General features: G+C 70.1%; 47 protein-coding genes and 1 pseudogene (2 of these 48 only partly in view). 27 read left to right on the forward strand and 21 right to left on the reverse strand.

Annotated elements, in window-relative coordinates; genetic code table 11:
- A protein-coding gene (locus OU416_RS11410) for a VanW family protein (protein WP_270926861.1) crosses the window boundary here: on the forward strand, positions 1-805 show its 3' portion. Its footprint begins 1,202 nt before the window's first position; 805 of the gene's 2,007 nt are visible here — the last part of the coding sequence; its start codon lies beyond the left edge, outside the window; its stop codon occupies positions 803-805.
- 47 nt (positions 806-852) lie between these two features.
- Here the strand turns inward: OU416_RS11410 and OU416_RS11415 are convergent, their stop codons facing one another.
- Positions 853-1,614 carry an endonuclease/exonuclease/phosphatase family protein gene (locus OU416_RS11415; protein ID WP_270926862.1) on the reverse strand — a complete coding sequence of 254 codons (762 nt, stop codon included), beginning with the start codon at positions 1,612-1,614 and terminating at the stop codon, positions 853-855.
- Positions 1,615-2,078: 464 nt separating this feature from the next.
- On the opposite strand from OU416_RS11415, the gene OU416_RS11420 reads away from it, so the two are divergent.
- From OU416_RS11420 to OU416_RS11440, 5 genes are all read left to right on the forward strand, one after another.
- The gene (locus tag OU416_RS11420; protein WP_270926863.1) at positions 2,079-2,894 is read left to right on the forward strand and encodes a basic amino acid ABC transporter substrate-binding protein; all 816 of its coding nucleotides are present in this window, start codon (positions 2,079-2,081) and stop codon (positions 2,892-2,894) included.
- Between the two features lie 111 nt (positions 2,895-3,005).
- Positions 3,006-3,803: an amino acid ABC transporter permease gene (locus OU416_RS11425; RefSeq protein WP_270927175.1), complete on the forward strand. Its 798-nt coding sequence runs from the start codon at positions 3,006-3,008 to the stop codon at positions 3,801-3,803.
- A gap of 151 nt (positions 3,804-3,954) precedes the next feature.
- Positions 3,955-4,713 carry an amino acid ABC transporter ATP-binding protein gene (locus OU416_RS11430; RefSeq protein WP_372907227.1) on the forward strand — a complete coding sequence of 253 codons (759 nt, stop codon included), beginning with the start codon at positions 3,955-3,957 and terminating at the stop codon, positions 4,711-4,713.
- A gap of 245 nt (positions 4,714-4,958) precedes the next feature.
- The gene (locus OU416_RS11435; protein WP_270926865.1) at positions 4,959-7,232 is read left to right on the forward strand and encodes an oxidoreductase; all 2,274 of its coding nucleotides are present in this window, start codon (positions 4,959-4,961) and stop codon (positions 7,230-7,232) included.
- Between the two features lie 219 nt (positions 7,233-7,451).
- On the forward strand, positions 7,452-8,306 hold the full coding sequence (locus OU416_RS11440) for an SGNH/GDSL hydrolase family protein (protein ID WP_270926866.1): 855 nt from the start codon (positions 7,452-7,454) through the stop codon (positions 8,304-8,306).
- A gap of 46 nt (positions 8,307-8,352) precedes the next feature.
- Here the strand turns inward: OU416_RS11440 and OU416_RS11445 are convergent, their stop codons facing one another.
- On the reverse strand, positions 8,353-10,494 hold the full coding sequence (locus tag OU416_RS11445) for an AfsR/SARP family transcriptional regulator (RefSeq protein WP_270926867.1): 2,142 nt from the start codon (positions 10,492-10,494) through the stop codon (positions 8,353-8,355).
- A 123-nt stretch (positions 10,495-10,617) separates the two neighbouring features.
- On the opposite strand from OU416_RS11445, the gene OU416_RS11450 reads away from it, so the two are divergent.
- From OU416_RS11450 to OU416_RS11480, 7 genes and pseudogenes are all read left to right on the forward strand, one after another.
- On the forward strand, positions 10,618-11,043 hold the full coding sequence (locus OU416_RS11450; RefSeq protein WP_270926868.1) for a hypothetical protein: 426 nt from the start codon (positions 10,618-10,620) through the stop codon (positions 11,041-11,043).
- Positions 11,044-11,095: 52 nt separating this feature from the next.
- Positions 11,096-12,799 (forward strand): WXG100 family type VII secretion target, encoded by a 1,704-nt coding sequence (locus OU416_RS11455; RefSeq protein WP_270926869.1) that lies wholly within the window; start codon positions 11,096-11,098, stop codon positions 12,797-12,799.
- Positions 12,796-13,557: an ESX secretion-associated protein EspG gene (locus tag OU416_RS11460; protein ID WP_270926870.1), complete on the forward strand. Its 762-nt coding sequence runs from the start codon at positions 12,796-12,798 to the stop codon at positions 13,555-13,557. Before OU416_RS11455 ends, OU416_RS11460 begins: the two co-directional genes overlap by 4 nt.
- 20 nt (positions 13,558-13,577) lie before the next feature.
- Positions 13,578-13,859, forward strand: a pseudogene (locus tag OU416_RS40200) (type VII secretion target); the annotation flags it as partial.
- An 853-nt stretch (positions 13,860-14,712) separates the two neighbouring features.
- The gene (locus OU416_RS11470) at positions 14,713-15,315 is read left to right on the forward strand and encodes a YbaB/EbfC family nucleoid-associated protein (RefSeq protein ID WP_270926872.1); all 603 of its coding nucleotides are present in this window, start codon (positions 14,713-14,715) and stop codon (positions 15,313-15,315) included.
- Positions 15,316-15,412: 97 nt separating this feature from the next.
- Positions 15,413-17,029, forward strand: coding sequence for a WXG100 family type VII secretion target (locus tag OU416_RS40295; protein WP_372907225.1), 1,617 nt, complete (start codon positions 15,413-15,415; stop codon positions 17,027-17,029).
- A gap of 82 nt (positions 17,030-17,111) precedes the next feature.
- The gene (locus OU416_RS11480; protein WP_270926873.1) at positions 17,112-22,220 is read left to right on the forward strand and encodes a DUF6531 domain-containing protein; all 5,109 of its coding nucleotides are present in this window, start codon (positions 17,112-17,114) and stop codon (positions 22,218-22,220) included.
- Between the two features lie 21 nt (positions 22,221-22,241).
- Here OU416_RS11480 and OU416_RS11485 read toward each other — a convergent pair whose 3' ends face one another.
- Positions 22,242-23,456, reverse strand: a complete 1,215-nt coding sequence (locus OU416_RS11485; RefSeq protein WP_270926874.1) for an ROK family transcriptional regulator — start codon at positions 23,454-23,456, stop codon at positions 22,242-22,244.
- 132 nt (positions 23,457-23,588) lie between these two features.
- On the opposite strand from OU416_RS11485, the gene OU416_RS11490 reads away from it, so the two are divergent.
- Genes OU416_RS11490 through OU416_RS11500 form a run of 3 tightly spaced genes read left to right on the forward strand, consistent with a single transcriptional unit; the run spans position 23,589 to position 26,625 of the window.
- A complete protein-coding gene (locus OU416_RS11490) occupies positions 23,589-24,923 on the forward strand; it encodes an extracellular solute-binding protein (protein WP_270926875.1) in 1,335 nt (444 codons plus the stop codon).
- Positions 24,923-25,789 carry a carbohydrate ABC transporter permease gene (locus OU416_RS11495; protein ID WP_270926876.1) on the forward strand — a complete coding sequence of 289 codons (867 nt, stop codon included), beginning with the start codon at positions 24,923-24,925 and terminating at the stop codon, positions 25,787-25,789. Before OU416_RS11490 ends, OU416_RS11495 begins: the two co-directional genes overlap by 1 nt.
- Positions 25,789-26,625 carry a carbohydrate ABC transporter permease gene (locus tag OU416_RS11500; RefSeq protein WP_270926877.1) on the forward strand — a complete coding sequence of 279 codons (837 nt, stop codon included), beginning with the start codon at positions 25,789-25,791 and terminating at the stop codon, positions 26,623-26,625. The genes OU416_RS11495 and OU416_RS11500 overlap by 1 nt, the downstream gene beginning before the upstream one ends.
- Here OU416_RS11500 and OU416_RS11505 read toward each other — a convergent pair whose 3' ends face one another.
- Together OU416_RS11505 and OU416_RS11510 are read right to left on the reverse strand one after the other, a co-directional pair.
- Positions 26,626-27,180, reverse strand: coding sequence for a DUF3237 domain-containing protein (locus tag OU416_RS11505; RefSeq protein ID WP_270926878.1), 555 nt, complete (start codon positions 27,178-27,180; stop codon positions 26,626-26,628). It abuts the gene before it with no gap.
- Positions 27,181-27,228: 48 nt separating this feature from the next.
- A complete protein-coding gene (locus OU416_RS11510; protein ID WP_270926879.1) occupies positions 27,229-27,678 on the reverse strand; it encodes an ester cyclase in 450 nt (149 codons plus the stop codon).
- 52 nt (positions 27,679-27,730) lie between these two features.
- On the opposite strand from OU416_RS11510, the gene OU416_RS11515 reads away from it, so the two are divergent.
- Complete coding sequence (locus OU416_RS11515) at positions 27,731-28,339, forward strand: TetR family transcriptional regulator C-terminal domain-containing protein (RefSeq protein ID WP_270926880.1); 609 nt, start codon at positions 27,731-27,733, stop codon at positions 28,337-28,339.
- Between the two features lie 46 nt (positions 28,340-28,385).
- On the opposite strand, the gene OU416_RS11520 is transcribed toward OU416_RS11515, so the two are convergent.
- Entirely contained in the window at positions 28,386-29,066 is a 681-nt protein-coding gene (locus OU416_RS11520; protein ID WP_270926881.1) for a TetR/AcrR family transcriptional regulator, read from the reverse strand.
- An 83-nt stretch (positions 29,067-29,149) separates the two neighbouring features.
- On the opposite strand from OU416_RS11520, the gene OU416_RS11525 reads away from it, so the two are divergent.
- Both OU416_RS11525 and OU416_RS11530 read left to right on the forward strand, forming a co-directional pair.
- The gene (locus tag OU416_RS11525; protein WP_270926882.1) at positions 29,150-30,343 is read left to right on the forward strand and encodes an FAD-dependent monooxygenase; all 1,194 of its coding nucleotides are present in this window, start codon (positions 29,150-29,152) and stop codon (positions 30,341-30,343) included.
- 75 nt (positions 30,344-30,418) lie between these two features.
- The gene (locus tag OU416_RS11530) at positions 30,419-32,047 is read left to right on the forward strand and encodes an alpha/beta hydrolase (RefSeq protein ID WP_270926883.1); all 1,629 of its coding nucleotides are present in this window, start codon (positions 30,419-30,421) and stop codon (positions 32,045-32,047) included.
- 107 nt (positions 32,048-32,154) lie between these two features.
- On the opposite strand, the gene OU416_RS11535 is transcribed toward OU416_RS11530, so the two are convergent.
- The 3 genes from OU416_RS11535 to OU416_RS11545 form a co-directional block, all read right to left on the reverse strand.
- Positions 32,155-32,319, reverse strand: coding sequence for a hypothetical protein (locus OU416_RS11535; protein ID WP_270926884.1), 165 nt, complete (start codon positions 32,317-32,319; stop codon positions 32,155-32,157).
- Positions 32,320-32,602: 283 nt separating this feature from the next.
- Positions 32,603-34,417: a phosphoenolpyruvate carboxykinase (GTP) gene (locus OU416_RS11540; protein WP_270926885.1), complete on the reverse strand. Its 1,815-nt coding sequence runs from the start codon at positions 34,415-34,417 to the stop codon at positions 32,603-32,605.
- Positions 34,418-34,816: 399 nt separating this feature from the next.
- Positions 34,817-35,554 carry a DUF6802 family protein gene (locus OU416_RS11545; protein WP_270926886.1) on the reverse strand — a complete coding sequence of 246 codons (738 nt, stop codon included), beginning with the start codon at positions 35,552-35,554 and terminating at the stop codon, positions 34,817-34,819.
- Between the two features lie 153 nt (positions 35,555-35,707).
- Here OU416_RS11545 and OU416_RS11550 point away from each other — a divergent pair, with 153 nt between their 5' ends.
- Positions 35,708-36,286: a TetR/AcrR family transcriptional regulator gene (locus OU416_RS11550; RefSeq protein WP_270926887.1), complete on the forward strand. Its 579-nt coding sequence runs from the start codon at positions 35,708-35,710 to the stop codon at positions 36,284-36,286.
- Entirely contained in the window at positions 36,267-37,667 is a 1,401-nt protein-coding gene (locus tag OU416_RS11555) for a nitrilase-related carbon-nitrogen hydrolase (RefSeq protein WP_270926888.1), read from the forward strand. The genes OU416_RS11550 and OU416_RS11555 overlap by 20 nt, the downstream gene beginning before the upstream one ends.
- Before the next feature lie 125 nt (positions 37,668-37,792).
- On the opposite strand, the gene OU416_RS11560 is transcribed toward OU416_RS11555, so the two are convergent.
- Positions 37,793-38,011: a hypothetical protein gene (locus OU416_RS11560; protein WP_270926889.1), complete on the reverse strand. Its 219-nt coding sequence runs from the start codon at positions 38,009-38,011 to the stop codon at positions 37,793-37,795.
- Positions 38,012-38,102: 91 nt separating this feature from the next.
- Positions 38,103-38,261 carry a hypothetical protein gene (locus OU416_RS11565; RefSeq protein WP_270926890.1) on the reverse strand — a complete coding sequence of 53 codons (159 nt, stop codon included), beginning with the start codon at positions 38,259-38,261 and terminating at the stop codon, positions 38,103-38,105.
- Positions 38,262-38,428: 167 nt separating this feature from the next.
- Between OU416_RS11565 and OU416_RS11570 the strand changes: the two genes are divergently transcribed.
- The 3 genes from OU416_RS11570 (at position 38,429) to OU416_RS11580 (ending at position 40,241) form a co-directional block, all read left to right on the forward strand.
- Positions 38,429-39,268 carry a helix-turn-helix domain-containing protein gene (locus OU416_RS11570; protein ID WP_270926891.1) on the forward strand — a complete coding sequence of 280 codons (840 nt, stop codon included), beginning with the start codon at positions 38,429-38,431 and terminating at the stop codon, positions 39,266-39,268.
- Positions 39,265-39,519 (forward strand): DUF397 domain-containing protein, encoded by a 255-nt coding sequence (locus OU416_RS11575; RefSeq protein ID WP_270926892.1) that lies wholly within the window; start codon positions 39,265-39,267, stop codon positions 39,517-39,519. The genes OU416_RS11570 and OU416_RS11575 overlap by 4 nt, the downstream gene beginning before the upstream one ends.
- Positions 39,520-39,647: 128 nt before the next feature.
- The gene (locus tag OU416_RS11580) at positions 39,648-40,241 is read left to right on the forward strand and encodes a hypothetical protein (protein WP_270926893.1); all 594 of its coding nucleotides are present in this window, start codon (positions 39,648-39,650) and stop codon (positions 40,239-40,241) included.
- 97 nt (positions 40,242-40,338) lie between these two features.
- Here the strand turns inward: OU416_RS11580 and OU416_RS11585 are convergent, their stop codons facing one another.
- The 4 genes from OU416_RS11585 to OU416_RS11600 form a co-directional block, all read right to left on the reverse strand.
- Entirely contained in the window at positions 40,339-41,007 is a 669-nt protein-coding gene (locus OU416_RS11585; protein ID WP_270926894.1) for a TetR/AcrR family transcriptional regulator, read from the reverse strand.
- 32 nt (positions 41,008-41,039) lie between these two features.
- Positions 41,040-43,409: a PEP/pyruvate-binding domain-containing protein gene (locus tag OU416_RS11590; RefSeq protein ID WP_270926895.1), complete on the reverse strand. Its 2,370-nt coding sequence runs from the start codon at positions 43,407-43,409 to the stop codon at positions 41,040-41,042.
- Positions 43,410-43,582: 173 nt separating this feature from the next.
- Positions 43,583-44,320 carry a 23S ribosomal RNA methyltransferase Erm gene (gene erm, locus OU416_RS11595; protein WP_270926896.1) on the reverse strand — a complete coding sequence of 246 codons (738 nt, stop codon included), beginning with the start codon at positions 44,318-44,320 and terminating at the stop codon, positions 43,583-43,585.
- Positions 44,321-44,604: 284 nt separating this feature from the next.
- Positions 44,605-45,123: a VOC family protein gene (locus tag OU416_RS11600; protein ID WP_270926897.1), complete on the reverse strand. Its 519-nt coding sequence runs from the start codon at positions 45,121-45,123 to the stop codon at positions 44,605-44,607.
- A gap of 285 nt (positions 45,124-45,408) precedes the next feature.
- Here OU416_RS11600 and OU416_RS11605 point away from each other — a divergent pair, with 285 nt between their 5' ends.
- Positions 45,409-47,400: a PhoX family protein gene (locus tag OU416_RS11605; protein WP_270926898.1), complete on the forward strand. Its 1,992-nt coding sequence runs from the start codon at positions 45,409-45,411 to the stop codon at positions 47,398-47,400.
- Between the two features lie 99 nt (positions 47,401-47,499).
- Here the strand turns inward: OU416_RS11605 and OU416_RS11610 are convergent, their stop codons facing one another.
- Positions 47,500-48,771 carry an MFS transporter gene (locus tag OU416_RS11610; protein ID WP_270926899.1) on the reverse strand — a complete coding sequence of 424 codons (1,272 nt, stop codon included), beginning with the start codon at positions 48,769-48,771 and terminating at the stop codon, positions 47,500-47,502.
- 299 nt (positions 48,772-49,070) lie between these two features.
- Between OU416_RS11610 and OU416_RS11615 the strand changes: the two genes are divergently transcribed.
- The gene (locus OU416_RS11615; protein ID WP_270926900.1) at positions 49,071-49,691 is read left to right on the forward strand and encodes a hypothetical protein; all 621 of its coding nucleotides are present in this window, start codon (positions 49,071-49,073) and stop codon (positions 49,689-49,691) included.
- A 109-nt stretch (positions 49,692-49,800) separates the two neighbouring features.
- On the opposite strand, the gene OU416_RS11620 is transcribed toward OU416_RS11615, so the two are convergent.
- Positions 49,801-51,066 carry an MFS transporter gene (locus OU416_RS11620; RefSeq protein ID WP_270927176.1) on the reverse strand — a complete coding sequence of 422 codons (1,266 nt, stop codon included), beginning with the start codon at positions 51,064-51,066 and terminating at the stop codon, positions 49,801-49,803.
- A gap of 170 nt (positions 51,067-51,236) precedes the next feature.
- Here OU416_RS11620 and OU416_RS11625 point away from each other — a divergent pair, with 170 nt between their 5' ends.
- Positions 51,237-51,920: an SDR family oxidoreductase gene (locus tag OU416_RS11625; protein ID WP_270926901.1), complete on the forward strand. Its 684-nt coding sequence runs from the start codon at positions 51,237-51,239 to the stop codon at positions 51,918-51,920.
- Positions 51,921-52,180: 260 nt separating this feature from the next.
- On the opposite strand, the gene OU416_RS11630 is transcribed toward OU416_RS11625, so the two are convergent.
- The 4 genes from OU416_RS11630 to OU416_RS11645 form a co-directional block, all read right to left on the reverse strand.
- Positions 52,181-53,512 carry an amidohydrolase family protein gene (locus tag OU416_RS11630; protein WP_270926902.1) on the reverse strand — a complete coding sequence of 444 codons (1,332 nt, stop codon included), beginning with the start codon at positions 53,510-53,512 and terminating at the stop codon, positions 52,181-52,183.
- A gap of 241 nt (positions 53,513-53,753) precedes the next feature.
- On the reverse strand, positions 53,754-55,391 hold the full coding sequence (gene abc-f / locus OU416_RS11635) for a ribosomal protection-like ABC-F family protein (protein ID WP_270926903.1): 1,638 nt from the start codon (positions 55,389-55,391) through the stop codon (positions 53,754-53,756).
- Positions 55,392-55,647: 256 nt separating this feature from the next.
- On the reverse strand, positions 55,648-56,304 hold the full coding sequence (locus OU416_RS11640; RefSeq protein WP_270926904.1) for a response regulator transcription factor: 657 nt from the start codon (positions 56,302-56,304) through the stop codon (positions 55,648-55,650).
- A protein-coding gene (locus tag OU416_RS11645; RefSeq protein WP_270926905.1) for a sensor histidine kinase crosses the window boundary here: on the reverse strand, positions 56,301-57,671 show its 3' portion. 465 nt of this gene lie beyond the right edge of the window; only the last 1,371 of its 1,836 coding nucleotides appear in the window; its start codon lies beyond the right edge, outside the window; its stop codon occupies positions 56,301-56,303. The genes OU416_RS11640 and OU416_RS11645 overlap by 4 nt, the downstream gene beginning before the upstream one ends.

Below are 57,671 nucleotides of genomic sequence, written 5' to 3' on the forward strand. Positions count from 1 at the left end.
GGACAAGAGCTTCGCGCGGCTCATGGACGTGCTGCGCGCTCCGCAGAACCGCTCGGTGCAGGCCGTCTACGAGCACCAGCCGGCGCAGTTCACCACCGAGCAGGCCAACCAGATGGGCATCAAGGAGGTCGTCGGCGAGTTCACCACCGGCGGCTTCGAGCCCGCATCCGGGGTGAACATCCGGCGCACCGCCGAGCAGGTCAACGGCGCGGTCATCAAGCCGGGCGAGACGTTCAGCCTCAACGGCCACACCGGTCCGCGCGGAACCGCGCAGGGCTACGTGGAGTCCGGGATCATCCAGGACGGCAGGCCGGGGCGCGCGGTCGGCGGCGGCATCTCGCAGTTCGCCACGACGCTGTACAACGCCTCGTACTTCGCGGGCATGCAGGACGTCGAGCACAAGGCGCACAGCTACTACATCAGCCGCTACCCGGCGGGCCGCGAGGCGACGGTGTTCCAGAGCCCCAGCGGGGCCAGCGTCATCGACGTCAAGTTCAAGAACGTCTCCAAGAGCGGCATCCTGATCACCACGACGTGGACGCCGTCCTCGATCACGGTGAAGCTGTGGGGCACCAAGCAGTTCGAGGTGTCCTCGCAGACCGGTGAGCGCACCAACCCGACGCAGCCGCACGAGAAGGTCGTGCCGCCGGGCGAACCGTGCAGCGCGAGCAAGGGCTCGCCGGGCTTCACGGTGACCGACACGCGCACCATCCGCGACATCACCACCGGTCAGACCCGCAACGAGACCCAGCGCACGCGCTACGACCCGCAGCCGATCATCCACTGCGGCGCCCCGCCCGCCTGACGAATCATCGGGCCCCGGCTTCAGCTGAAGCCGGGGCCCGATTCGTTTCAGCGGGTGGTCTGGACGAGCAGTCCCGGGTGGTCGGTGCCGTCGATCGGCAGCGTCTCGACCTGCTCGAAGCGGAAGGCGTCCATCGCGAACACGTGCTGGACGCTGCCGTCGTCCTTGCGGTACCAGCCCTCCGGCACGCAGCCCTGCACGTCGGGCTCACCGCCGGAGACCAGGCTCAGATCGCCGCCCAGCACCGCTTGCGCGCCGAGCGCGGTCGCGATCCCGGACAGCTCGTGGCACTGGTCGGCCGCCACCCGGGCGTCGGTCTCGGACAGGTGCGCGGTGCACGCCGAGACCTGCGAGTACGGCACGCACAGCAGCACGCGCTGCACGCCGCTGCCGTCCTGCGCGGCGAACTGCTGCTCGACCGGCTCTCCCGGCGCACCCACGTCGGGGTGGGTCAGGATCGCCACGCCGAAGTCGCCGCGACCGTCCTGGCACCTGGCCGGATCGCCGGTGCCCGCGTCGCCGACCGGGGTGAACTCCCAGCGGTAGCCGGTCTCGCTGGTCATGCGGGTGATGTCGGACGCGCAGACCTCGTTGAGCGTCACCACGTCCGGCCGCCGCTGGTGGACGGCTTCGATCGCGGCGTCCACCGAGCGGCCCGCGGAGAAGCAGGGCTCGTCGCCGCTGTTGCAGAGGTTGAGCTGGAGCACGTCGAAGGAACGGGGAGCCTGCGCGTGCGCAGCGGGCAGCACGGCGGTGACCGCTGCGGCGAGCGCGGCCACCGCCCAGAGCACGGTCGAACGACGCAACATCGTGACCTCCTTCGGGATACGCGCCGAACGGCTCGACACCCGTTGCAGTCTGCTCACCTGCGGATATTCCCTCGACCGCTGGATGGGGTAGTGGCAACTTCTCGACAGCCGCTGCGCCGGAGGCGTCACAGGTGCCGATGATCCGTGCACGGAGGGTGATCAAGAGTTTCGCGCGCACGGCGCCCGCGGGCCCGCGGAGCCCCCTGTTGACCAGTGGCGCGCACCACATGAGACTGAAGGACCACTCGGTCGGGACGGGCACATGTCCCACGGAAATGGGGGAGGTTCGGCGCAATTCCTTTCGCTGCTCCGGCGCTGGGCCGCCAGGTTTGCCGATCTCGGCGGGCGACGGCGACCGGGGCGGCGGGAAATTTTGATGGCTTCGCAACATTCGGCATTGGGATTACGCCTGATCGGGTGGCACCATCTGAGAACTCAGGTCCTCACCTACTAGGAGTGACATCGTGGCGCGTCGCAGAACAACACGAGCGCTGGCCCTGCTGCCCGCTCTCGCCCTCGCCACCGCAGCCGCAGCGGGGTGCGCCGAGTCCACCACCGCAGGCGGCGGCACCGCGGACGGCGGGGTGGAGGTGATCAAGGCCGGCTTCCTCACCACCTGCACGCACATGGACTACAAGCCCTTCCAGTTCCACGACCAGGGCAAGATCGTCGGCTTCGACGTCGACCTCGTCGACGCGATCGCCAAGGACATGGGCCTCCAGCAGGAGATCGTGGACACCCCCTTCGAGGGCATCCAGTCCGGCGAGGACCTGAACACCCGTCGCTGCGACGTCGCCGCCGCGGCCATGAGCATCACGCCCGCGCGCGAGGAGAACTTCGACTTCTCCGACCCGTACTTCGACGCCACCCAGGCGCTGCTGGTCAAGAAGGGCCAGCCCATCCGCAGCCTGGGCGACCTGCGCGGCAAGAAGCTCGGCGTGCAGCTGTCCACCACCGGTGAGACCTACGCCAACGACAACAAGGGCGCCAACGGCTACGAGGTCGTGCAGTTCGAGGACCTGCCGCTGTCGGTGACCGCGGTGCAGACCGGCCAGGTCGACGCGGCGATCAACGACAACAGCGTGCTGGCCGACTTCGTCAAGAACAACCCGGAGGTGGAGATCACCACCGAGTTCACCACCGGCGACCAGTACGGCATCGGCATGGCGACCGGCAACACGGCGCTGAAGGACCGCGTCAACGCCGCGCTGAAGAAGCTCAAGGACAACGGCGAGTACGACAAGATCTACGAGAAGTGGTTCGGCAAGAAGCCGGAGTGAGCTCGGCGCTGTGAGTTCTCGGCTTCGGGGTCGGCGGAAGCTCCAACCGCCGGCCCCGACCACTGATCAGGAGACTTCATGACAACCGACACCGAGCGCCGCAAGCCCGGCATGGGCAGGCGGCAGCGGGCGCGGCTGAACCGCGGCATCCAGTACGCAGTGCTCGCCGTGGCCATCGTGGTCCTGGCGCTGGTCGCGGACTGGGGGTCGATCGCGCGGGCGTTCTTCAACGTCGACGTCGCGGTCGCGCAGTTCCCCGGCCTGATCACCACCGCGCTGGTGAACACGATCATCTACACCGTGCTGGGCTTCGCCTTCGGCCTGGGCCTGGGCATCGTGCTGGCGCTGATGAAGATGTCGCCGGTCGCGCCCTACCGCTGGATCGCCACCGGTTACATCGAGCTGTTCCGCGGGCTGCCCGCGCTGCTGGTGTTCATCGCGCTGGGCTTCGGCGTGCCGATCGCCTTCCAGCTGCGGTTCAACATCTACACCACGGTGATGCTCGCGCTGGGCCTGGTCGGCGCGGCCTACATGGCCGAGACCATCCGGGCGGGCATCCAGGCGGTGCCGAAGGGGCAGATCGAGGCGGCGCGCTCGCTGGGCATGTCGCCGACCCGGACCATGATCACCGTCGTCATGCCGCAGGCGTTCCGGATCATCCTGCCGCCGCTGACCAACGAGCTGATCCTGCTGACCAAGGACTCCTCGCTGGTCTACCTGCTCGGTCTGGCCAGCAACGAGTACGAGCTGGCCAAGTACGGCCGCGCGGCGCTCAACGAGTACGCGTCGCTGACGCCGCTGCTGGTCGCCGGGGTCTGCTACCTGGTGATCACCATTCCGCTGTCCCGGGTGTCCAACCTGCTGGAGCGCAAGTACGGCGGGCCGCGAACCAAGAGCGGAGGCGCATGAGCATGACCAGCCTGTGCCAACCGCAGCCCTGCTCAACCGCACCTCGGGGGACCGTGACGCAAACCAGCCACAAGAAACCGCGAAACGCAAGATTGCTCCTGAACGCAACCACCACTGTGAATCGCGGGGAGGCGGAACTGTGAGCGACTTCATGATCGAGATCTCCGGGCTGGGCAAGTCGTTCGGTTCGCTCGAGGTGCTGCGCGGCATCGACCTGCAGGTCGAGCGCGGCGAGGTGGTGTGCGTGATCGGGCCGTCCGGGTCCGGCAAGTCCACCCTGCTGCGCTGCGTGAACCTGCTGGAGGAGCCGACCGCGGGCAAGGTCGTGGTGGACGGCACCGAGCTCACCGACCCGGACACCGACCTGGACGGCGCGCGGCGGCACGTCGGCATGGTGTTCCAGCAGTTCAACCTGTTCGCCCACCTGCACGTGCTGGACAACCTGACGGTGGCGCAGCGCAAGGTGCTGGGGCGCGACAAGAAGACCGCGGAGAAGATCGCGCGGGAGAACCTGGAGCGGGTCGGGCTGGCCGAGAAGGCCGACGCGATGCCCGCGCAGCTCTCCGGCGGCCAGCAGCAGCGGGTCGCGATCGCGCGGGCGCTGTCGATGAACCCGAAGGTGATGCTGTTCGACGAGCCGACCTCGGCGCTGGACCCGGAGCTGGTCGGCGACGTGCTCGGCGTGATGCGCCAGCTCGCCGACGAGGGCATGACGATGCTCGTGGTGACCCACGAGATGCAGTTCGCCCGCGAGGTCGCCGACCGGGTGCTGTTCATGGACGGCGGCGGGATCATCGAGCAGGGCCCGCCGGCGGAGGTCATCGGCAACCCGAAGGAGGAGCGCACCCGCACGTTCCTCGCCCGCGTCCTCGACCCCACCCACACCCACCCGGAAACCCCTGCGGAGTAACGGGATTCCCGCGGCTCCTCCACTCGGCGCGCGTCGTCCGGCTGGGCGCCGTCCCCAGCCGTCGGCGTGTCGTGCTTGCGACACGCCGACGGTTTGTTTCACGTGGAACCGTCCGATTGGTCCGTTCGGCTGCATTGCTGGTCCGTTCGCAACCGTCTTTCGTGGTCGCACGTCGGAGTTGTCGAGGTAGTTGATCGACTACCTTTCGTGTGGAGCAACGGAACGGGACACGGTCGGGGGAACTGGTGGCGGTCGTCAAGCCGTGGGAGAGCAACGGTCCGCTGACCGCGGCCGAGCAGCGGTTCGAGGAACTGCTGCGGCAGAACCGGGGTGACCGCGCGGCGCCGGACACCGGCAGGCCGCTGGACGTGCACGCCGTCAACCACGACCCGGAGCGGGTGATCCGCGGCGAGTACCTCAGCCGCCGCCTGGTGGAGTCGCTCGACGAGACCGGCTGGCGGCCGTTCTCCCGGCGCACCGGCCAGCAGCCGGTCATCGCCATCGAGAACGCGGTGATCACCGGGCGCCTCGACCTGCGGGCCACCGATCTGCCGTACCTGCTGGAGTTCGTCCGCTGCCGGTTCGAACTCGTCCCCGACCTCCGGCAGTCCTCCATCGCCGGCCTGGTGCTCTGGCACTGCCGGCTGCCCGGCCTCAACGCCAGGAACCTCACCACCAGCAACGACACGGTGCTGCGCCACTGCCTCAGCACCGGCGGCATCGACCTCGCGGACGCGCAGCTCGGCGGTTCCCTGCTGTTCAACGACTGCGAGCTGCGCAACCCCGGCGGCCGGGCCGTCTACGGCGACCGGCTGGCGGTGTCCGGCGCGCTGCTCGGGCTGCGGTTGCAGACCTCCGGCGAGATCCGCATCCCCGGCGCGAAGGTCGGCGGCAACCTCAACCTCTCCGGCGGCGCGCTGCGCAACCGCGGCCGGATCGCCCTGAACGCCAACGGGATCCAGATCGGCGGCAGCCTGCGCTTCGACGTCGACCCGCTGACCAAGCGGCCGTTCACCGTGGCCGGAGTGCTCTACCTGCCCAGCGCGCACATCGCGGGCGACGTCCGGCTGCGCGACGCGGTGCTCGAACCCGGCGTGATGCCGCCGCGGCGCGGCGAGTCCAAGCACGACGACCCGACCAGCACGCTGATCTTCGACCGCGGCGACATCCGCGGCGACGTGCAGATCGACCAGGGCTTCCGCAGCGGCGGCACAATCCGGATGGTCAGCGCTCGGATCGGCGGCGACCTGCGGATGGCGGGCGCGAACATCGACCTGGGCTGGTCGCGGTCGGCGAAGGCCGCGGTGGACCAGCCGCTGCGCGCGCTGCACATCGACGGCACCGAGGTGCTCGGCAACGTGGACGCCTCGCGCGTCGACCTGCACGGCCAGGTCCGGATGGTCGACGTCCGGGTGGCGGGCAGCTTCCAGCTCAACCGCGCGCGGCTGCGCGGACCGCGCACCGACGTGGTGCAGGCCAGCCGGATCAGCGTGGGCAGCAACCTGGACTGCCGGGAGACCGACATCTCGGGCTCGGTCCAGCTGCAGGGCGCCCGGATCGGCGCCAACGTCGACCTGCGCTCGGCGCAGCTGACCAAACCCGCGTGGCACCGGCACAAGATGGCCTACAAGCCGTCGGTCGACCTGCGCGCCGCGCAGATCGCGCGCGACCTGGTGTGCGCGGCGGGCAACCGGCCGTTCCTCGCCGAGGGCGAGGTGCAGCTGCGGCGCGCGGAGATCGGGCGGCAGGCCAACTTCCTGGGCTGCCGGCTCGGCGACGGCTCCAGCCGCAACGCGATCAACGCGTTCGGCCTGGTCGTGCAGGAGTTCACGCTGCTGCCGGAGACCGCGCCGCAGGGCCGGATCATGCTGCGGCAGGCGCAGTGCGAGCTGCTGGCGGACAACTCGGAGCTGTGGGCGGCCTCCGGCGGCGTGGACGTCGAGGACTTCAGCTACGACAACTTCACCGAGACCATCGAGCCCACCGACCGCGCCACCGTGCTGGAGCGGCTGGGCTGGCTGCGCGCCAACTCCGGCGGCCGCTACCAGCCGGGGCCCTACGACCAGCTGGCGAAGGTGTTCCGCGGCAACGGCAACGAGGAGCACGCGGTCACCGTGCTGATCGAGAAGCAGCGGCGCCGCTACCAGGCGATCGCGACGGCCACCCGGCCGGTCTTCCGGTTGCCGGTGCGGCTGTGGAGCATGCTGCAGCTGGTCACGGTGAGCTACGGCTTCCGCCCGCTGCGCGCGCTGATCTGGCTGGTGCTGCTCACCGCGGCGGGCACCAGCTGGTTCAGCTTCCACGAGCTGGTGCCGATCAACGAGGAGGACCACCCGGTGTGGAACCCCTTCCTCTACACGGTCGACCAGCTGGTGCCGATCATCAACCTGGGCCACGACGTGATGTGGCGGGCCGAGGGCAACTCGGAGTGGATCACGGTGGTCCTGATCGCGGCGGGCTGGATCCTGGCCACCACGGTCGCCGCGGGCATCACCAGAGCCCTCCGCCGCGACCCGTGACGGGGCCCTGGTCAATTTCGTACGAAATTGACCAGGGCCCGGGTGAACGTCAATTTCGTACGAAATTGACGCCGGGCGTGGCGCGGTCGCCTGGGGATTCTGCGTTCTCGCGCGGGATCAGGACGGGCATACCCGACGGACGGGTGAAGTTCCGGGCGGCCGTAGATCAGCCGTGCTAGATCAGGTTCGGCCCTGTTCAGCCACGGCACGGAGGTTCGCGTGGTCCGATTCCGTCGTCTCCCCCAACTCGCCTTCGCCCTGGCCGCCGCGGCGGCCCTGCTCGCCCCGGCCGCCCACGCGGCCGACGACTTCGAGTACGTCGCGCTGGGCGATTCCGCCGCGGCCGGCCCGCTCATCCCGAACCAGGATCCGAACCTGCTCTGCTTCCGCTCCGGGATGAACTACCCGCAGGTTGCCGCCTCGCTGCTCGGCGCGAAGCTCATCGACGTGACCTGCTCGGCAGCGAAGATCGACGACTTCTCCCAGCGGCAGCACGGAATCCTGCCGCCGCAGTACGACGCGCTCAGCCACCGGACCGACCTGGTCACGGTCACCATCGGCGGCAACGACGCGGAGCTGGTGCAGGCCGCGGTGTCCTGCCTGAACCTGCTGCCGGAGCCGCTCGGCAAGTCCTGCGCGGACCGCTTCACCGCGGGCGGGCGCGACGAGCTGGGGTCGCGGATCGACGCGCTGGTGCCGAAGGTGGACGAGATGCTCGAGCAGATCCGGTACCGGGCTCCGAACGCCGAGGTGGTGCTCGTCGGCTACGGCACCTACCTGCGGCCCGGCGGCTGCTACCCGCTGCAGCCGATCTGGGCCCGGGACGCCGACTACTTCCAGTCCAGTGTGGACAAGCTCAGCGCGATGCTGGGAGAGCGCGCCGAAGCGCACGGCGCCGGGTTCGTGGACCTCGGTCCGGTGAGCGTGGGGCACGACACCTGCGCGGCCCCGCAGGACAAGTACTTCGAAGGCGTCGTCCCGACCTCGGAAGCCGCGCCGCTGCACCCGAACGCCCGCGGCATGGCGGCCTTCGGCCGAGAGGTGGCGGACGCGGTGTCAGGTTCGCACGACTGATCCGACCAGCGAATGCCCCCGCTCCGGCGGGGGCATTCGCTGGCCGTCAGGAGGCGAGGTTCTCGCAGAGGTGCGCGGAGAAGATCGCCTGCGCTCGCGAATCGCCCAGTTCGCGGGCGATCCCCAGGCCGCGCCGGGAGAGCTCGGTCTGCGCCTCCCGGTCGCCGAGGCGGTGGTGGAAGCGCTCCAGCGACAGCGCCAGGTGGCACGCCCGCGCGTGCTCGCCGCGCGAGATCGCCAGTTCGAGCACCTGGTGCAGGTTGGTCTCCTCCGACCGGAACCAGCTCAGCGCCGCCTGCGCGGTGCGGACCTCGGGCAGCTCGGTGGGAGTCGGTGACACCCAGCGGTGCCACGGGGAGTCCACGACGAACCGCAGGCCGCGGTCGGCGATGTGCATGTAGTGCTCGAGGAGCCGGGCGAAGGCGGCGTTGCGCTCCGCCGCCGGCTCTTCCTGGCCGACCCCCACCGAGTAGAGCCGGACCAGGGCGGACCACCGGTAGCGGCCCTGACCGCTCTCCTGCAGCAGGTGGACCGAGGCCAGCTGCTCCAGCTGGGACTGGGTCTCGTGCACCGCGGTGCCCGCGAGCGCAGCGGCCGCCAAGCCGTCGATGCTGTCGCCGGGATGCTCGCCCAGCAGCCGGAACAGCCGGGCCGACGCCGGGTCGAGCCAGCGGTAGCTCGCGGTCAGGGCGGTGCGGACGCCTTCGCCGGAATCCGGCAGCGACAGCGTGTCCAGCCGGTGGCGCTCGTTGGCGGTGGCGGCGACCAGCGAGCGGATCGTGCGGTTCGGGGCGCGCGCCGCGGCGATCCGCAGCGCCAGCGGGAGCCGGTCGCACAGCTCGGCGAGCTCGGCGGCGGCGTCCGGCTCGGTGTCGATCCGCTTGGCGCCGAGGACGGTCCGCAGGACGTCGACGGCCGCTTCGCGGCTCAGCGGGGACACCGGGATCTGCACCGCGCCCGCGATGGCGGCGAGACCGTTCAGCCTGCTCCGGCTGGTCACCAGCACCGAGCAGCCGGCCCCGGGCAGCAGCGGGCGGACCTGCGCGGCCGAGCGCGCGTTGTCGAGCACCACCAGCATCCGGCGGCTGGACAGCATCGAGCGGTACAGCGCGGCGCGTTCGTCGGTGTTGTCCGGGATGCGGGACTCGGCGACGCCGAGCGCGCGGAGGAAACCGCCCAGCACGTGGCCGGGTTCCGCCGGCGCGGCCTCGGCGATCCCCTGGAGGTCGTAGAACAGGCAGCCGTCCGGGAACTGCGCCGCCGACCGGTGCGCCCAGCGCAGCGCGAGCGCCGTCTTGCCGACCCCGGCCGGTCCGGTGAGGATCTGGACGGCGCCGTCGCCGCGGGTCCGGTCCAGCAGCTCCAGTTCGTCGCCGCGGCCGACGAATCCGGTGCTCTCGCGGGGTAGTTGCGCCGGTGCGGAGGGTGGTTCCGACTCCTCCGCGGCGCTGAGCACGCCGTGGAACGCGGCCTGCAGCGCGGGGCCGGGAACGACGCCGAGCTCTTCGGCGAGCCGGGTCCGCGTCGCGTGGTAGACGTCGAGCGCCTCGGCCTGCCTGCCGGCCTGGTGCAGGCTCAGCACCAGCAGTTCCACCAGGGGTTCGCGCAGCGGCCGCATCGCCACGGCCTCGCGCAGCGGGTTGATCCCCTCGGCCGCGCGGCCGATCCGGTGCAGGCGCCAGGCCAGCTCGTGCACCGCGTTGATCATGGACTCGTCCAGCCGGTCCACGACCTCCCGGCGCAACCGCTCGGCCGAGACGTCGGCCAGCGGCGGCCCGCGGTGCAGGGACAACGCGGTGTCCAGCAGCTCGACGGCCTCGGCGTCGGGCGCGTCGCGGGAGGCGGCGACCAGGTCCTCGAACTGCGTCATGTCGACCGCGGAGCGCGGTGCGCGCAGCTGGTAGCCGGGCGCGCGGGTGACCAGTTCGACGCCGTCGCCGAGGTCCTTGCGCAGCTGCGCGACGTGGCCTTGCAGCGCGGCTTTGGCGGTGGGCGGTGGCGCGCCCTCCCAGGCCAGGTCCATCAGGCGGTCCGCGGAGACGACGCGGTTCAGGTCGATGGCCAGCGCGGCGAGGATGCTGCGCCGCTTGGCGGCGCCGATCGCGGCCGCGCTGCCGTCGGCCCGCAGCATCTCCACAGGACCGAGCAGTCGTATTCGCAGCTGGGGTGGTGTTCTCGGGGAAGACATCCGCTCTCGTTCGAGTGCTCTACCGGGCGAGCTCGCCTCGCTGCCCCACGAGTTGGTGCGACGTTGGTGCGACGTTGGCGGCGCTTGCCAGCATAGTGCGGTGACGTTGTGGCTGGGGGATTCATGAGCGAACCCGAGGAAGTCCAGGCGACCCGCAACCTGGAGCGCTCCGCCGTAAGTGTGAAGCAGTTGCGCCAAGCGGTGGAATCGCAGCAGCTGCGCCTGGACCCGGCGGCCGGTGAGCAGATCCGCACCGCGCTGGAAGACCAGATGTCCAAGGTGGACTCCTGGGTCTCCAGGGCAGGTGGCCTCACCGGGAACGCCCCGTTGGGCGAGAACCCGGTCGCGGAGGCGATGGCGACGAAGTTCGCCAACCGCGCCGAGGGAACCGGGCGCTCCTTCAACGACGCGCTGAAGACCTATCGCGAGGTCCTCGAGGAAGCGCGCGACGCGATCAACGCGGCCATGCGCACCTACGAGCGCGCCGACGAGTACGCGGCGGACTCGTTCCGCAAGATCGCTGATGATGCCTTCCCGAACCCCATGTGATGGTGCCGTTGCTGGGGCTCACCGGCCGCAGCCGAGGGGATGAAAGCCTGAGATGACCGAGTTGAAACCCAGGCAGGGCGGTCTGGGCCAGGACGTCGTTCTGACCGAGACGCAGAACTGGGCCTCGCGCAGCCACGACGAGCTCTACATGGCGGTGCACAACAACAACGACCCCGGCCGGGTCGGACAGCTCGCCGACGAGTGGAAGTCGCTGAGCAGCGACATCGACGAGTCCTCGCAGCGGATGTCGGAGCAGCTGCGCTCCACCGAGTCGGGCTGGCAGGGCGAGGCGGCCGACGCGGCCCGCTCGGCGATCCAGCAGCTGGCCGACTGGAACAGCGACGCGGGTGCGACCGCGGGCACGCTGTCGGAGCGGATCGGCACCCAGGGCCGGATCATGGAGGTCGCCAAGGCCGAGATGCCGGAGCCGGTCAAGGGCAAGGAGAACCTGGCCGCCACGCTGGTCGGCACCTACACCGCGGGTGATCTCGCGGGCTTCATGCAGGCCACCGCGGACCTGCAGGTCCACGAGGCCAAGGCCGCCGACTCGCACGAGCGCGCCGTCCAGGTCATGACCTGGATGGAGGACGAGTCCCGCAACATCGACAAGGACACGCCGAGCTTCCAGCCCCCGCCGAACCCGGTGGAGAAGATGCAGCTGCTCGCGGCCAAGCGCGTGTTGCCCAACGCCGAGCCGCAGCAGCAGGGCACCCCGATGGGCGAGAACGCCGTGCCCGCCGGAGCACCGGGTGGACCTGGTGCGCCTGGCACGCCGGGCGGGATGCCGCCGGGTGCGCCGGAGAGCACGACCGCGGCCAGCTTCGGCGGCCCGCCCGGTGGTCCTGGCGGAGTGCCCGGCATGCCCGGTGGTCCTGGTGGCGTGCCCGGTGCTCCGGGAGCGCCCGGCGCCCCCAACATGCCGCCGCTGGGCGGGATACCCGGTGGCCCCGTTGGTGTTCCCGGCAAGCCCGGTGGGATCGACGGCCCGACCAAGGCGATGCCGATGCCCAAGCTCGGCGGCCCCGGTGGGATCGACGGGCCGACCAAGGCGATGCCGAAGCTGCCGCCGCTGGGCGACATCACCGGCAACACGCCGCAGAGCACGAGCCCGCAGAGCACGAACCCGCAGAGCTTCAGGCCGCCGAACATGCCCCCGATCCCGGGCGGCGGAGATCACCAGTACCAGCCGCGGCCGTTCAACCAGGACGTCCCGCCCGTGCCGGGCACCGGCTGGCCCAACAACCGGCCGGGCGGACCGGGCAGCAACAACAACCCGACCGGCGGCCCCCAGCCGTTCCGGGGTCCGCTCCCGCAGATCCCGACCGGTGGCGGCCCGACCGGCGGCCCCGTCGGAACCGGCCCCGGTGGCGGCGGCGGGTTCCGCGGCGGACCGGTTCCGCCGGTCCCGGGCGTCGGTGGTGGTGCTGGCGGCGCCGGTGGTTTCGGCGGCGGTGGCGCCGGTGGCGGCTCGTCCAACATGACGCCCGGCGGTACCTCGGGCACCGGACGTCCCGGTGAGGGCGGTTTCGGCGGCCGCGGCATGGGCGGTGCTCCCGGCACGCCGGGTGCTGCCGGCGCGGCCGGGATGGGTGCCGGCCCGATGGGCGGCGCCGCCGGTCAGCGCGGCCGCGGCGAGGACGACAACGAACGCCGGGCGAAGTACGTGCAGGGCGGCCAGATCGTCGAGGTGCCCGGCGCCGACCTGCCGCCGCCGGTGATCGGTGAGGGCAAGCGGAAGAAGCGGGACAAGGAATGACGACGACAACAGCGCCGAACTTCGTGCTGTCGGCGGCCGAGTACGACCTGGTCAACGACGCGCTCGGCTTCGGCCGCCCGAAGTTCCCGCTGCGGGTGCCCAGCCTGGGCCGGACGATGGAAGAACGCGCCGACCTCGCGGCCGACGCGTTCCGCGCGCTGGCGGGCCGCGGCCTCGCGAAGGGCGATGAGCTCGACGAGGACCTGGTGGCGATGCTCCGGCTGCTGGTCGAGCACGACACCTCGGTGGACGCGGTCGGCCACCTCGGTGCGCCGGTGCAGGCCTTCGCGGCCGTCACCCGGCGTTCCGGGGTGCTGGCCCAGCTGGCCGACGACCAGCTGCTGCTGACCGAGATCCGGCCCACCGCGCTGGCCCTGGCCGCGGTGAGCGTCCTCCCGCCCGGCGAACCCGGCGGCAAGCGCACGCTGTCGCTGCGCAAGGAGCAGCTGAACAGCGCGCTCGAAGAGGACGAGGACGACCCGTTCGGCGGGGACTACGACGACGAGACCGCGCTGATCCGGGCCGGACTGTCCGGATCGGAAGCCGCGGCGCTGGCCGAGCTGGTCGAAACCCGCGTCGGTGGCGGGCAGTTCGGCGTCACGCACCGGGGTGAGCGGTCGTCCACGCTGGTCACCTGGTTCGACACCAACGAGGGCCGGTACCTGATGGTCAGCGAGGGCGACTGGCTGAGCATCGCTCCGGCAGACAACCGCCGCATCGAGCACCGCCTGGCCGAAGTCCTGGGCAAACTCGACTGACGAGCTGAAGAGGTACAGCAATGACGTTCCAGGTCGAAGCCGAGGACCTGACCGCGCACGCCAGCCACCTGGACGGCCTCGCCGACCGGTTCGACACCGCGATCTCCGCTGCCGAGCAGGCGATGTCCGACGATGCCTACGGTCTGCTGTGCTCGTTCCTCCCGCCCATCATCAACCCCACCGAAGAGGAGGGGATGGCGGCGCTCAAGGCCGCCAAGGAGGGCGTGACCACGACGGCGGACAACGTTCGCCAGACGGCCAAGGAGTACCAGGAGACCGACGAGGCAGGCGCGGACAACTTCGGCAAGTTCGACGACGCCGTGCGGGTCAAGGAATCCGCCGTCGCGCAGCTCGGCGTCCCGGCGGTCGCCGGTGGGGCGTCGGGCACCGCTCCGACCGGGTTCAACGCGAACCCCGGCGAGCCCGCGGGCACGACGCCCTCCGGGTTCAACGCGCAGTCCGGCGGCGCGGGCCAGGGCATGCCGCAGGAGTTCGCCGGGCGTGCGGCATCCGGCCCGGCGATGAGCTCGGACTCGGAGCAGGCGACTCCCGCTTCGTACGCGGAGCCGAAGCAGGCGCTCGAGGGCTTCCAGCGGGCGGAACCGAAGCAGATGTTGGAGCCGATGCACCAGGGCGAGCCGATGCAGCGGTACGAGGCCAAGCAGCTGTCGGAGCCGATGCAGGCCGAGCCGCGGCAGATGGCCGAGCCGTTCCAGCAGGCTGAAGGTGCTCAGCGGTACGAGGCCAAGCAGATGGCCGAGCCTGCGCATCAGGCCGAGCCCAGGCAGATGGCGACGCCGGCGTCGTACTCGGAGCCGTTGCGCCCGATGAACCAGGGAGCTCCGGCGTCGTACGAGCCGTTGCAGCCGGTGCAGCAGGGGATTCCGGCTGGCGATTCGGAGGCGTTGCGGCCGATGAACCAGGGAGTCCCGGCGTCGTACGAGCCGTTGCAGCCGACTCAGCAGGGAGTTCCGGCTGGGGATTCGGAACCTTTGCGGCCCATGAACCAGGGCGCTCCGGCGTCCTACGACGCACCGGTCCGGAACCGCCAGGCCTGATCGGCGCAGGAGCGGGTCGAACCGCTGAGGCAGCACCGCCATCCCGTGCAGGGGCAGCAGGCGGTTCGCAGATGAAGATTTCTTTGGAGGTTGTGCAATGCCGGGCCAGAACCAGGGCGGCTTCGCTGCGATCGGGGCCGACCCGGACGAAGCGGAGCGGCGGATCCAGGAGTGGGCGAAGGGCTTCGAGGAGAAGGCCCAGCGCTACCAGGCCGTGCAGGCCGAGACCGAGCAGCTGCGGCTGACCGCGACCAGCGACGGCGGCCACATCAAGGTCACGGTGCGCGCCGACGGCAGCGTCACGGACCTGGAGTTCACCGACAAGGTCCGCTCGCTGCCGCCGCGGGAGCTGGCCAGCCAGATCCTCGCCACGATGCACCGCGCGCAGTCCGACATCGCCAACAAGGTCGGCGAGACGATGTCGGCGCACCTCGGCGACGAGGACCTGCAAACGCGCACGATGATGCTGGACAACCTCCGCGAGCGCTTCCCCGAGGAGCCCGAGGACTCCTCGGAGGAGCCCGAGGTCTCCTCGAAGTGGGACGCCCCGGCCGAGGACGAGCCGACGCCGCCTCCGCCGCCGCCCGCGCCGCCGGTCTCCGGACCGAATCCGCCTGCGGCGCCGAAGAAGCGGCCCAACTTCGAAGACGACGACGACCCCGACTTCGACGACCCCGACTTCGACCCGCTGCGGGACTGACCGGCCGAGGGTGCCGGTGCGTCGAGCACCGGCACCGGCCCATCTCACGTCGCCGCCCGCGACGTTGCCCTGATTCGTTCTGCTCCTGGAGTTTGTCGTGAGTAATCCGCTGGTGGCGGAGCGCGAGGATTCGACCAAGTCGTTCAGCGGCGTGCCGATCCTGGAATCGGTCGATGAGACCAAGAAGGCCATCGAGTCCGGTGACTGGGCCTCCGGAGTCATGGGCGCGGTCGGCACCGGCCTGGATGCGCTGTCGATGGCGCTGGATCCGTTCGGGTCGATCCTCGCGGCCGGTGTCGGCTGGTTGATGGAGCACGTGGGGCCGTTGTCGGACGCGCTGGATGCGCTGACCGGTGATGCGGATCAGATCAAGGCCCACTCGGAGACGTGGAAGAACGTCGCCGCCGAGCTCGGTGAGATCAACACCGAGATGGCCAATCTCGTCAGCAGCGACACCGCGAGCTGGGTCGGCGCGGCCGGTGATGCGTACCGGAAGCAGAGCGAGGACACCGGGAAGCTCATCGAAGCGGCCAAGGCGGCGGCCGAGGGCGCCTCGGAGGGGGTCGGCACCGCGGGTGAGGTCGTGGCGGCGGTGCGCACGCTGGTGCGCGACATCATCGCCGAGCTGGTCGGCCACCTGATCTCGTGGGCGTTGCAGGTCCTGGCCACGCTGGGCATCGCGATGGCCTGGGTGGTGCCGCAGGTCGTCACCGCGGTGGCCAAGACGGTGGCGAAGATCGCCGACGTGACCACGAAGCTGGTCAAGGCGATGAAGTCGCTGGGCAAGCTGATGAAGAAGCTGGGCGATGGCTTCGGCGACGCGAAGAAGGCGCTCGACAAGATCAAGAAGGACAAGGGGTCCGGCCCCAAGCCCCAGGGCGGCCCCGGTCCGGGCAGCTCCCGGTCGCTTTCCGGTGGTGGTTCCGGCCCCACGCCGTCGAGCGGTTCCGGCCCTGCACCGTCGAGCGGTTCCGGTGGGCCCGCGACGACGCGCAGCACCGGTGCTCCGTCGCGTCCCCACCCGCCGCTGGAAGGTCCTTTCAGCCCGGCGCAGCCGCCGTGGGGCTCGGGGAAGATCCCGGCGAGCGCGCAGGACCACGTGAACTTCGGCGACATCAAACCGCCGAAGGGCAAGAAGAAGCCGACCGCCAGCGGTGGTCACGTGCTGAGCGACGACCTGGCGGCCTCCGGTGCGACGCCCTCGACGTCGGGAAACCACGGAACCGGCGTGCAGCGGCCACCGGGCGCACCGAGCAGCGTGGGCCCGGGCGGTGTCTTCGAGGTGAACAAGCCCACGATCAACGACAGCGCGGGCAACCCGGTCACCAAGCCGGGGAAGAGCACCGTGTACGACGGACTGCCGCCCACCGCGGTCAACGGGCTCCAGAACCAGGCCTACAACGGCGGGAACCCCAACGGCGGTTTCACGCCGACCCCGAGCGACCCGAACACCGGGAAGTGGCAGGGCCAGGCGCAAGTCCCCTTCACGCCCAGGTGGGACAAGGACCCGGTGACGGGAGTGGAGGGGCCGGGGCACGGCAGCGGTGCCACCAACCACAAGCACGCCGGCGAAACGGTCAACGTCGAGGGCTACGCCAAGATCGACCCGAGCGACCCGACCAAGCTGGCCGACGCCAAGACCGCCTACCCGACGATGAACACGGCGCCGCCCAAGCAGCCCGACCTGCCGGACTACAAGCCGCACGGGCGCTGACCGCGAGCAGGCGATTCAGCGGAGGCCGCCGATCCGGCCAGCTGTTGCCGAATGGACTCCGCACCGACCTTTGGGGGATGTCGTGACCAATCCGCTGGTGGCGGAGCGCAAGGATTCGACCGAGTCGTTCAGCGGGATTCCGATCATGGAATCCATCGACGAGACGAAGAAGGCGATCGAGTCCGGGGACTGGGCCTCCGGGGTGATGGGTGCGGTCGGCACCGGCCTGGACGCGCTCACGATGGCGCTGGACCCGTTCGGATCGATCCTCGCGGCCGGCGTCGGCTGGCTCATGGAGCACGTCGGCCCGCTGTCGGACGCGCTGGACGCGCTGACCGGTGATGCCGATCAGATCAAGGCCCACTCCGAGACGTGGAAGAACGTCGCGAACGAGCTCGGTGAGATCAACACCGAGATGACCAACATGGTCAACAGCGACGTCGCCGACTGGGCCGGGGAAGCCGCGGATTCCTACCGCAAGCGCAGCGAGGACACCGGCAAGCTGATCGAGGCGGCGAAGAAGGCCGCCGAAGGTGCCTCGGAGGGCATCGGCACCGCGGGCGAGGTCGTCGCGGCGGTGCGCACGCTGGTGCGAGACATCATCGCCGAGCTGGTCGGCCACCTGATCTCGTGGGCCTTGCAGGTCCTGGCCACGCTGGGCATCGCGATGGCCTGGGTGGTGCCGCAGGTCGTGGCGGCGGTGGCCAAGACGGTGGCCAAGATCGCCGACGTGACCACGAAGCTGGTCAAGGCGATGAAGTCGCTGGGCAAGCTGATGAAGAAGCTGGGCGATGGCTTCGGCGACGCGAAGAAGGCGCTCGACAAGATCAAGAAGGACAAGGGCGGCTCCGGCAACAAGCCCGACAGCCCCGCCCCGACCAAGCCCACCGGCAACGACGGCCCGGGCTCGAAGGGCGGCTCCGGCGACTTCCCCGCGCCGAACCGGGGCACCGGCGACAACGGCCCGGCGCAGACCTCCTCGACCTCCCACGGCGGGGACGCGCCGAGGTCCCCGGGCGGCGGCGACACCCCCAGGTCCCCCGACGGCGGCTCGAACTCCAAGTCGCCGGACAGCGGTCCGACGCCGAGCGGTCCCGCGTCGACGAACCCGGCGGGCAACAGGTCCGGGAACAACGGCAACCCGAACAAGCCGGAGAACCCCCGGGACCGCTCGATCAAGTCCGACGGCCTGTCCACCGGCGGCACGGACCCGGTCGACCTGGCCACCGGCCACGTGGTGATGACCGAGACCGACCTGGAGATCCTCGGGCCGCTGAAGTTGGTCCTGGAGCGGATGCACGTCTCCTCGTACCGGGCGGGCCGGTGGTTCGGGCCGACCTGGACCTCGACGCTGGACCAGCGCCTCGAGGTCGACGACGAGCACATCTGCTACTTCTCGCCGGACGGCATGATCCTGGTCTACCCGCTGCCGAGCGGGGATTCCGCGGTGCTGCCGCTCGAGGGGCCGCGCTGGCCGCTGGCCCTGCTCGAGGACGGCTACGCCATCGCCGCGGAGGGCCGGTACCTGCACTTCGGCAAGCAGCGCAGCGTCCTGCCGCTGCTGCGGATCGAGGACGACGACGGCCGCCGGATCGACATCGAGCACACCCCGTACGGCCCGCCCAAGGAGCTGCGCCACTCCGACGGCTACCACGTGGTGATCGACAGCGAGCACGGCAAGCCCACCGCGGTCCGGGTGCTGGACGACCAGCGCGGGCTCGACGTGGTGGTCGTGCGCTACGGCTACGACGCGCGGGGCAGGCTGAGCGAGGTCGTCAACTCCTCCGGCATCCCGCTGCGGTTCGACTACGACGACGCCGACCGGCTGACCGGTTGGCAGGACCGCCTCGGGTCCTGGCTCCGCTACGTCTACGACGAGCACGGCCGGTGCGTGCAGACCGTCGGCGACAAGGGCTTCTTCGACGCCGCGATCTCCTACAGCGGCAACGTCACCAGGCACACCAACTCGCTCGGCGGCGTCGCCGAGTACCACTTCAACGAGGCCAAGCAGCTCGTCCGCGAGGTCGACCAGCTGGGCGGCGCCACGGTGTCGGAGTGGGACCGCTACGACCGGTTGCTGTCCCGCACCGACCCGCTCGGCCGGACCACCGGCTACACCTACGACGAGCACGACCGCCCCAGCGAGATCATCCGGCCGGACGGCAGCGTCGTCGAGCTGCTCTGGGACGGCGGTTCGATCGAGTCGATCGCGGTGCACGACGGCCGCCGGAGCTGGACCCGCACCTACCCGGTGGCGGAGCGACCGGACGCGTTCGGCGGAAAGGTCGGTGCGGCACCGGAGTTCAGCCTCGACATGCTGGAGTCCGGACGGCTCGGCGCCGGTGCGCCCGGGGAAGCGGGCGCCGCGCCGGAGCAGGCCCGCGACCTGTTCGGGCGGTTGACGGAGCAGACCACGCCGCGCGGCGGGCGGACCAAGCACGGCTGGACCGTCGAGGGCCTGCCGTCCTGGCAGCTGGACGCGCGCGGCGGCAAGCAGCAGTGGCGCTACGACCCCGAGGGCAACGAGATCGCCCGCACCGACGAGCTGGGCGGCGTCTCGGCCAACGAGTACGGCCCGTTCGAGGTGGTGACCGCCGAGGTCGATGCGACCGGGGCGCGCACGGTGCGCGAGTTCGACACCGAGCGGAACCTGCTGTCGGTCACCACCCCGCAGGGCCAGACCTGGCGCTACACCTACGACCTCGCGGGCCGCGTGATCGAGGAGCGCGACTTCGACGGCCGCGTGCTGCAGTACACCTACGACGCGGCGGGCCAGCTGGTGCGTTCGGTCAACGGCGTGGGCGAGGTGACCGAGTACGCCTACGACGTGCTCGGGAACATGGTCGAGTGGCGTGCTCCGTCGGGCGTCACCAGCTACGCCTACTCGCCGATCGGGTTCCTGGTCCGCGCGGTCAACGCCGATGCGGTGCTGGAGTTCGAGTGGGACGTCGAGGGCCGGATCCTCGCGGAGACCACCAACGGCCGCACGGTCGCCTACGCCTACGACGACGAGAACAACGCGATCCGGCGCACCACACCGTCCGGTGTGGACAGCACCTGGTCGTTCGACGAGCACGGCACCGCCCGGAACCTGGCCTTCGCGGCGCACGCCATGAGCTTCGAGTACGACGCGGCGGGCCGGGAGACCGGGCGGTCGGTGAACGACGCGGTCACCCTGAGCCAGTCCTACGAGGACGAACTGCTCGCTTCCCAAGCGGTCACCGGGAATTCCGGCCAGGACGTGGTGCGGCGCCGGTTCTCCTACCGGGCCGACGGCCGCCTGACCGGGGTGCAGGACAGCGCCTTCGGGCAGGCCGGTTTCGGGCTCGACCAGCTCGGCCGGGTCATCGAGGTGATCGCGCCGGACCGGCACGAGCGCTACCGCTACGACGCCCTGGGCAACGTGGTGGGTTCCGAGGGCGTGCCGAACGCCGAGGCCGGGCCGCGCCGCTACGCGGGCAACGCGCTGGTCGCCTCCGGCAGCGTCGGCTACCAGTACGACGCGCAGGGACGGCTGGTGCTGCGCGCGGTCCAGGCGGCCGGGAACTGGCGCTACTCGTGGGATTCCCACGACCGCCTGGTCGCGGTGACGACACCGGAGGGCGTGATCTGGCGCTACCGGTACGACCCGGTCGGCCGCCGGATCGCCAAGCAGCGCCTCGCGCCGGGGTCGGACGGCAATGCGGTGGTGGCCGAGCAGGTCGACTTCGTCTGGGACGGCGCCACCCTGATCGAGCAGGTCCACACCGACGCGCGCGGTCGGCGCGAGGTCACGACCTGGGCGCACCGCCCCGACGACGACGTGGTCGTGGCGCAGCTCGAGCGCGACGGATCCGGCGAGCGGTTCCACTCGATCGTCACCGACGCGGTGGGCAAGCCGACCGATCTGGTGACCGCCGACGGGCAGCTCACCTGGCACGATCGCACCAGCCTGTGGGGCAGCGCGCTGCCCGGCCAGCGGCCGGCGACCCCGCTGCGCTTCCCCGGTCAGTACGCCGACGCGGAGACCGGCCTGAACTACAACGTCTACCGCTACTACGACCCGGCCACCGGCCGCTACCTCAGCCAGGACCCGCTCGGCCTCGCCCCGGCGGCCAACCCGGCGACCTACGTCGGGAACCCGCTCGCGGAGACCGACGCCCTCGGCCTCGCGCCGACGCGCAAGCACACCCAGAAACCCAGGAAGCCCCGGCCGGGCAAGGGCGGTCAGGGCGCCGCGAACGTCCTGGGCCCCAAGAACACCGGCAAGGTGACCAAGCCGAAGAAGCCCAAGGCCTCCGGCCCGCCCAAGGTCAAGGCGTGGCCCCGGCCCGCGTTCACCAACCCCACCCTGAACAAGATCAAGGACCAGAAGGACGCCCCGAACTCCAAGTACAGCGGTGGGGAGAACGACGCCCGCCACATCGTCTCGTTCCAGACCATGCGCGACGGCATGCAGAAGTGGGTGGACAAGAACTACACCCCGGGGACCCCGGACCACGCCGCGATGACCAAGCACTATCGCGACCAGCTCAACCAGATGAACAGCAAGATCGAGAACTTGCCGCTGGGACCGGGCGACCCGAACTCGGCCATCGGCAGGGTGACGAAGAACTCCGACTACATCGATAACCGGATGGCGAAGGGCGAATCGCCGAGCTCCGCGTTCGACAACTCGTCCGGATACGGTGCGAACAAGAAGGAGTTCGCCGATTCGATCATGCAGGCCGCGGACAAGATGAGCCCGGACGAGCAGAAGAAGTTCATGAAGGACGTGCAGTTCAGCTCGGACTTCGACTGGGTCGGCGGCGACAAGGGCGGCAAGCAGTTCAAGGAGTACTACGACATCCAGCGCGAGTTCAACCACCTCGCCGAGAAGCCCGGCGCTTACGACAAGAAGTACGTCGACGGGCTCATCGACCGGTTCAACAAGCTCGACGCACCGGACGGCCGTCACCCGAACAACGACGAGTGGGCCAACCGGCCCACCGGCAACGATGGTCTCAACAGGACGGACGTCCCCGACTTCAAGGGGCAGCGCACGCAGCAGGACGAGCAGCGGATGCTCGACGGCGAGTTCGGCGGGCCCAAGGCGTCGGACGCCAAGGACCTCTCCAAGGACGAGATCGCCGAGATCATGCGCAAGCAGAACGAGGCGTTCACCGAGCAGGTCAACAAGACCCGCAGGGAGAGCAACTGGCCGGGGTATTAGCGAGGGGCTGAGGTCCTGCCCTCAAGGTCCGAGGAGCGTGGCGAGCCGGGGCGAGTAGGCGTGGTCGAGCACCAGCGAGGCCGCGCCGACCGCTCCGGCGTCCTCGCCGATCAGGGCCGGGGTGACCTGGACCGGCCGGACCTCGGGGGCCCAGACCTGTTTGGACAGCACCTTCGACACTTGGGTGCGCACCAGGTCGGAGGCGTGGCGCAGGGCCGGGCCGCCGAGCACCACGCGGTCCACGTCGAGCACGCTGACCACCGATGCCAGCGCCTGGCCGAGCTTCGTCGCCGCCGCGCGCAGCACCTTGCCCGCCACCGCGTCGCCGTCCGCGGCCCGGCGGCAGAGCTGCTCGTAGGACTGCGCGATCGACTCCTCGCCGGTTTCGCCGCCCGCTGATCGCCAGTCCGCGACGATCGCGCGCATCGAGCAGTGCGCCTCCAGGCATCCCCGCCTGCCGCAATGGCATCCGCGGCCGCCACCGCTGTTCAGGTGGCCGATCTCGCCCGCGTTGTTGCTGACACCGCGGTGCACCTGGTCGTCGAGCACCACGCCGATGCCCACCCCGGTTCCCCAGTAGACGTAGACGAACGAGCCCGCGCGGTGCTCGCCACCGGCCCAGCGCTCGCCGATCGCCGCCGCCGTCGCGTCGTTGTCCATCACCACCGGCAGCCCCGCGCGCTCCGCGACGATGTCGGCCAGCGGCACCGCTCCCCACCCGGTCAGGTTCGGCGGCGAGAGCACCTGCCGGTGCGCGGAGTCCAGCGGTCCCGGCACCGCGAGCCCGACGCCGAGCACCCGGCTCTCCTCGATTCCCGAACGGCGCACGAGCTGCTGCAACGTCCGCGCCAGCGCTGAGGCGACGGCCGATGGCGCGGCGTTGTCGGGCAACCGGCGGGTGCTGCGCATCCGCACGCCTCCGGCCATGTCCAGCAGGACACCGGTGATCCGCTCCGGATCGAGGTGCAGGCCCACCGACGAGTAGGCGTCCGCGGCGACCTTCAGCAGCACCCGGCGCTTGCCGCCGGTGGAGGGCGCGTGCCCGTTCTCGGTGACCAGCCCGTCCTCGATCAGCGCGCGGACGATGTTGGACATCGTCTGCGCGGTCAGTCCGGTGCGCTGGGCGAGCTCGACCCGGCTGATCTCGCCGCGGCGGCGGATCGCGTCGAGCACGACGGCCCTGTTGAAACCGCCCACGCGGGGAAGGTTGGTGCCCTGCCAGGACGCTTTGGCCATGCACGCTCCTAGGTGGCGCACCCGTCGGCGGGCGGCGAGATCGTTGACTTGTTCCATCGAATGGAATTAACTACCCCAGAGTGTGATCCGGATCTCAAGCCGCGCGCAACCACTGCTGGCAGGAGGCTCGCGATGCAGCGCCGCACAGCGATGTCCGTGCTCATCACCGCGACGTTGGGCTTCACCCTGGCCGCCTGCGGCGGAGGCGCCGCCGACGACCCGAACACGATCAGCGTCGCCTACCACCGATACGGCAACACGCTGCAGGTCGACCAGTGGATGCAGCGGGTCAAGCAGCAGTACGAGCAGGCCAACCCGGGCAAGACGGTGAAGCTCGACCCGGTGGTCGCCCCGGAGGGCGAGTACCTGTCCAAGCTCCAGCTGCGGATGCGCTCGCCCTCCACCGCGCCCGACGTGCTCTACGAGGACAGCTTCAACGTCAACTCCGACGTCGCGGCCGGCTACCTGGAACCGCTGGACGACCGGTTGGCGCAGTGGCCCGACTGGGAGCACTACATCGACACCACCAAGCAGGCGGGCAAGGCCGCCGACGGCAAGACCTACGGCGTTCCGCTGGACACCGACACCCGCGGCCTCTGGTACAACCGCGAGCTGTTCGCCCAGGCCGGCCTGCCCGCCGACTGGCGGCCGCGCACCTGGGACGACGTGCTCGCCGCCGCCCGGCAGGTCAAGCAGCGGCGGCCGGACGCGATCGCGATGGACCTCGCGCTGGGCAAGGCCGAGGGCGAGTCGGTGAGCATGCAGACGGTGGAGATGCTGCTGTACGGCACCGAGACCGGCACCCTGCACGACGGGCAGAAGTGGATCGCGCCGAGCAAGGGCTTCGCCGACGCCATGGGCTTCCTGTCCACCGCGCTGGCGGAGGGCCTCACCCAGAGCAAGGCGCAGATCGCCGACGCGCAGTACGACAAGGTGCAGCGCGACGAGCTGGCCCGCGACGGCAAGGTCGCGATCCGGCTGGACGGCAGCTTCGCCTCCGGCAACTGGCAGGACTCCGGCTGGCAGGACTGGGCGCGGACCATGTCGGCCACGCCGATGCCCACCCAGCACGGCCAGGCGCCGGGCACCGTGACGCTCTCCGGCGGCTGGACGCTGGCGATCAGCTCCTCCAGCGAGAAGAAGGACGCCGCGTTCGAGTTCATCAAGCAGGCGATGTCCAAGGACAACGTGGTCGAGTACACCACGGCCAGCGGCAACCTCCCCGCCCGCGAGGACGCCGCGGCCGATCCGCGGGTGCTCGGGGCGAACCCGCTGAACGCGTTCTGGATCGGCCTGCTGGACAACACGCACTACCGGCCCGCGCTGCCGGAGTACCCGAAGGTGTCCCAGCAGATCCAGCAGTCGGTGCTCGACGTGGTGGCGGGCAGGCCGCCGGACGAGGTCGCCGACCAGTGGTCGCAGGAGGTCTCGCGCATCGTGCAGCCGGCCAACACCAGGGCGGGCTGATGGCGGTGCGGGCGCGGCAGTGGCTGGTGCCGATGGCGCCCGCGCTGCTGCTGCTCGGCCTGTTCGTGGCCGGGCCGATCTTGTGGAGCGGCTACGTCTCGTTCACCAACGCGGCGCTGACCGGTGCCGCGGCCACCGAGCCGGAGTTCGTCGGGCTGGAGAACTTCCGGCGGCTGTTCAGCGATCCGGCGCTGTGGCACTCGGCCTGGCTGACCGTGGTCTTCACCGTCGGTTCGGCGGTGATCGGGCAGAACTGCCTGGGCATGCTGATCGCGGTGCTCACCCAGCACCGAAACCGCTGGCTGCGCACCACGGTAGGCACGGTGGTGGTCTCGGCGTGGGTGCTGCCGGAACTGGTGGCGGCGTTCGCGGTCTACGCGTTCCTCAACTCCGAAGGCACGTTGAACAACGTGCTGGTCGGGATGGGTCTGGAACCGCGCGACTGGCTCTACAGCGTGCCGATGCTCGCGGTGATCCTCGGCAACGTCTGGCGCGGCACCGCGTTCTCGATGCTGGTCTACCAGGCGTCGCTGTCGGAGGTGCCGAGCGATCTGGTGGAGGCCGCGGAGGTGGACGGCGCCGGGCCGTTCCGCCGGTTCTGGCACGTCACGCTGCCGATCATCCGCCGCTCGGTGCTGACCAACCTGATGCTGATCACGCTGCAGACGATCGGGCTGTTCACGCTGATCTACGTGCTGACCGCGGGCGGCCCGAACGCGGCGACGCAGACGCTGCCGCTGCTGATGTACGACTCGGCGTTCGAGTTCCACGAGATCGGCTACGGCGCGACGATCTCGCTGGTGCTGCTGCTCATCGGCGGGCTGTTCGCCGTGGTGTACGCCAAGAGCTTGAAGGACGAGATCTGATGGCGGTGACTTCTGCTCGGCGGCGTTCGGTGTCGGTGGTGGTGCACCTGGTGCTCGCGGTCGTCGCGCTGGCGTTCCTCGCACCGCTCCTGTGGCTGCTCACCGCGGCTTTCGACGCCGACGCCGCGTTGTCGGCGAAGGTGCCCGAGACGTTCACGCTGGACAACTTCGCGCAGGTGCTCAGCTGGGAGCAGAGCGGCCGTCCACTGTGGAACGGCTTGCTGATGTGCGCCGGTGCGGCGCTGATCTCGGTGGGGGCGGCGGTGCTGTGCGCGTATCCGCTGTCGCGCTACCAGCTGCGGTTCCGGCGGCCGTTCCTCTACGTCGTCCTGTTCGCCTCCGGGCTGCCGATCACCGCGGTGATGGTGCCGGTGTACAGCATGTTCGTGCAGCTGGAGCTGATCGACTCGATGTTCGGCACCACGCTGTTCCTGGCCGCCACCTCGCTGCCGATCGCGATCTGGATGACGAAGAACTTCATGGACGGCGTGCCGATCAGCCTGGAAGAAGCGGCGTGGGTGGACGGCGCCTCGGCGATGCAGGCCCTGCGCACGATCGTCCTGCCGCTGATCGTCCCGGGCATGGGCGTGGTCGCGATCTTCACCTTCATCACGGCGTGGGGGAACTTCTTCGTCCCGTTCATCCTCCTGCTGGACCCGGCGAAGCAACCGGCCTCGGTGGGCATCTTCACCTTCTTCGGCCAAGGCGGCCTGATCGCCTACGGCCAACTGGCGGCCTACTCGATCCTCTACACGACCCCGGTGGTGGCCCTCTACCTGATCGTCTCCCGCTCCCTCGGCGGCGCCTTCAACCTCGCCGGCGCCATCAAGCACTGATCACACGAGTTCGGAGACGCGGTAGGCCACGCCGCCGTCGACCAGGTAGCCCGAGCCCGCGGAGACGACGTCGTTGAGCCACGCGTACTGCTCGGCACCGGTCTCGAAGAGCGGGGTGGTCCGGAAGTAGTAGCGGTCCGGATCAATCCGGTGCCGTTCGGCGGGATCGGCCATCGCGGCGCGCAGTTCGTGCGGGACGGTCCAGCGGCCCTGGTAGGTCATGTGCACCAGCGCGTCGTCGTGGGTGCGCAGCGTCAGCCGGACGTCCAGCGCCATCGTGCCGTCGGGGCGGAACAGCGCCCAGTCGCCCCCGCCGGGCAGGACCTCGCCGCGCAGTCGCGGCCCTTCGAACGACCCGCCCGCCGACTGGAAGAGCACCCGGTGTCCCAGCGGCCCGGCGCCGATGTCCAGCCGCTCCAGGTCGACGACGATGTCGAACAGGTGCGCCGTCTCGATCTCGCGGACCGCCCGCTGTGCCGCCTCTCCGCGATTTTCAGTGGTGGTTGCGTTCGGTGCTGTTCTCGCGTTTTGCGGTTTCTTGTGGCTGGGTTGCATCACGTTCCCCTGAGGTGCGGTCGGGCAGGACTCCGGTTGATGCACGGGTCATGACCTCGTTCCGAACAGCGTGCGCCGCACGGTGTCGGTGGAGACGCCTGATTGGGCGCAGAGTTCGGCGAGGTCGAAGGAGAACACCTCGCTGGCGATCAGGTCGTCGGCGAACTCGAACCGGATGTGCACCGGCAGCTCGGCGCGCTCGCCGTTGGGCCGCACGCCGAACCGGTCGCCGGTCATGGTCATCCGCGCGGTGCCCCAGCAGACCAGGGTTCCGCCGCCGGTCGCGTGGCCCGCCAGGTCGACTTCGTAGTCGGGGAAGGAGGTGAAGAACCTGGTCAACGCCTTCTCGTTCGCCGCGACTCCCCGTGCGGCGGTCCCGAACGCGGGGGTTCGCAGCACCATGTCCCGGTGCAGGAGCCGCAGGGCCGCGGGCACGTCCTGACGGTTCTTGGCCGCGGCCAGCGCTTGCGCCAGCTCCATCTTGCGAGCATCGTTCATGAACTAAACGTACGACCGGTCGTACGTTTTTTCAAGTGGCAGGATGGCGCCGATGGACGAGCTCAGGAACGCGGCGGACGGGCGCCTGCTGCGCGGCGCGCGGTCCCGGCGGGCGATCGCCCGGCACGCCGTCGACGTCGCCTCGCTGGAAGGCCTGAACGGGCTGAGCATCGGCCGCCTCGCCACCGACCTGGGTGTGAGCAAGAGCGGCGTGCAAACCCTGTTCCGGACGAAGGGGAACCTCCAGCTCGCGGCCGCCGAGTGCGCGCGAGCGGAGTTCCAGGAGGCCGTCGTCCGCCCCGCGCTCGCGGAGCCGCGCGGTGTCGCGCGACTGCGCGCGCTGGTCGACCGGTGGCTCGCCTACGCCGAGGAGCCGCTGTTCGCCGGTGGCTGCTTCTGGGCGGCGAACCTCGGCGACTTCGACAGCCGGCCGGGCCCGGTGCGCGACGTGCTGTTCGAGCATCAGCGGGATTGGCGCGAACTCATCGCCACCGAGCTGCGAACCGCCGCCGACGCCGAGGAGATCGCCGATCTCGACGCGGATCTCGCGGCCTTCCAGATCGATGCGGTGCTGATCGCGACGAACACCGCGCTCCGCCTCGGCGAACCCGGCGCGGCGAACAGAGCTCGCCACGCCGTAGAGGCATTCCTCGCAGCCTGACCCACCCGGATGATGGTCAATTTCGCAGGAAATTGACGCGGCCCCGTCAGGCCGAGCGGTCGGTGATGAGGGTGGCGAGGCCGTCGAGGATTCGGGCGAGGCCGAAATCGAGGGCCTGGTCCTGGCCTTCGGTGTCGGTCAGGGCGTTGGTGAGCGCCGGGAAGCGGTCGCCGTGTTCGCGCAGCAGTTCGGCCAGCTTCGAGCTGAGCTGCTGATCGGGGTTGCCGTCCGGTGTCGCCGCGGCCTGCTGGGCGATGCCCCGGACGTGTCCCACCAGCACCACCACGGCGTCCATCCGCTCGCTGCCGCGGAGCCCCGTTCCGTCGAGCGCGGCGATGGCGGCTTCGGTCCACGCGAGCTCGTTGGGGCCCGGGAGGCGCGGGCCGGTCGTCGCTTCGAGGACCCACGGGTGCTGCGTGAAGCGCGGCAGCAGCGCGCGGGTCCACGCGTCCAGCCGTTCGCGCCAGCCGCCGTCGAGCTCGGGTGGTGCGCCCATCGCGAGGTCCGCCATCAGCGCGACGAGCTCCGCCTTGCCCGGCACGTAGCGGTAGAGCGACATCTTGGTGAAGCCGAGCTCGGCGGCGACGCGCTGCATCGAGACCGCGGCCAAGCCTTCGGCGTCGGCCAGCTCGATGCCGGTGCGCGCGATGCGTTCGAGGCTCAGCGCGGGTTTCGGGCCGCGTCGCGGCGCCGGCCGGGCGCCCCACAGGACCTCGTAGCCGTCCACCGGCCCTCCCTTGTGCTCGCCGAGTAACTGTGTCTATCGTACGCAGAAATTAACTGTTTCCATCGGACACAGAAAGCGTGCACATGCGAGGAAGAGTTCTGATCTCGGGCGCGAGCGTCGCCGGACCTGCCCTGGCCTGCTGGCTCGGTCGCCGCGGCTTCGAGGTGACGGTCGTGGAGATCGCCCCGGCCCCGCGCAGCGGCGGGGCCGCCGTGGACTTCCGCGGTGACCTGCACCTGACCGTGCTGGAGCGGATGGGAGTCCTGGCGGATCTGCAGGAGGTCCAGACGGGAGGCAGCCCGATGGCCTTCGTCGACGAGCGCGAGCGCCCGTTGCTCGAACTGCCCGCGGAGTTCGCCGGCGGTGCCCTCGAAGTGCTCCGAGGAGACCTCGCGCGAGTCCTGCACGCGCACAGCGCGGACGTCGCCGAGTACGTCTTCGGTGACCGCGTCGTGGACCTCCGCGACGCGCCGGACGGCGTCGAGGCCACCTTCGCCTCGGGGGCGCAGCGCTCGTTCGACCTCGTGATCGGCGCGGACGGCGTGCACTCCGGCATCCGGCGGCTCGCCTTCGGGCCGGAGGAGCGGTTCGTCAGCCATCTCGGCTACTACGTCGCGACCTGGGACCTGCCCCGCTACCGGGACCTGCCGCCGGGGTCGGTGGGCCACAACCGGCCGGGCCGGTTCATCTCCGTCGGCGCCGACCGCCGCGACCCCGCGCGGGCGGGCGCGTTCGCGATCTTCAAGTCACCGCGGCTCGACTACGACCGCCACGACGTCGGCCAGCAGCGCGCCCTGATCAGGCAGGCCTTCGCGGGCGTGGGCTGGGAGGCGCCGCGGCTGCTGGCGGCGCTGGAGTCCGCGGACGACCTCTTCTTCGACTCGATCAACCGGGTGGACGCCGAGTCCTGGTCGCGAGGCCGGGTCGCGCTGCTCGGCGATGCGGCCTGCGGTGCGACGCTCGGCGGCATGGGCACCGGGGCCGCGGTCGTCGCTGCCTACGTGCTGGCCGGTGAGCTGGTCGCAGCGAGCGGGGAGCACCGAGCCGCCTTCGCGCGCTACGAGTCGAAGGTCCGCCCTTACGCGCAGGCGTGCCAGGGCGGCGGTGGCCGGGCCGGGAAGTTCCTGGCGCCAGGCCGTTTCGGCGCGCGGGTGCGGAATCTGATGCTGGGCAACAGGTTCCTGCTGAACCAGATGCTCAAGGTGGGCGAGAGCCTCACCAGCGACATCGAGCTGCCGGACTACGACCTGACATTTGTCACGGGAAGTGGTGCTTAACGGTAGTACCCGCCTTCATGGTCGCCTGATTGAGTGATCTTCGAATCACCGAAGGTCACTGCAGAAGGGGACTGCATGCGAAGCACGACACGTGCGTTAGGCGTCACCGCGGTGCTGGGGGCGTTGCTCGCGACCGGCCAGCCCGCGATGGCGAAGCCGACCGCGCCGACGTTCGACGTTCCGGCGAAGTTCGCCGAGCAGGACATCGAGTGGGCGCCCTGCTTCGAAGGCGAGCTGCCGCCGGAACTCCCGCCGGGTTCCGAGCGGCTCGAATGCGGCACGTTCACCACGCCGATGAACTGGCACGACCCGGACAACAGCAAGGAGATCAGCATCGCGGTCAGCCGGCTCTCCCCCGAGAGCGGTCCGGCCGGTCGCGCGCTGTTCACCAATCCCGGCGGGCCGGGCGGCGCGGGCCTGTCCATGCCGCTGGCGATGCTGAACTACGGCACGGACGCGCTGCCGAACAACTTCGACATCTACGGCATCGACGTGCGCGGCACGGGCGCCAGCAGCACCGTCTCATGTGGACCGGCAGGTGAGCCGGTCCAGCAGCTCGACCCCCACGACCGCGATCCGGCGAACATCGAGGCGATGCTGGAGATGGGGCGCGAAGCCGCTGAGTCCTGCCAGCAGCACAGCGGTGAGCTCGGCCGCTACGTCACCACCGACCAGACGGTCGCCGATCTCGACCTGCTGCGCCGGATCGAGGGGCACGACAAGATCAACTGGTACGGCGTCTCCGGCGGCACCTGGCTCGGCGCCTACCTGGCCACCTACTTCCCGGACTCGGTGGACAAGGTGGTGCTGGACTCCAACACCGAGTTCACCGGCAGCTGGCAGCAGGTGTTCTCCTGGCAGCCGATGGCCTTCCAGCGCCGCTGGACCGAAGACCTCCGGCCGTGGCTGGCCGCGCACGACGCGACCTACCACCTCGGCACCACGCCGGAGCAGGTCCAGGCCACCGTGGACGAACTGCGCGCGGAGCTGAAGGCGAACCCGCTGCCGAACCCGGGCGGCCCGCCGATCGACCAGGGCGTGCTGGACTCGTTGCTGCTGCAGGGCATGTACTCGAAGTACGCCTTCCCGGACGTCGGCGGGGGCCTGGCGGAACTGCGCGGCGGGACCACCTCCGAGCAGGCCACCGCCGTACTGGCCGCGGCCCGCGACCGGAACATGCCGATGCTGGCCGACCCGCAGGACAGCATGGCCGCCACGCTGTGGTCGATCCGCTGCAACGACACCGCGTTCCGCGGCAGCCCCGGCTCGGTGGTGGCGCGCTCCGGCGTCGAGGGCGAGCGGTACCCGTTCTACGGCTACTACACGATCTTCCAGCCGTGCGTGTTCTGGGACCGCCCGGAGGTCGACCTGGAGCAGCCGACCGGCGAGGGCCTGCCGCCGGTGCTGATGCTGCAGTCGGAGAACGACCCGGCCACGGCGCTGGAGGGCGCCGAGATCGCGCACCGGGAGTTCGAGGGCTCGCGGATGATCACCGTTCGCGACGAGGGCGACCACGGCGTCTACGGCGCGGGCAACGCGTGCGTGGACGGCGCGGTGGACGCCTACCTGATCGACGGCACGGTCCCGGCGGACATGACCTGCGACGGCATGCCGCTGCCGGATCCCGCGGTGAGCGCGTTCGCGACGACCGGCAACAGCACCCTGCTGGACCGGCTCGACGCGATCGACCGCGCGGTCGACTGATCCGAGAAGGCCGAGGGCGGTGCGGGAACTTCCCCGCACCGCCCTCGACTTTGTGCTCTTGAAGCGGCTCAGCGCCGCTGCCTGCACCGAAGCGCAGACCGTTCAGGTCACGGCGTACGTGCTCGTTCCGCCATCGCGACCTGGTCCCGGCGAATTCGGTCGATCTCGCCGGCTTCGGACTTCTCGCCGGACTCGTCGTCCTCGGTGCGCAGCGCGAGGAACACCGCAGCGACCGCGATCAGGGACAACGCCAGCATGGCCAGGTGGACCATGACACACCCCCTCGGTTCGGCGCCCTTTTTCTCGGCGGATATCACTGGGACGCTTCAAGTGTCCGCCGGGTTGCTGATCGTTTGCGATTCCCCGATCTACTCCACCGGGCTGGGTAGATCCACCTGGGCGGAAAGCAGAAGCGGCGTTTCCCCGAAAGAACTTCGCGTTCTTTGGGGAAACGCCGCACGATTGCGCACGTTTCAGCGGGCTTCCGCGCCGGACGGGTGGTCGCGGGGCTTCCCACGTTGCCCCGGCAAGACCACCCGTCCGGGGGTCGCTCGGTCAGTTACCGAGACGCTGTTTGAGCGCTTCCAGCTCGTCGCGCATCGAGCTCGGCAGCGCGTCGCCGATGGTGTCGAACCACTCCTCGATGAGCGGCAGCTCCGCCTTCCACTCCTCGACGTCGACCTTCAGCGCCTCGTCGACGTCGGAGGCCGGGGTGTCCAGCCCGCCCAGCTCCAGCTCGGCGGCGTTGGGCACCCGGCCGATCGCGGTGTCGGCGGCCGCGGCCTTGCCCTCCAGCCGGTCGATGATCCACTTCAGCACGCGGGAGTTCTCCCCGAAGCCCGGCCACAGGAAGCGGCCGTCGTCGCCCCGGCGGAACCAGTTCACGTAGAAGATCTTCGGCAGCTTGCTCGCGTCGGCCTCCTTGCCGACGTTCACCCAGTGCTGGAAGTAGTCGCCGACGTTGTAGCCGATGAACGGCAGCATGGCCATCGGGTCGCGGCGCACGTCGCCGACCTTGCCCGCGGCCGCGGCGGTCTTCTCCGAGGACAGCGTGGCGCCCATGAACACGCCGTGCTGCCAGTCGAAGGCCTCGTTGACCAGCGGGATCGTCGTCTTGCGGCGACCACCGAACAGGATCGCCGAGATCGGCACGCCCTTCGGGTCGTCCCACTCCGGCGCCAGGATCGGGCACTGCGACATCGGCGTGCAGTAGCGGGAGTTCGGGTGCGCCGCCTTGACGTCGCCCTCCGGCGTCCAGTCGTTGCCCTTCCAGTCCGTGAGGTGCTGGGGCTCGCCCTCCATGTCCTCCCACCACACGTCGCCGTCGTCGGTGAGCGCGACGTTGGTGAACAGCGAGTTGCCCTGCTCGATGGCGGTCATCGCGTGCGGGTTGGTCTTGCGGTTGGTGCCCGGCGCGACGCCGAAGAAGCCGGCCTCCGGGTTCACCGCGTACAGGCGGCCGTCCTCGCCGAAGCGCATCCAGGCGATGTCGTCGCCGAGCGTCTCGACCTTCCAGCCCGGGATGGTCGGGCGCAGCATCGCCAGGTTGGTCTTGCCGCAGGCCGATGGGAACGCGGCCGCGACGTAGTAGACCTTGTCCTCGGGCGAGATCAGCTTGAGGATCAGCATGTGCTCGGCCAGCCAGCCCTCGTCGCGGGCCATCGCCGAGGCGATCCGCAGCGAGTAGCACTTCTTGCCCAGCAGCGCGTTGCCGCCGTAACCGGAGCCGTAGCTCCAGATCATCCGCTCCTCGGGGAAGTGGGTGATGTACTTGATGTCGTTGCACGGCCACGGCACGTCCTGCTGGCCGGGCTCCAGCGGCGCGCCCACCGAGTGCAGCGCGGGTACGAAGTCGGCGTCGTCACCGAGGCGCTCCAGCACCTTGGCGCCCATCCGGGTCATGATGTGCATCGACACCACGACGTACTCGGAGTCGGTGATCTCCACGCCCAGCTTCGGCGGGTCGGCGTCCAGCGGGCCCATGCAGAACGGGATGACGTACATCGTGCGACCACGCATGGATCCCCGGTAGAGCTCGGTCATGGTGGCCTTCATCTGGTTGGGGTCCATCCAGTTGTTGGTGACCCCGGCGTCCTTCTCCTCGACCGAGCAGATGTAGGTCCGCTCCTCGACGCGCGCCACGTCCGACGGGTCCGACGCCGCGTAGAAGGAGTTCGGCTTCTTCTCCAGGCGGGTGAAGGTGCCGGCCTCGACCAGCTGGTCGGTCAGCCGCTGCCACTCCTCCGGCGAGCCGTCGCACCACACCACGCGGTCCGGCGTGGTCAGCTCGGCGACCTCGCGCACCCACGACAGCAGACGCTCGTGTTTGGTCGGTGCCTGATCGAGACCGGGGATGGTCAGTGCGGTCATCGCGTCGTGTCTCCTGACTGGGCGCCACAGCCCGGACTTGTCGCCGACGGGCTCCGTCGACGTTTGTGGGAATGCTTCGCCCCTCCCGAAGGACGGGCGATTTGTAAAAGGGATGCACCGAGGCTAGCCGGGACAGCGGCGCGCGATGGAGATCAGTCCTGTTCGTTCTCTCACAAGAACGATAAGGGAATCGATTCAGTTGCGATCTTTCGGGTGGCGCGAACGGAGGTTCCGTTGTCGGAGACGCGCCGGAAACGATGATTTCCGGCGAATCGGGCGCGTGCGCGAACGCCCGGTGAACCGGGGGCATCGCCCGGATGGCGGACGGCGGGGCGTCGCGGAAACGCGAGAGCCCGCCCGGGGCGGTTCCCGGACGGGCTCTTCGAAGCGATCGAGGGGTCAGCCCCAGACGTCGTCCGAGTCGGGCCGGGCGCCCTTGGCGCCGGAGGGCGCGGAGGCCTGCGCTCCGTTCGCGGCGTGCTCGGGGCCGCCTGCGCCGCCCGCGCTCGGCTGGTCGAGGTTCCAGGTCGCGTCGTCGGTGGCGCCGGCCGCCGGGCTCGGCGCGTACTGGCCGTCGCCGGTCACCTGGCCCTGCTCCACGACGGTCCACTGCCCGTCGCCGGTGTGGTGCGAGATGGTCACCTCACCGGTCTGGCTGATCTCCACCACCTGGTCGGCGGACCCGTCGCCGTCCACGTCGGTGACCAGCATGGTTCCGCCCGATTCGGTCTCCACCACGGCGGTGTCGGCGATGCCGTCGGAGTTGGTGTCCTCGGTGGCCGGGCCGACCTGCATGTCGCCCTGCGGGGTGTCGATGACCATGGCGCGGCCCTGGTCCTGCTGCGGATCCATGCCGCCGGGGTGCTGCTGGGGCGCCTCACCGGCCCACTTGCCGGTCCCGGCGTCGTAGCGGGCCTGGTCGACCACGACTCCGTCGGCGTTGATGGTCTGCATGATGTCGGCCTGACCGTCACCGGTCTCGTCGACGTAGGCGACGTAGCCGTCCTCGGTCATGACCGCGACGGTGTCGTCCACCCCGTCGCCGTTGAGGTCGTAGTTGGCCTCGGCGGTGTACTCCTCGCCTTCGACGGTGACCTTGATGTCGCCGTCGCCCGCCCCCTGCTCCTCGATGTACACGTCGCCACCCCTCAGCCACGGATCACTGCAAACCTACGACGCAGGGTAGAGGTCCGAGGTTCCGCAGGAGAAGCACCTGGCCTTTTCCGGCTGCCGGGAGCTTCCCCCGAATGCACGTGTACAGCGTAGACCTGCCGTGTCTACGCTGTAGACATGGCTGGGACTGCGGAGCGCATCGCCGCTGCGGCGCTGGAGATCCTGCTCGCCGAGGGCGTCGAGGCGGTGACGATGCGGCGGGTGGCCGCGGCGGTGGGGGTCACGCCGATGGCCACCTACCGGCACTACCCGAACCGGGAGGCGCTGCTGCGCTCGGTGGTCGACCAGGCCTTCGCGGAGCTCGGCGAGCACTACGGCAAGCGGTCCGAGGGGCTGGACTTCCACGCCCGGGTGGACGGCCTGGCCGACGACTTCCTGGACTTCGCGCTGGGCAAGCCGAACCTGTACCGATACCTGATCACCGAGCAGCGCGCGGGATCGCTGCGATTCCCCGGCGACTTCCGGGAGGGCGGCTCAGCGGCATTCGCACCGGTGCACCGGGCGGTCGAGCAGGGCATGCGCGACGGCGTGCTCCGGCGCGATGACGTCCTGGAGACCGCGCTCGCGCTGACCATGCCGGTCGTGGGCCTGGTGCAGCAGTACCTCGGCGGCCGCTACGAACTGCCCGAATCCGAGTTCCGCGCGCTGTGCAAGCGAACGATGCGGAGGGTTCTGCATGGGCTGGAAGAGGAGTGAGGCGCTGGCGGCGCTGGTCGGCTCGGCCGCGCTGTTCTACTTCGGCACCGGGCTCGACCCGGTCCCCGCGCTGACCTGGCTCGCCCCGCTGCCGGTGCTGCTGGTGGCGCCGCGGGTGCCCGGCGGCGTCGCGGCGACCGTCGCCTTCGCCGCCTACCTGCTCGGGATGACCAACCTCTGGGGCTGGTCGGCGCGCTCGCACGACTTGCCGCTGTGGCCGTGGGGGCTGGTGGCGAGCATCAGCCTCGCGCTGGCGTTCCTGCTGGTCGTGATGGTGTTCCGGACGCTGGTCCGACGCGGGCGTCCGCTGCTCGCGGTGCTCACCGGTCCGGCGGTCTGGGTGGCGTTGCTGCACCTGATCTCGCTGGCCAGCCCGCTGGGGATCGTCGGCACGCTGGCGACGACGCAGGCGGACGTGCCGGTGGTCCTGCAGATCGCCGCGGTGACCGGATCGCTCGGCGTCGACTACCTGGTGCTCCTGGTGCCGTCGGCGATCGCGGCGGCGCTGGCGACCGGGCGCATCCGCGTGCTGGTGGTGGTCGGGGCGGTGCTGGTACTGGCCCTGGGTGGTGGCGCGCTGCGGCTGACCGGCGAGCCCGGCCCGGCTCAGCGCGTCGCGCTGGTCGCGCACAACGAAGCTCGCTGGGCGACGGATCTCGCCACCGCGGAGGGGCGCGATCTGGTGACCGCCTACGTCGACGAGATCGCAGCGCTGCCGCCGGGAGTCCGCACCGTCGTGCTGCCGGAAGCCGCGTTCGGCTCGACGGAAGCCCGCCCAGCGGTGCTGGTCGAGCCGATGAGCCGACTCGCCACCGAGCGCGGCCTGGACGTCGTGGCCGGTTTCGCCCACCGGGACGGCGACGCGAAGTACAACTACGCGCTGACCTTCCCGGCGCTCGGCGGTGACCCGGTCCCGTACCTCAAGCAGCACGACACGGTCAGCCGGCTCGGGAACGCCGAGGTCTTCCCGCCGACGACCGGCGCGCGCCTCGGCCTGGAGATCTGCGCTGACGTCAACTTCCGCAGCCCGACCAGCGCCTACGCGACGGCGGGCGCGGAGCTCCTGGCGATCCCGGCCGCCGACGAGCACGAGAACGGCTGGCAGCACAGCCGAACCGCGCTCCTCCGCGCGGTGGAGAGCGGAGTCCCGATCGCCTGGAGCGGTCGAGCGACGACGCAGCTCCTCACCGATGGCTGGGGCCGGGTGATCGCGGACGCCCCCACCGGAGGCCCGGCACCGTTCACGACCCTGGTCGCCGAAGTCCCGACCGGCCCCGGCCCCACTCCTTACGCCCACCTGGGCGATTGGTTCCCCTGGCTCTGCCTGGCCTTCGCGGTGATCGCCGTGGTCGCCACCCGGGGCGAACGGGCTAGCAGCTGAGCGTCGTCAGCGTTTCGGAACAGCGGAGTTAGCGGTGGCCGGGCGCCGGGTCGGGGGCGCGGAGCGCCCGGCCACCAGGTGGCCCGGCGCGGGGAGGGAAGCGGCCGGACCAGGCTTGCGGCGGATCAGATCTGAAGACGGGCGAGCGTCTCGGCGGAGATGCGGTGACGCCCGGCCGAAGCGGCCTGCCGTTGTCGCTCGGCCTCGACCTGCTCGATCAACTGCCACACGCTGAGCGCCCCATCACCGGCACTGCCGTGCGCGGCCCGAGGCGGCCGGACGAACAACATGCTCGCGATCAACACGTTGACCAGCACGAGCGTCGAAACCTGAAGCCAGAACATCGCATCCCCTATCCGCTGAAAGTCGTCCTTGTGCAGGTCAAAGACCGTGAGCGTTTTGGGGTGCCATAGCCCCACAAAACGCTCACGGGACTCAGGACCACCGAGCGCTGATCAGTGCCCAGCACTCCATGCAGGTCTCCTCGCGAACCCACTCGGTCTCCGGCGGAAGCCGCTGCACCCGCCACGCCTCCACCTCGACCCCGCAGTACGACGACACCGAGTCGTACGGCTCAGCCCGCTTGGCGACCACCCCGAACGCATGCCGCCCAACCCCCACAGGCCGCCAGAACCAATCCACCCCAGCCACTCCGTACATCCCGCCCTCCTTTGTCTCTGGGACAAACTTGGCCCGGTTTTGTCTCAGGGACAAGCCGCATGACCACTTCGTGTGATCGTTTGGTCATCTAGAGTGAACGCATGGCGAACACCGCGAAGGCGCGCGGACTTGGCGCGGAGCTGCGAGAACTGCGCAAGGGAGCCGGACTCACGGTCCGCGGACTGGAAGAGCGGCTGAGCTTCTCCCGCTCGACCATCAGTCGCATCGAACGCGGAGACAGGGTGCCGAGCGCGGAAGACCTCGGCGCGATGCTCGCCATCTACAACGTGACCGGCAAGCGCCGCAAGGAACTCCTCCAGATGGCCAAGGACGCCGACCAGCCGAACTGGACCGAGATCGGAGATCCGGGCGTGCCGCGCCAACTCGCAGCGCTGCTCGAGTTCGAGCGCGAAGCGACTCGGATCAGCATGGTCTCGTTGAACCGAGTGCCCGGGCTGCTCCAAACGAGAGCGTATGCACGGGCGGTTCTGGAGACCGGTGGTGTCGATCCCGAGAACATCGAAAACTTGGTGGACGTGCGTATGCGGCGCCAGGAGATTCTCAGGCGCCCTGACCCCGTTGACTTGCTCGTGTTTCTCGATGAAGCCGTGCTCCGCAGGCCGGTGGGTGGGCCTGAAGTCATGGCCGCGCAGCTCAAGCAGATCTTGTCTGCGATGGAGCGGGAGAACGTACTGGTTCAGGTGCTGCCCTTCGCGCTCGGCGGTCACATAGGCCAAGACGGTTCGCATGTCATCTACGAGTTCGAGAAGGCCGATCCGATCGTGCATCTGGAGCATCGCCGCTCCAGCCAGTTCCTCGATGAAACGGCGGACACGAAGAGTTTTTGCGAACTCGTGGATATCCTCCGGCCGAAGGCGCTCAGCACTTCCCTGTCTGCGAACTTGATCAGAAACTACGTAGATAACGTGGAGGGACAATGACTTTCGAGTTCACCGGTTGGCGTAAGTCCAGCTTCTCCGGAACTCAGACCGAGTGCGTCGAAGTGGGCTGGCGTAAGTCCAGCTACAGCGGGCCGAACAACAACTGCGTCGAGGTCGGCCTGGGTGCCGACGAGGTCGGGGTCCGGGACACGAAGGATCGTGACGGTGGGCTGTTAGCCCTGGACCAGCGGCAGTGGCGATCGTTCCTCGCCGCCGTCCGCTCCGACCGCTTCGACACGGCGAACCTCTGAGGTGAAGGGCACCTTTCACCAAGTAAGTTGGCGAAAGGTGCCCTTCACCTCGGTCTTCAGTGCGCGGTGGGGACGAGAACCGGGGTGCGGAGGGGGATCTGGTCGTGAGCCGTCATGTCTTGGAACGGGTGCAGCTGTACGCGCAGAACAACCCCAAGCGTCACGCGGCGGTGAGCTGCGCGATCGGCGGGTTGTTGGTCGCCGCGACTTTGGCTCTGTCGGCGATTCAGCGTTCCGAGACGGTGTCCTGGCCTTCCGCCATCGCTGTCGCCGTCATCGGCGGAGGCGCGTGGGCCGCTGCCATGGCGGTGTTCGTGGTGCGCCTCCAGCGACGGATGAAGCCGTTGCCACCGGACACCGACCCGGCGCGGGTGCGCGCTGCGCGGCGGCTGGTGCGCAACGGCGCACTGGGCCCGGACCCGGAGACGAACGCCCTCGCCGTGCGACTGGCCGAGCAGCTTCAGTCCATCCCCCGCTGGAAGAAGCTGACGACCACCGTATTCCTCTGCTCCGCCGTGCTGGGCGCTCTCGTCACGGTGCTGGCGATCAGCGACGGCGAGGCGGGAACATCCGTCTTCTACGGCGCCTGCACCCTCTTCTTCCTGCTGATGCTGACCGTCGGCCGATCCCAGCTGGATCGCCACCACCGCAACGCGACCAAGCTCCGCCAAGCCGCCGAACACCACACCACCACCCGCCCCAACAACGAAGCGAAAAGCTGAACACCGCTCACCGCACCCGCTCGGCGCGCCGAACCCCCGGTGAAGGGCACCTTTTAGCAACTTACTTGCCTAAAGGTGCCCTTCACCGGGCCGTGCGCTAGCTCGTGAGGAGGGGGAGCAGGACGTCGTCGACGATTTCGACGATCACTTCGTCCGGGATCGGGGTGCCGTTGAAGAGGAAGTGCTGGCGGATCATCGCTTGGCCGACTTCCAGGCGGGGGGCTGGGATCGGTGGGTTCACCTCGCCGCGTTCGGCGGCGCGGCGGACGATCTCCTCGATCGTTCGCCTGCCGCGTGCTTGGGAGAGCTGCCGGAGCTGCACCGTTCGGTCCCGGTCCGACAGCACATCTCCGAGCAGACCGCGCATCGCCTCGCCCACCGGCCCCGCCAGCACCTCGGCGCTGCGGCGCAGCATCGCGAGCAGGTCGCCGCGCAGGGTTCCGGTGTCCACCACCTCGGACGGTTCCGGCCAGGTGCTGTAGACCGCGGCCAGCACCAGTTCCATGCGGCTCGGCCACCTCCGGTACAGCGACGCCTTGCCGGTCTTGGCGCGTTCCGCGACCCGCTCCATGGTCAGGCCGGCGTAACCGGTCTCCGCCAGTTCGGTCAGGGTCGCCGCGAAGATCGCGGCGGTGAGCTCGTCGCCGCGGCGGCGGGGCAGCTTCCGGTGGTCGGTGCTGGTCTGTTCCGCCTTTCCGCGATTTTCAGTGGTGGTTGCGTTTGGTGTTGTTCTCGCGTTTTGCGGTTTCTTGTGGCTGGGTTGCATCACGGTCCCCTGGGGGTGCAGTTGAGCAGGACTCATGGCGCTGGTTCCTCGGTATTCGCCGGTAGGACTCGCCCGGTGTCGCCGTCGACGGTGATGGTCTGGCCGTCGGTGATCGTGCTCGTGCCGTCCGCCGTGCCCATCACCGCTGGGATGCCGTACTCGCGGGCCACGATCGCGGCGTGCGAGGCGGGGCCGCCGGAGTCCACCACCACGGCCGCGGCTCGCTGGAACAGCGGTGTCCACGATGGATTCGTGTACCGGCACACCAGCACTTCGCCGCTGTTCAACCGGGAGAACTCGGCCGGTTCCCGGATGATCCGGGCTGGGCCCGTGGCCCGGCCGCTGCTCGCCGGGGTCCCGGACACCAGCGCGTCGCCGTGCTCCTCGCGCGGGAAGACCAGGCTCGGATCGATGAGCCGGACGCCGGCCAGCTCCTCGCGGCGGGCCGATCGCGCCGCGACCAGCTCGCGCAACCGGGCACCCGCAGCGGGTTCGTCGAGCGCCTCCAGCTCCTCCAACCGCAGGTGGAAGACGCCCTCCGGTTCGTCGAGCACTCCCGCTCCGACCAGCCGGCGACCGATCTCCAGCAGTGACCGCCGCAGGATCGGTTGCGGCATCGTGAAGTAGAAGTGGCTGTCCTCGCGGAACGCGACACCGTCGCGGGCGCGCTGCACCCACCTCCGGATGCGGGGACTGCGCAGCTGCGCCACCGCCCGGACGGGATTCGGATCTCCAGCGGCCAGCACCTTGACCAGCCCCAGCACCGTTCCCGGTGATTCACCCCAGGTCGGCGGCGTGACCAGGACCGGAGTTTCGGTCTCGCGGTGGCCGTACTCGGCCAGGAACGCGGTGAACTCCTCTTGGAACTCCGGGAAGTCGGTCAGCTTCGCCGGATCGAGGCCGTCGACCGCTTCTTTCAACCGCGGATTCGCCCGGACCTGAGCGGCCAGGCCCTCCAGCGCGAGGTTGGCGTCGGAGGTGCGGGTCGGCGCACCGGCGATCAGCTCGCCCAGCAGCTCCGCACGCCCGATCAGCTTGAGCGCGACGAGCAGCCGGAGCAGCGACAGCCCGGTGGCCGGGAGGTAATCGATGCGCAGGTCGGCGACCGGCGCCACCAGGTCGAGAGCTTTCCTGGGCGTGCGCACCAGCTGCGACCACGGCATCGCCGTCAGATCGCGCGCCGCGAGCTCGCGGACACCGGCCCGGAACCGGATGAACCGCGGGTCCTCCGTCCAGCGCGCCGGGTCGTAGCGCCGTGCCTTGGCGAGCAGCTTGAACGGTGCTTTCAAGACTCCGAGCGACGGGCGCGGCGACGGGGGAACCAGCCGGTCCACCACGCCATCGACCTCCGGCAGGAAGCCGTCGAAGGCGCCGCGGATCCCGTACGCGCCGGTGACCTCGGCCATCAGACCGGCCGGACCGTGCGGTACCCATGTCGACATGTCGATCGGGTACGGCCGGTACGGGACGTACTCGAGCAGCACCGAGCCGAGCTTGCGCTGGCGCCGGTTCAGCCGCAGCGGCGGCGGTGGCAGCGCCGTCATCGGCCTGGCCTGCAACAACAGGACCCGGCCCGCGGCGTAGGCCCACTCGATGTCCTGCGGACGGCCGAAGTGCTCGGCCACTCGGGTGCCGGTCCGGGCCAGCTCCGCGAGAACCTGGCCGGGCAGTCGTTCGACGGCGGCACCGGTCTGCTGGGCGACCCCGCCGCCCGCGGCGCTGCGGAGCACCACTTCGCGGCGGCCCGGCGACCACTCGGCGACCTGCCCCTCCGGGCTCAGGACGTAGTGGTCGGGCGTGACCAGGCCGGACACCACGGCTTCACCCAGGCCGCTGCTGGCGTCGACCACCAGCTGCCGCCGATCGCCGGTGACCGGGTTCGCGGTGAACAGGACCCCGGCGAACTCGGCGTCGACCATCCGCTGCACCACCACGGCGATGCGCACCTCGCCGGGCGAGATCCCGCGCTTCTCGCGGTAGGCGATCGCGCGGTCCGTCCACAGCGAACCCCAGCACCGCCGCACCGCGTCCAGCAGCGCGGCTTCGCCGACGACGTTGAGGTAGGTGTCCTGCTGCCCGGCGAACGCGGCTCCGGGCAGGTCCTCGGCGGTGGCGCTCGACCGCACCGCGACCGGCCCGGAACCCAGCTCGGCGTACGCGGAAACGATCTTTCCGCGCAGCTCGTCCGGCACTTCCGCCGCATCGAACTCGGCTCGCAGCGCAGCCGCGTCATCCGGGGCCGCCAGGCCCGCTGCGACCTCGGCGTAAGCCCCGGTGGTGATCACGAAGCCGTCGGGAACGGCGAACCCGGCCTTGACGAGCTCGCCGAGGTTCGCCCCCTTGCCACCGGCCGAGACCAGGTCGCCGCGGCCGACCCCGCGCAGCGGAACGACGTACTCCACCACGACCTCCGAGCATGTAGAAGACGGTCCGTTCTCTGCTGACCGTACGCCTCCGAAGTTGAGAACGCAACGTTCACTAGCGCTCGGGGGTGCCGCGATTTCGCGCGAGATCGGCGTTGGGCACGCGGGTGAGGTGGCGATTTCGCGCGAAATCGCCACCAAGCCCTCAACGGTCAGGTGATCTCGGCGTAGAGGCGCGCCCAGTCCTCGGCGGGGAGATCTCTCGGGAGCGCAGGCAGGTTCCGCAGGCTGCATCCGGTGACGTTGCGGACGATCTCGGTCAGGCCCCGGCCGCGGCCGGTGAACACCGCTTCGACGAAGCGCTGGTACCGGCGCTGTTCGCCGAGCGGTACCAGCGGGCGGGATCTGCGGCGCACCTTGAGGATTCCGCCGTCAACGGTCGGCATCGGGCGGAACGATCGGGCGGGAATCCGGCCGCAGGACTGGAATTCGTACCAGGGCGCCCATTGGGCGTTCAGCTGGCTGCCGCCCTCGGCGCGCTTCCGGGCGACGTCCCACTGCACCAGCAGCACCGCTTCCGACCAGGTCCTCTCGGTCAGCAGGCGGCGGGTCATCGACGTCGTGATGCCGAACGGCAGGTTGCCGATCACCGCGTGCCCGGTGGCGGGGAACCGGAAGTCGAGCATGTCGCAGCGGATCACGCGCACTTCGGGGAACGTGGCGCGGAGGCTGGACGCCCAGTGCGGATCCAGCTCCACCGCGGTCACCTCGCGTCCACTGTGGAGGAGCTCACGGGTGATCGCGCCGCTTCCGGCGCCGAGTTCCACGACCGGTAGCGGGGCTGGTTCGAGCAGATCGACCAGGTGGCGGACGACACCTCGGTCGACGAGGAAGTTCTGGCCGAGTTCGCGGCGCGCGCGATCGCGCGCCGACCTGCGGCGGGAGGACATGTTCGGCTTCTCCTGCGTTTCGCGGACCGGTGGGAACCGGACCCCCGCGAGCGCAGGTCAGCGTGGCTGTTCAGGGCACGACGAACCGCGCGTCAGGAGCAGGGATCCGGACGCGACGGCGGCGCGAGATGCGGTAGCTGCGCCGCCTAAGCGGACCGCAGCCGAATGAAGGCGGAAGCGGCAGGAGAAGCCATGCCGCAGAAGTTAGCAACGGAAGAGCACTGGTCGAAACCGGTTTTCCGGCCGCCGTCCGCCGGCGCGCGGCTCGGCGGACGGCGGGACGTTCAACTCTGCTGCGAAGCGCTGCTCTCCAGCTCCGCGGCGAGAGACGACTGCACGTAGGCCATGGCCTCCTGGTAGCCCGGATCGGCGAACCGCCTGCCCATCTCCTCGGCGGAGACCTCCTCCACGACCTGGAAGATCCACCACAGATGACCCTGGGGATCGCGGACGCGCGCGGCGATCTGCCCGAACGCCAGCTCTGTCGGCTGCGTGATCAGCCGCCCGCCGCAGGCGAGAGCCTGCTCGACCGTCTTCTGAGCGTCATCGACGTAGATCCTCAGGTGTGCGGGCAGCCTCGGCCAGCCGGGCTGCTGGTCGAACATCATCAGCACCGCGCCCGCGGCCTCCACCTCCGCGTGGGCCACGGTGCCGTCTTCGTTGAGCACGCGGGAACCGCGTTCTTCGGCGCCGAACACCTGGCGCAAGAACTCGATCTCCGCGGCGGTGTCCTGAGAGATGACCCACGGGTCGATCCGCGAGTAACCGTCCGGGACTGGCCCCGGCGCATCCTTGATCGTCATTCGCGGAGCCTTCCACGGCCCGCGCCGACCTGGGCCGGTAACTCCGCAATGTAGTCGTGCCGCTACCTTGTGCTCGTCTTTTTGGCAGATCAGCGGCGGGTTTCGATAACTCTGCGTCGCCTGTTCGGCCGCTGTTCACCTTGACGTACGGGAACCATCGCCTGATCGACCTAATGTCCGGGTGTTCCCGATGTGCATTTGGAGGTCCGCTTGTCTCCCCGACCGGACAACGGGCGGGTCATCCCGCTTCCGCTGCTTCCCCACCACTCCGCGAACCGTTCCTCGGTGACCTGCAAGTACCGCTGCGGCAACGCCTGCGCGCACGAAGCCCCCAACACCTCGGACAACTCCTACTTCGGCGACATCGTCGAGAGCGTGCTCAGCCGTCGCGGCGCGCTGAAGGCCACCGGTGCCTTCGCGCTGGCAGTCGGCGGCGCGGCCGCTCTGTCCGGCACCGCGGCCGCGGCCGCTCCGGCGCCGGTGCGCCGCCCCGGCGGCCGGGCCGTTCCGGGCACCGACTTCACCGCGGTCGCCCCGAACACCGAAGACGCCGTGGTCACCGCGGAGGGTTACGAGCAGGGCGTGGTCATCCGCTGGGGCGACCCGGTGGTGCCCGGTGCGCCCGAGTTCGACTTCAACAACCAGACCGCGGCTGCGCAGGAGCAGCAGTTCGGCTACAACAACGACTTCGCCGAGCTGGTCCCGCTGGACGGCAGCGGCAAGCGGAACCTGCTGGTGGTCAACCACGAGTACACCACCGAAACGCACATGTTCCTCGGCTACGACGAGGAGAACCCGACCGAGGAGCAGGTGCGCATCGCGTGGGCGGCGCACGGCCTGTCGGTCGTCTACACCGAGCGGGAGCGCAACGGCGGCCTCAAGGTCCGGCCGAGCCACTACAACCGCCGCATCACCCTGAACACGCCGTTCGAGATGCGCGGACCGGCCGCGGGCAGCGACCACCTCAAGACCTCCGCCGACCCGACCGGCACCAAGGTGCTCGGCACGCAGAACAACTGCGCAGGCAGCATGACGCCCTGGGGCACGATCCTGTCCGGCGAGGAGAACTTCAACCAGTACTTCGCCAACGCCGACTCGATCACCGACCCGAAGACCAAGGAGCGGTTCGCCCGCTACGGCCTCAAGGGCGCCACGAGCAACCGCAAGTGGGAGCGCTTCGACAAGCGCTGGGACCTCGCGCAGGAGCCGAACGAGGCCAACCGCTTCGGCTGGGTCATCGAGATCGACCCGCACGACCCGAACTCCACGCCCGTCAAGCACACCGCGCTGGGCCGCTTCAAGCACGAGGGCGCGGCGGTCAAGGTCGCCGACGACGGCCGGGTGGTCGCCTACTCCGGTGACGACGAGCGCTTCGACTACATCTACAAGTTCGTCTCCAACGGCAAGATGAAGCGGGGCAAGAGCGCCCACGCCCGCCGGCACAACATGACGCTGCTCGACGACGGCACGCTGTACGTCGCGAAGTTCACCGGCAACAGCCCGCAGAGCGAGATCGACGGCACCGGCAAGCTGCCCTCCGACGGAGCCTTCGACGGCACCGGCGAGTGGATCCCGCTGGCCAGCGGCGACAAGTCCTTCGTGCCCGGCTTCACCGCCGAAGAGGTCTACATCTTCACCCGCCTGGCCGCCGACCAGGTCGGCGCGACGAAGATGGACCGGCCCGAGGACATCGAGCCGAACCCGGTCAACGGCCGCATCTACTGCGCGCTGACCAACAACTCCAACCGCGGTTCGACCGGCAACGCCGCGCCGGACGAGGCCAACCCGCGGGTCGGCAACAAGCACGGCCACGTGCTGGAGATCGACGACGACGCCACCGGCACCTCGCTGCGCTGGACGCTGCTGCTGGTGTGCGGCGACCCCAACGACGCGGGCACCTACTTCGGCGGCTTCGACAAGTCGCAGGTCAGCCCGATCTCGTGCCCGGACAACGTGGCCTTCGACCGGCACGGCAACCTGTGGATCTCCACCGACGGCAACGCGCTGAAGAGCAACGACGGCCTGTTCGCGGTGCCGGTGGACGGCCCGGAGCGCGGTTTCGTCAAGCAGTTCCTGACGGTGCCCAACGGTGCGGAGACCTGCGGTCCGGTCGTCCGGGACGACCTGGTGACCGTGTCCGTGCAGCACCCGGGCGAGCTGGACGACGCGAGCGCCGACAACCCGGCCTCGCACTGGCCGGACGGCGGCGACTCGCAGCCGCGTCCGTCGGTCGTGGCGGTCTGGCGCAAGGACGGCGGTGAGATCGGCCGCCGCTGATCTCACCTTGCGAGCGCGGGGGTCTCCGGCACTGCGACCGGGGGCCCTCGTTGCGTTGCCGGACCGGGCAGGCGGTGGTGGCCGCCTGCCCGGCCTGCCTCAGTCGATGCGCCGAGCGATCAGCGCGGCCGCGGCCAGCCCGACCAGGGCCAGCGCGCAGCTGACGGCGAAGGAATCGACGCCGGTCAGCGCGGGCGCGAACCCGATCCCGATGTAGAGCGTGACGCCCGACGATCCGCCGAGCTGGTCGGCGGCGCGCTGGACGCCCGACGCGACTCCCGCGTCGTCATCGGTGACACCGGTGACCGCCGCCTGCTGGAGCCCGACCAGCCCGAAGCCCATCCCGGCGGCGATCAGCACCATCGCCGGGATCGTCTCGACCGCACCGGCACCGAACTGCGCACCCGCCGCGATGGCGATCATCGCGGCGGCGGTCGAGGCGATGCCGATGATGGCGCAGGTGCGCGCGCCCCAGCGCCCGGCGACGCGGGGCACGAACGTCACGGCCGCGACCAGCGCCACGGCCAGCGGCAGGAGAGCCACGCCCGCTTCGAACGGTGTCAGCCCCGCGCGCTGCTGGAGCTGGAAGGTGAACAGCAGGAACGACGTGGACAGCGCGGCGCTGAGCAGCGCGGTCGCGACGTTGGCCAGCACCCGCGTGCGGTTGCGGAAGAACGCCATCGGGACCAGCGGATTGGCCGCCCTGCGCTCCACGACGACGAACAGCCCGGCTGCGAGCACCGCGCCGACCAGGGCGATCGGCGCCTCGACGACTCCGAGCACGAAGAGCAGCGGAGCAGCCGTGAGCAGGGCGGCTCCGGGCAGGTCCAGTTCCTTGCGCTCCCCCGGCGGGTCCGCCGGGACGAGGACCAGGGCCGCACCGGCCACGTAGGCGGTGAAGGGGACGGCGACCAGGAAGATCCACCGCCAGCCGAACAGCTCCGTGATGACGCCCGAGAGCACGAACCCCAGCACCAGGCCGGAACTCGCCACCGCCGCCCACACGCTCAGCGCGCGAGTGCGCCGCGGCCCCTCGGGGAAGGTCAGCACGATCATCGCCATCGCTGCCGGGAGGGCGAGCGCCTCGCCCGCGCCCTGCAGCAATCGCGCGACCACCAGCAGCGAGAACGTCTGCGTCAGGCCGGCGAGCAGCGATGCCGCACCGAACACCGAGGTGCCGATCAGCAGCATCCGCCGCCGGCCGAGCACATCGCTCAACCGGCCGCCGAGCATGAGCAGACCGCCACCGGTGACGGCGTAGCCGACGACCACCCAGGTCAAGCCGCGTGCGTCGACGCCGAATTCAGCGCCGATCGAAGGCAGCGCGATGTTGACCACCGTGACGTCGACCGCGATCAGGAACTGCAGCATGGCCAGGGAGCTGAGGAGGAGCCATGGCCGTGCGCCGGTGCCCCGGCGCTGGACGGGAATGTCCGCGTGCAAGAGAGAACTCCGTTGCTCGATGCGAATCCGAGCAGCACAAGGAGGCCGCTTCGGTGTGGACGCGAAGCGACGGAACGTTCAGCAGGACCGCGCCGCCGCTAGAAGCGGGGCGTGCGGGTCACAGCGGCCGCGGCCGCAGCAGAAGCACCGGACATGCCGCGGAGGTTAGCAGGGGAGGTGGTGTGCGGTCGCGGCATTTTCCGGCACCTGAGTTCTAGCCTTGAGCGGTGTTCCGGGACCAACGTGCTTTCGCCGCGGCCATCGGCCGAGTGCTCACCTCCGCGGTTGCCGGCTCGACCGTTTCGCTGATCGGATCTCTCGGCGCTGGAACGGACGACGCGTACAGCGATGTCGATCTGGCCTGGGTCGTTCCGGACGGTTCGGTGGCGCAGTGCGCCGAGCGGGTGGGCGCTCTGCTCGGCGACGTGGCCGAGGTCGTGTCGGTGCGATCGGTTCCGGAGTTCCAGCGGTCCGCGGTGCGGCGGCTGATCTTCGTGCGGTTCCGCGGCGTCTCGCTGTTCTGGCGGCTGGACCTGGCGATCTGGGCGGAGTCCCGAGCCTTCGACGAGAGCGCCGATGCCGACGATCCGCAGGTGCGGGGCACGGACTGGTCGCTTCCGGAGAGCGCGGCGATGAACGCGATCGGCGCGTGCAAGGAGGTTCTGCGCGGTCGCGGCGAAGTGGCGGATGGCCTGCTGTCCCGGGGCTTTCAGCGCATCGGCGAACCGGATCCTGGTGGGGGCTGGCGCATCCGGATCGTCGGGCTCGCCCGTGCAGCGGCTGACCGCGAGCCCGGTCTGGCTGGCTTGAGCGGGGAGATCGTCGCGCTGGCGGAGGAACTGCGCTGATCAGCCCAGGCGTCGCACGCCGTTGCGGGATGTTCCCCGGCGGCCTCCGAGCTAGCGCTGTTCCCAGAGGATTCAACTCCGGCTCGGCACTCCGCGGTCCGACGTGCGCTCAGTCGGGCTTGTCGGCGGTTTCGGTGCGCGGGGCCGCTTTGAGGGCGATCACGGTGATCGCCGCCGCGATCATCACGATGCCGACCACCCACAGGCCGGTGCGCTGGGAGCCGGTTGCGTCCTTGAGCGCGCCGGTGATGTAGGGCGCGGCGAAACCGCTGATGTTGCCCAGCGAGTTGATCAGCGCGATGCCGCCCGCGGCCGCCGCACCGGCCAGGAAGTTGCTGGGCAGCGCCCAGAACGTGGGCAGCGCGGAGCAGACGCCGACCGCGCAGGCGGTTACCGCGACCATCGCCAGGAACGGGTTGCCCAGGTACAGGGCGATCGGGATGCTCACGCCGCCGAGCAGCAGCGGCAGCGCGACGTGCCACACGCGTTCCCGCTTGCGGTCGCCGTGCGTGCTCCAGAGCACCATCGCCACCGCGCCGATCACGTAGGGGACCGCCGTGATCAAGCCGGTTTCCATGGTGGACAGTTCGGTGCCGTACTGCTGCTCGAAACCCTTGATGATGGTGGGCAGGAAGAACCCGAGCGCGTACAGGCCGTAGGCGATGCCGAAGTACACGAACGCCAGTGCCAGGATCCGCGGGTGGGTCAGCGCCTTGCGCAGCGGCCAGCTGTGCTTGGCCTCGGTCTGCTCGCGCTCGGCATCCAGCTGACCGGTCAGCCAGGTGCGTTCCTCAGCGGTCAGCCACTTCGCCTCCGACGGGCGGTCGGTCAGGTAGAACCAGGTGACGAAGGCCAGCAGGATCGCGGGCACGCCCTCGACCAGGAACATGAACCGCCAGCCGGACAGGCCGAAGATCCCGTCACCGCTGGTGATCAGCACGCTCGACACGGTGGCGCCGATCGCGCTGGACACCGGCACCGCGGTCATGAACAGCGCGACCGCCTTCGCCCGCTGCGCGGCCGGGAACCAGTACGTCAGGTACAGGATGATGCCGGGGAAGAACCCCGCCTCGGCCACGCCGAGCAGGAAGCGCAGCACCACCAGCGTCGTGGCGTTCGGCACGAACGCCATCACGGTCGCCACCACGCCCCAGGTGATCATGATGCGGGCGAGCCACTTGCGCGCCCCGAACCGGTGCAGCGCGAGGTTGCTCGGCACCTCCAGCACCAGGTAGCCGATGAAGAAGATGCCCGAGGCGAAGCCGAAGAGCGTCGCGGTCAGGCCGAGCTCGTCGTTCATCCCGTTCGGGCCGGCGAAGCCGATGTTGACCCGGTCCAGGTAGTTGACGAAGTACAGCAGGCACAGGAACGGCATCAACCGCACCGCGACCTTGCGCAGGATCCGGTTCTGCACCGCGGCAGGGGCTTCCTCGACTCCGCTCACGCGAGTGACCTAAGTCCCATCCCCCTGATGGGTCAAGGGCCTGCCCGCTGGTTGGGACGGCCGGTGACTGCGCCGGGACCCGCCGACGTTACCGTTGAGGCATGCCCGAACGCCCAATTGCCCTGGTCACCGGTGCCTCACGTGGTATCGGTGCCGCCGTCGCCCGCTCGCTTTCCGACACGCACGATCTGCTGTTGGGCGGGCGCGACGCCGACGCGCTGAAGTCACTCGTCGACGAGCTCCCCGGTGCCAAGCCGTGGCCGGTCGAGCTGACCGACCACGAGGCCGTCGCCGCCGCGGCCGCCGACATCGACCGGCTCGACGTCGTGGTGCACAGCGCCGGCCTGGTCGAGCTCGCGTCGGTCGCCGACGCCACCAGCGACTCCTGGCGACGCACGTTCGAGCTGAACCTCTTCGCGGTCACCGAGCTGACCCGGCTCCTGCTGCCCGCGCTGCGCACCAGCAAGGGCCACGTCGTGCTGGTCAACTCGGGCGCCGGGCTGTCCGCGAAGCCGAACTGGGGCTCCTACGCCGCGAGCAAGTTCGCACTGCGCGCCTTCGCCGACGTGCTCCGCGCCGAGGAAGCGGCCAACGGCGTGCGGGTCACCTCGGTGTTCCCCGGCCGGACCGCCACCGACATGCAGCGCGGCATCCGCGAGCAGGAGGGCGGCGAGTTCCAGCCGGACCACTACCTGCGTCCCGAGTCGGTCGCAGGCCCGATCGTGTCCGCCGTGCGCGCCAGCGCCGACGCGCACCTCACCGAGATCGTCATCCGGCCGTCCTGACCGCACCCTGCGCTAGCGGGGCCTCAGCGTCGGCCTGACGAAGATCGGCGGTGCTGGGGCCCGCCGGCCGAGAGCTGAGGACCCGCGTTCACGCGGGGTGCGCCGCAGGCGGCACCGGTACTGCGAAGAACCGGAACCGGGTTCGACGCCGAGCAGGTGAACGGCTCGAGCTTCTGGACGCGACCACGCGTCCAGAAGCCAACCGAAGGCCGCTGGGCAGGCTGAGCAGGATGAGATCCGGCCCAGCCTGAACGCCGGTTTCAGCCGCGGACGTGTTGCGCCGCAGTGCGGGCAGCTGCCTGCACTGCGCGGCGGTCCACCTGCGTGGGTTCCCGGTCGCGCAACACGCGGTCACCCGCGACCCAGACGTCCCGGACGCAACGCGAACCAGCCGCCCACACCACGTTCGCCAGGATCTGCTCGTCCGGCACGTCCAGTCCGGTGGCGAACGCCGGGTTGTCGACGTCGAGGTGCACGATGTCGGCCCACCGTCCCTCCTCCAGCGAGCCGATGTCGTTCCGGTGCAGTGCCTCAGCTCCGCCCCGGGTTGCGGCGAGCAGCGCCGTGCCGGCGCTCAGCGCGTTCGCGTCACCGCTCAGGGTGCGCGCGAAGAGTCCTGCCAACTGCACCTCCTCCCACAGGTCAAGGTCATCGTTGCTGGACGGCCCGTCGGTGCCCAGGCCGACCGGGACGCCAGCGGCCAGCAGATCGACCAGCCGTGCCGTCCCCGAAGCGAGCTTCGCGTTGGAACCGGGGCAATGCGCCACCCCGACCCCGCGGCGTGCGAACAACTCGATGTCCTCATTGGACAGGTGCACGCTGTGCGCGGCGAGCACCCGGCCGTCCAGCACACCGAGCTTCTCCAGCAGTGCGGGCACCGAACCGAACTGCTTTCGCTGCTCGACGTCCTCGGCGAGGGTCTCCGCCACGTGCGTGTGCACCAGCGCCCCGCGCTGCTGCGCGGCCTCCCCGATCGCCTGCAGCGCTTCTGGCGGCAGCATGTACGCCGAGTGCGGACCGTAGGCGAGCTCCACCCGATCGCCCGGACCGAACCGCAACCCGTCGGCGTCGATCCACCGGTCGATGCCGTCGACCAAGCCCTGCCAGCCGCCGAGCTTGTCCAGCTCCGGAGTGGCGATCACCGCCGGAGCGCACACCACGCGCGACCCGACCGCGAGGGCCGCGCCGGCCACCGCCTCCCCGTCGAAGTACATCTCGGCACTGGTCGTGACACCGGCCCGCAGCATCTCGACGCAGCCGAGCTCCATGCCCGCCCGGATGTCCGATGAACGGAGCCTCGCTTCGGCCGGCCAGATCACCTCGCGCAGCCAGCGCAGCAGCGGAAGACCGCCGCCCATCCCCCGAAGCAGCGTCATCGGGCTGTGCGCGTGCGAGTTGATCAGACCCGGCAGCAGGATCCCGCCGCATTCCCGGACATCCGCGTCGTGCGGACGTTCCGGCGCAGCACTGCGCGGCCCGCAGTACGCGATGCGGCCGGCCTCATCGATGTCCACCACCGCATCCCGGATGACCGAGCATCCCGGGTCGCAGGGCAGGACCAGCGGTGCGTGCAGGCGCAGTGCGATCGACATGCCCGCATTCTGCCGGACGCCTATCCGGTTCCTAAGCTGCTCATGAGCAGCATCATGATCACCCCCGCCAAGCCCGCGATGCCGGTCAGCACTGCCACGAGAACGGTGTCCTGAGTTCGCTTCGTCATGACTCCAGAGTCGCGAATTCACAGGCCCATGACCTCGGCTGATCGGCCAGCCGTCCTCCTTCGATCGGCCATTGCCGAAAGGCCGACCGGCCTACCCCGGCGGGGTGACGGCGTCATCGCCCATCGGGCGCTCCGGTCTCGATCAGGCGGCCGCCGTCCAGCCGGAGCCAGCGATCGACCCCGATCTCCGACAGGAACCGCTCGTCGTGGCTGACCACCACGAACGCGCCTTCGTAAGCGTTGAGCGCGCTCTCTAGCTGACCGACGCTGACCAGGTCCAGGTTGTTGGTGGGCTCGTCGAGCAGCAGGAGCTGCGGCGCGGGCTCCGCGTTCAAGACGCAGGCCAGCGTCGCGCGCAGCCGCTCACCACCGGACAACGCACCGACCGGCAGGTGCACCCGGGCTCCCCGGAACAGGAACCGGGCGAGCAGGTGCATCCGCTGCGACTCCGGCATCCTCGGTGCGAACTGGACCAGGCTCTCCAGCACCGTGCGGTCGAGGTCGAGCAGGTCGAGCCGCTGGGACAGGTAGGCGATCCGGCCGTCAGCGCGCTTGATCTGGCCGTGCTCCGGCTCCAGCCGGCCTTCGACCAGGCGCAGCAGCGTGGACTTCCCGGCGCCGTTCGGTCCGGTCAGCGCGATCCGCTCGGGCCCCTTGATCGCCAGGTCGGCGCCCTCCCCGGTGAAGAGATCCCGTCCGCCCCGGCTGATCTGCATCGCCTCGCCGACGAACACCACGCGACCGGCCGGGACGCGCGTTCCGGGCAGTTCCAGCGCGATCTTCTGCTCGTCCCGCAGCGCCCGGCTCGCCTCGTCGAGCCGGGTCTTGGCCTCGTCGACCCGGCTGGCGTGCATCTCGTTCGCCTTGCCCGCGGTCTCCTGGGCGCGCCGCTTCAAACCGCCCGCGACGATCTTCGGCAGACCAGCGTTGCCGATGTTGCGGGCTGCGTTGCTGGCCCGCCGCGCAGCCCGCTCACGGGCCTGCTGCATCTCCCGCTTCTCGCGCTTGAGCTCTTGCTCGGCGTTGCGGACGTTCCGCTCCGCGACCTCCTGCTCGGCGCGGACCGCTTCCTCGTACTCGGTGAAGTTCCCGCCGTAGAAGCGGATTTCGCCGCTGCTGAGCTCGGCGATGCGGTCCATCCGGTCGAGCAGCGACCGGTCGTGGCTGACCAGCAGCAAGCAGCCGTTGAACTCTTCGAGGACTCCTGCGAGCTCGCGTCGCGCATCGCTGTCGAGGTTGTTGGTCGGTTCGTCCAGCAGCAGCACGTCGGGCCGCTTGAGCAACAGCGCGGCGAGGCCCAGCGAAACCACCTGCCCGCCGCTGAGGGTGTGCAGCTGCCGGTCGAGCTGGACGTCGGACAGGCCGAGCCGGTCCAGCTGGACGCGGGTGCGCTCCTCGATGTCCCAGTCGTTGCCGATGGTGGTGAAGTGCTCTTCGGCGGCATCGCCGGACTCGACCGCGTGCAAGGCCTCGATCACCGCGGACACCCCGAGAACCTCGGCGACGGTCGGGTCACCGACGAGCGGGAGCGTCTGCGGCAGGTAGCCGAGAACGCCGCGGGTGGACGCGGTTCCACCGCTGGGCCGGTACTCGCTCGCGAGCAGTTTGAGCAGGGTGGACTTGCCGGCGCCGTTGGGCGCGACGAGTCCGGTGCGGCCGGCGCCGATCGTGAACGACAGCTTCTCGAACACCGGGGTGTCGTCCGGCCAGGAGAAGGAGAGGTTCGAGCAGGTGATGAACGCTTCGGACATGTGAAGGTCCTCGGAAGTGATGCGGGCGCGTTGAAGCGACCCGTGTGGAATGGGGAACGTGGCGCGACGAATCAGCCACCGCGGCGGCGCAGCGCGCCTGCCCGTGGCCGATCACTCCCGGGGATCACCCGGAGATGTCGTCGTCCCCTACCCCTGCCACTTCCGCTCCTTCGTTCGCGGTCACTCGCAGTCCGGGAGCCTAACAGCAGGCACCCCGGGATGCGGACTCATTTTCCGGCCGCCGGAGCGGCGGGCATCAGCCGTCCATCAGGCCGCTGCGCCAGGCCCACGCGGCCGTTTCCACCCGGTTCCGCGCCTTGATCTTGCTCTGCGCGGAGGCCAGGTGGGTCTTCACGGTGGACAGGGACATGAACAGCTCCTGCCCGATCTCGCCGTTGGTCAGGCCGCGCGCGGTCGCCCGGACCACGTCGAGCTCGCGCTCGGTGAGGTCCACCTCCGGGACCGCTCGCTTCTGCGCCTGCGGCTGCGGCTGGGAGAAGTGCTTGAGCAGCCGCACCGTGATCTGCGGTGAGACCAGCGCATCCCCGCGCTGGGCGGCGCGGATGGCCTCCAGCAGCAACGTGGGACCGGCGTCCTTGAGCAGGAAACCGCTCGCACCGTTGCGCAAGGCGCGGTCGACGTACTCGTCCAGGTCGAAGGTGGTCACCACCACGACCTTGATCGGATCGGCCACCTCGGGGCCGGCCAGCTGCTTGGTCGCCTCCAGGCCGTCGATGCCCGGCATGCGGATGTCCATCAGGCACACGTCCGGCCGCTTCTCCCGCGCCACCCGCACCGCGTCCACCCCGTTGGCGACATCGGCCACCACCTCGATGTCGTCCTGGGACTCCAGGATCATTCGGAACCCGGCGCGCACCAGCTCCTGGTCGTCGGCGATCAGCACCCGGATCATCGCTGCCCCTCATCTCCGCTCTGGTCTTCCAGCGGCAGCTCGGCTTCGACCCGCCAACCGACGTGCTCGCCCGGTCCGGCGTGAAACCTGCCGCCGAGCAACTCGATCCGCTCCCGCATCCCGACCAGACCGTATCCCCCTGATCCACCGACGGGTTGGCGGCGCACCCCCGAACCGTCGTCGGTGATCAACGTGTACAGGTTGTCGTGATCGGCCCACACCTTGATCTGGACCAAGCTCGCGTCCAACGCGTGCTTCTCCGAGTTCGTCAGCGATTCCTGCACCACGCGCAGCGCGGAACGCGCCACCTCCTGCGGAACCGGCCGGTTGACCAAGTCGACCCGCAGGTCCACCCGCGGTGGGCGGGTGTGCTCCGTGGAATGGCGCTGGGCCGATTCCACCAGCGCCCGCAGGTCGGCTTCGAGATCGGTGGTGGCCTGCTCCGTCGCGGCCGAAGCGCCGGCGGGTTCGGTGCTGCGCATGCTCCCCACCAGCCGCCGCATCGCGGTCAGCGCCTCGGTGCCGCTCTCCGCGATCCGCGCGAGCGCATCGGTCGCCGCCTTCGGGTTCTTCTCGGCCACCATCTGGGCCGCCTGCGCCTGCACCACGATGCCGGTGACGTGGTGCGCCACCACGTCGTGCAGCTCGCGGGCCAAGGCCATCCGCTCGGCCTGCTGCGCGCTCTCCACCGCGGAGTGCACCGTCCGCGCCCGCTCCTCGTCCCTGGCGCGGAAGTACATCCCGGTGCCGACCGAGATCACCAGCAGCAGCCCGCCCATGAACACCGCGGGCATCAGCTCGCTCGTGTTGCCGGGGTCGTACTCGTAGTGGTTGTACCGGTACCGCGGGGTCATGAACACGGCGAGCAACGTCACCACGACCAGCGTGGCGGTGGCCTGGATGGCGCGCCGGATCTCCGCGTGGCGGACCACGTAGGTCACCAGCAGCATGCCCGCACCGGTCGCCGCGAGGGACACCGGTCCCAGGATGTTGCCCCGGCTGCCGGTCAGCCCCAGCACCTGCAGCACCAGGGTCGTCAGCAGCAGCGTCGCCGCGCCCAGGTACGCGGACTCGGTCGGCCGCATCGGGGCGAACGCGGCCAGCACCGCCATGACCAGGCCGCTGAGCAGCACCACCGCGTTCGACATGAGGCCCAGCTCGCCGTTCTTGGTGAACTCCAGGAACAGCAGGATGCTCAGGGCGGCCATCACGGGCCACTGGCGCCGCAGCAGCCCCTGCATCGGCGAGTCCTGGAAGCGGCTCCGGCCGGGCCAGTTCCCGCGCAGGTACAGGCCGGTGCCGGTGGCGAGCAGCAGCTGCAGGAAGCCGAAGGCCAGCGTCTGGTCGCCGTCGACACCGGAGTACTC

Origin of the sequence: Saccharopolyspora indica (genome assembly GCF_027853965.1) — a bacterium.
GTDB lineage: Bacteria > Actinomycetota > Actinomycetes > Mycobacteriales > Pseudonocardiaceae > Saccharopolyspora > Saccharopolyspora indica.

Excerpts from the sequence above, each read along its gene's own strand:
- OU416_RS11575 (WP_270926892.1), top strand. The coding sequence starts at position 39,265 with ATGACTTTCGAGTTCACCGGTTGGCGTAAGTCCAGCTTCTCCGGAACT.
- OU416_RS11505 (WP_270926878.1), bottom strand. The coding sequence starts at position 27,180 with ATGCAACCCAGCCACAAGAAACCGCAAAACGCGAGAACAGCACCGAAC.
- OU416_RS11560 (WP_270926889.1), bottom strand. The coding sequence starts at position 38,011 with ATGTTCTGGCTTCAGGTTTCGACGCTCGTGCTGGTCAACGTGTTGATC.
- OU416_RS11470 (WP_270926872.1), top strand. The coding sequence starts at position 14,713 with ATGCCGGGCCAGAACCAGGGCGGCTTCGCTGCGATCGGGGCCGACCCG.
- OU416_RS11555 (WP_270926888.1), top strand. The coding sequence starts at position 36,267 with ATGGGCTGGAAGAGGAGTGAGGCGCTGGCGGCGCTGGTCGGCTCGGCC.
- OU416_RS11430 (WP_372907227.1), top strand. The coding sequence starts at position 3,955 with ATGATCGAGATCTCCGGGCTGGGCAAGTCGTTCGGTTCGCTCGAGGTG.
- OU416_RS11460 (WP_270926870.1), top strand. The coding sequence starts at position 12,796 with ATGACGACGACAACAGCGCCGAACTTCGTGCTGTCGGCGGCCGAGTAC.
- abc-f (WP_270926903.1), bottom strand. The coding sequence starts at position 55,391 with ATGTCCGAAGCGTTCATCACCTGCTCGAACCTCTCCTTCTCCTGGCCG.
- OU416_RS11445 (WP_270926867.1), bottom strand. The coding sequence starts at position 10,494 with ATGTCTTCCCCGAGAACACCACCCCAGCTGCGAATACGACTGCTCGGT.
- OU416_RS11500 (WP_270926877.1), top strand. The coding sequence starts at position 25,789 with ATGGCGGTGACTTCTGCTCGGCGGCGTTCGGTGTCGGTGGTGGTGCAC.
- OU416_RS11425 (WP_270927175.1), top strand. The coding sequence starts at position 3,006 with ATGGGCAGGCGGCAGCGGGCGCGGCTGAACCGCGGCATCCAGTACGCA.
- erm (WP_270926896.1), bottom strand. The coding sequence starts at position 44,320 with ATGTCCTCCCGCCGCAGGTCGGCGCGCGATCGCGCGCGCCGCGAACTC.
- OU416_RS11570 (WP_270926891.1), top strand. The coding sequence starts at position 38,429 with ATGGCGAACACCGCGAAGGCGCGCGGACTTGGCGCGGAGCTGCGAGAA.
- OU416_RS11625 (WP_270926901.1), top strand. The coding sequence starts at position 51,237 with ATGCCCGAACGCCCAATTGCCCTGGTCACCGGTGCCTCACGTGGTATC.
- OU416_RS11640 (WP_270926904.1), bottom strand. The coding sequence starts at position 56,304 with ATGATCCGGGTGCTGATCGCCGACGACCAGGAGCTGGTGCGCGCCGGG.
- OU416_RS11585 (WP_270926894.1), bottom strand. The coding sequence starts at position 41,007 with ATGCAACCCAGCCACAAGAAACCGCAAAACGCGAGAACAACACCAAAC.
- OU416_RS11515 (WP_270926880.1), top strand. The coding sequence starts at position 27,731 with ATGGACGAGCTCAGGAACGCGGCGGACGGGCGCCTGCTGCGCGGCGCG.
- OU416_RS11610 (WP_270926899.1), bottom strand. The coding sequence starts at position 48,771 with ATGCTGCAGTTCCTGATCGCGGTCGACGTCACGGTGGTCAACATCGCG.
- OU416_RS11495 (WP_270926876.1), top strand. The coding sequence starts at position 24,923 with ATGGCGGTGCGGGCGCGGCAGTGGCTGGTGCCGATGGCGCCCGCGCTG.
- OU416_RS11620 (WP_270927176.1), bottom strand. The coding sequence starts at position 51,066 with ATGCCGTTCCTGTGCCTGCTGTACTTCGTCAACTACCTGGACCGGGTC.
- OU416_RS11630 (WP_270926902.1), bottom strand. The coding sequence starts at position 53,512 with ATGTCGATCGCACTGCGCCTGCACGCACCGCTGGTCCTGCCCTGCGAC.
- OU416_RS11510 (WP_270926879.1), bottom strand. The coding sequence starts at position 27,678 with ATGAACGATGCTCGCAAGATGGAGCTGGCGCAAGCGCTGGCCGCGGCC.
- OU416_RS11485 (WP_270926874.1), bottom strand. The coding sequence starts at position 23,456 with ATGGCCAAAGCGTCCTGGCAGGGCACCAACCTTCCCCGCGTGGGCGGT.
- OU416_RS11525 (WP_270926882.1), top strand. The coding sequence starts at position 29,150 with ATGCGAGGAAGAGTTCTGATCTCGGGCGCGAGCGTCGCCGGACCTGCC.
- OU416_RS11540 (WP_270926885.1), bottom strand. The coding sequence starts at position 34,417 with ATGACCGCACTGACCATCCCCGGTCTCGATCAGGCACCGACCAAACAC.
- OU416_RS11550 (WP_270926887.1), top strand. The coding sequence starts at position 35,708 with ATGGCTGGGACTGCGGAGCGCATCGCCGCTGCGGCGCTGGAGATCCTG.
- OU416_RS11600 (WP_270926897.1), bottom strand. The coding sequence starts at position 45,123 with ATGACGATCAAGGATGCGCCGGGGCCAGTCCCGGACGGTTACTCGCGG.
- OU416_RS11450 (WP_270926868.1), top strand. The coding sequence starts at position 10,618 with ATGAGCGAACCCGAGGAAGTCCAGGCGACCCGCAACCTGGAGCGCTCC.
- OU416_RS11415 (WP_270926862.1), bottom strand. The coding sequence starts at position 1,614 with ATGTTGCGTCGTTCGACCGTGCTCTGGGCGGTGGCCGCGCTCGCCGCA.
- OU416_RS11490 (WP_270926875.1), top strand. The coding sequence starts at position 23,589 with ATGCAGCGCCGCACAGCGATGTCCGTGCTCATCACCGCGACGTTGGGC.
- OU416_RS11530 (WP_270926883.1), top strand. The coding sequence starts at position 30,419 with ATGCGAAGCACGACACGTGCGTTAGGCGTCACCGCGGTGCTGGGGGCG.
- OU416_RS11455 (WP_270926869.1), top strand. The coding sequence starts at position 11,096 with ATGACCGAGTTGAAACCCAGGCAGGGCGGTCTGGGCCAGGACGTCGTT.
- OU416_RS11535 (WP_270926884.1), bottom strand. The coding sequence starts at position 32,319 with ATGGTCCACCTGGCCATGCTGGCGTTGTCCCTGATCGCGGTCGCTGCG.